This window comes from Sphingobacterium sp. SYP-B4668 (assembly GCF_027627455.1).
Classification (GTDB): domain Bacteria; phylum Bacteroidota; class Bacteroidia; order Sphingobacteriales; family Sphingobacteriaceae; genus Sphingobacterium.
In genome coordinates, this window is sequence record NZ_CP115483.1 from 519,042 (window position 1) to 576,712 (window position 57,671).

The window sequence follows — 57,671 nt, forward strand, 5'->3', positions numbered from 1 at the left end:
TCAAGCCAAACATGTGCGCATGATTGATAATAATAGTGTTGGCATTGGGTATGTCCAAGCCCGCTTCAATAATCGTTGTAGCTACCAATACATCATATTCATGATTGATGAATTTGAGCATCACATCTTCAAGGTCATCCCCCTCCAACTGCCCGTGTGCTACTCCAACACGCGATCCGGGCACGAGTTTTTGAATCATGGCCCCAAGTTGTTTCAGATCAGCTACCCTATTATGGATAAAGAATACCTGACCATTTCTATCCAGTTCATAACTTACGGCTTCTTGAATCAAGGTTTCATTGAAAACGTGAAGCTCTGTTTGTACCGGTTGTCGATTGGGTGGTGGTGTAGATATGATACTAAGGTCACGCGCGCCCATCAAGGAGAAGTGTAATGTTCGTGGTATAGGTGTTGCCGTCAGCGTTAGCGAGTCTACATTCGCACGCATCACCTTCAGTTTTTCCTTGACCGATACTCCGAATTTTTGCTCCTCATCGATAATCATCAATCCCAAGTCTTTGAATTTGACATCTTTACTCACCAGTCTATGGGTGCCGATGATGATGTCTAACTTTCCTTCGGCCAGTCTAGCCAGGGTGTCTTTAATCTGTTTACTTGTCTTGAATCGGTTGATGTAATCAATATTGCAGGGTAGGCCCTCTAACCTTTCCGTAAATGTACGGTAATGTTGCAGTGCCAATATGGTGGTAGGGACTAGTATAGCGACCTGTTTACTATCAGCAACAGCTTTGAAAGCAGCCCGTACAGCAATCTCGGTCTTACCAAACCCCACATCTCCACAAATAAGTCTGTCCATCGGATGAGGTGACTCCATATCCTTCTTGACGTCAGTCGTTGCCTTTTCTTGGTCTGGTGTATCTTCGTAGATAAAGGACGCCTCTAATTCATTCTGTAGATAGGTGTCTGGGCTGAAGGCATTACCCGTCTGTGCCTTGCGTTTTGCATATAGCTGAATCAGATCTCGTGCTATATCTTTGACTTTCCGTTTTGTAGTTCTCTTTAGCTTGTCCCAAGCATCAGTCCCCAATTTATTCATTTTCGGAACTGTTCCTTCCTTTCCCGAATATTTGGAAATACGATTCAGCGAGTTGATGTTCACATACAGTAGGTCATTGTCCGCATATACTAGACGTATCATCTCTTGCGACTTTCCATTGACATCTACCTTTTCGAGGCCGGCATACTTGCCAACTCCATGATCTATATGGGTAATATAATCTCCCGGTTTTAAATCCCGGAGTTCTTTGAGCGTAATGGCTTGCGTACGTTCATAACCCTTTTTGCGCTTATATTTGTAATAGCGGTCAAATATCTGATGATCTGTATAGCAGGCCAACTGCAATTCATCATCCCGGAAACCCTCTCGTAGTGCTTTATTGAGAGGTATGAAAGACACCCCTTTGTCCAAATCTTCTAGAATGCTATATATTCGCTCGATTTGTTTGGGCGAATCCGAGAAAATTAAATTCTGGATACCTGCTTTTTCGTTCTCCTTGAAATTGTGGATGAGCAGGTTGAAGTCTTTATTGAAAGAAGGTTGAGGGTGTATGTCAAATTTTATAATCTCATCAGGCTTATAATAAAACTGCTTACCGAATTCTACAAGTGGAAAATCTTGAAGCATCGCACTGACAGTCCTCTCGTCCGTAAGCCCATAAGCTGGATTAATCCATTCCGGATTTTGCGTTCGTTCTTTTTCTGTAAGAGCTTTCCAGAATTGATCAGCCTTCTTATACCCATCCTTAATGATATCCATCATGAACTGGACATCCTTGATCCAAATGACCGAATCGCTGTCTATATATTCCAGCAAAGAGATATTTTGAGTGGTAAGAAATTTGGCTTGCACATTCGGGACTATTGTGACCTTATGTATCTTATGGACGGATAGCTGGTCTTCGATACTAAAGGTGCGGATACTCTCGATGTCATCTCCAAAAAACTCAATCCTATACGGAAGGTCATTGGAGAATGAAAAAATATCAACAATACCTCCTCGGATCGCAAATTGCCCAGGCTCATAAACAAAATCTACTCTTTCAAAATCGTACTCTGATAAGAATTCATTGATGAAGTCAATAGAAAGCTTGCTGTGTTGATTGATTTCAAGTGTGTTTTTTTGAAGGTCCTCCCTATTGATTACTTTTTCGGCCACTGCCTCTGGGTAGGTGACCACCATTTTTGGGAGTTCAGAGGTATGGTTGAGTGCGCTTAATGTTTCAGCCCGTTGCAAGACGTGAGCGGCGTCCAATTGTGTGAAATCAAATGCTTTCCGGTAGGATGTGGGAAAGAATAAAATCTGTTTATCCAGAAGGCTCTCTAAGTCACTCAAAAAATAAGATGCTTCTTCATGGGTGGATAAGATAAATAAATACGGGCGTTCTTGTAGACAGTATGAAGAGGTCGCTACGACAGCATCTGACGCACCAATAAGACCTTTTAAATGAACTTTCGGATTTTTAGCTTGAATGGCTTTAGTCAAAGCTTGAGTATGTCCACTTTGACCATATTTATTTAATATTTCTTGAATTCCCACGCGTAAACATTTTTTTGGACTTTGCGAAGTTACTCAAAATGTGGGGGTCAAGCAATATTTATGCCCGCGAGATTGAGTTTTTACACCCCATTGCTAATCCCTTTTTTCTCATCCGTACGGTCATATACCCCTGATATATATATTGAGGAAGCTAGAGCTCGGTTTGGAGCTTGAGTTCTTTTATATAGGACTGCAAGGCATGTTGTGATGCAAAGTCGAGAATGATTTGTAGACGAGATTTGAAGTCGAATTGTAGATCCTCGTGTAGCTTGTCATACTTTCCCATCACATGCTTAATACGTCCAGCAATGTATTTATGAAGCTTGTGTGCCGACGATTGGTAGGAAGATTCGAAGAGCCGAGGGTAGTCCTTTAACGATCGCTCTAAAATATAAATGCGAAAATCCAATTCACTTACTTTGTCTTTTGTGACCTTTTCGTGCTCATTGACCATGCCACTAGCTTGTTTGATTAATCTGTTCAACCCGGTAAAGTTGCTAAAGTTAGGGCTGTTGTCTACTTGAGAGTGGCCTATATTAAAGACGTTGGAGAGTTGTTCCTTGAGTTTTTCTATCCTATTTTCAAGGTCGTACTCGTCTTCGAGTAATTGAAAGTGAAGTTGTTTGACCAGCATCTTATCTTTACTGATCAGACGGACCAAGAGTTTATCCTTTTCTTTTAGAGGAAGACCTAGGACGGCTTGTTTGAGTTCGGGATCTTGATGTAACGACATGTTTATAAAGATAGATATAATCGCAATATCGAATGGTACTTTTTATACATAAGTAAATAGTACCATTAAAAGATTGTTTAGCACCACTGTTGCAGTAATATTCGTGTTAACTTTGTAACGTTATGGCAATACATATCCCCGTTTTAGATCAATGTGTGCTTTCGCACAATCATGAAGGAGTCCTTCTGGTAGAAGACTTGGCTTCTTATTTGGACCGAAACAGCCATCTTGAATTTCCACATCGGCATAATTTTTATCAGATGCTCTTGTTTACGAAAGGGGCAGGGACACACAGTATCGATTTCGAGAAATTTAAGATTACGCCCTGGCAGATTTATTTCATGCTCCCGGGACAGATACACCGCTGGGATTTTGAAGGAGAGATGCAAGGTTATATTGTCAATTTTCAACCTGATTTCTTTAAGACTTTCCTGTTACGGCCGGATTTGCTCAATCAATTCCCATTTCTATCTGGTATGGCCAAGGAACAAGTCTTTCAGATTCGGGAGCAACAGCAGGCTGACGTCCTATCAATCATGGGCCGGTTGATATCCAATAGGGATTTAGATTTTTCAAGAGTAGGTCTTTTGTATCTGTTCAAAATATTAGACCAACAATTAGACCATGTCGAATCCGGGTCTGTTACGGATTACAACTATATGCTATTGCGAAATTTTCAAAACCTCATCGAGCATAACTACCAAACAATGCGGTTGCCCAAAGAATATGCAACCTTACTGTATATTACTCCTAATCATCTGAATGCTTTGTCCAAACAGTATTTGGGAGCATCTGCAGGCGAGATTATCCGCAATAGGGTACTACTCGAAGCAAAGCGTCTATTGGTTATTAAGGATTACTCCATTAGTACAATAGCATACGAACTCAACTTTAATGATAATTCGTATTTCACCAAATTCTTTAAAAAGATTGAAGGGATTACACCGGAGGAGTTTAGAAGGAGATACGCATATAACGGTGCCGAGAGGTGAAAAAAATAAGTTGCAAGGTATGCTATCTGCGAACGTTCCTGTCGACAAAATCAGCCGCATGAAAAGAGCAGAACAATCTAATAAAGCTCACGTATAAGTAAACAATTTATTCTGATGGAAAATAAATATAAAATATCTGAATTTAAAAGCGCGTTGGACGGTAAATGTCCACGCTGCCGCAAAGGAGATTTATTTGCAGCCCCTCTCTTCAGTCTGAAGTCAAAGAAAATGCATCAAACCTGTCCAAATTGCGGATTGAAATTTGAAAAAGAACCTGGATATTTCTATGTCTCCATGTTTATCAGCTATGCTTTTAATGTGGCACAGTTGGTGACGGCTTGTGTAGCAACATATATTTTGACCGATAACCTTGAGTCGCCTTGGTTATACCTAGCAGTCTGTACGATCGTTTCTTTGTTAATGGCCCCATTCAATTATAGATATTCGAGGGTAGTATTGCTTTATTGGATGACGCCTGCTTTTAAATACAGGCCCGATTTGTATGGGTAATCCGGCAATGGTTTATGTATTTAAAAAAATTTGAACTTAATTTCTTGTAAAAAACAGCTTTAATCTATATTTAATTGATAATTTTGAGACGCTAATTGAATTTTTAATTTGCTCAGATGGGCAAGTATAAGTCGGTTCGTTAACTTCTTTGGGTGTGAGATTGTTTTTTCTTTTTTTTATGTGCTACTCCACAGTGCTTTGTGGTGCTTCGGAATCTGTAGAGCTGCATGCGAATGCCAATCGTAAACAGCGATTTGAGTCCGTGGTGCTCCAGGAAAGAGAATTCGGGAGCGACACTGCGAGGCTCAAAGAGTATTTACAACCCATTTTGGAGAATGCGAAGAGAGATGAAGATTCTGAAATGTTTGTCATGTACTACGGCATGCTCGCAAATGGTTATGGTACGGCCTATGACCGTGTGAATTCTAAAAGTAATCTATTACATCGGAAAGCGATTACAATCGCAACCCAGAAGGAACATAAGGAAGCACGCATTTGGGCATTGATTAATTATGGATATTATCTCTACCATTTTAGGGATATGGCCAGCGCACTTCCTATTTTCATGCAAGCAGTTGAAGCTATTCAAACTGTCCCCATCGATAAATTATATGTACCCTGTGAGTCACTCAAAAAAGTAGGTTTTTTCTTTGGGACCATCGGGGACAATGAAGAGGCCATTAGGTTTTTGAAAATGGCGCAAAGCCAAATTACCCATGAATCATCCGAATTAGCCGCAATTTTGGACAATCTGGGACTGTATGCATTAAATGCGAAAGATACCATAGCTGCTGAACAATATTTTAACCAAGCTATTGCGCTATCCAAAAAGATACATGATGAGGTTCGATTGGGAAAAGCGTTAGGCAACATGGCTTTGATTTTACAAAACAAAGGAAAGGTAGAGGAGGCAATTCAATTCGTGAAGGAAGACATTGGTTATTCAGAGTTGCATCAAAGCGACCAGAATACCATGTATGCATTGATTTTAATCGCTCGGCTCTATCTGCAAAAAGGCGATGTATTAGCGGCTCAACAAGCCGTGATTAAGGCCCAAAAATATGCAGTTACCAAATCCTATTTCAAAAGCTCTGAATTTGAAATCATGGAACTGAAATTGAATATTGCTCTCCTGCAAAAAGATGAAACTGGAGAGTTGTTAGCCAGGAGAAGAATGAGTGTCTTGGGCGATTCGTTGAAATTTTCAGATGGGGACCTGATGTTGAAGCAAACTAAATTGCTAGCGCAGAAAGAAAGGTACACGCATAAAATCGAATTGGAGCGACAAAGATATGAAAAAGAGCGATTTAAAAAATGGACCTATTTAGGATTGGTCATTATTTTGATCTTTATTATATTTTTGATTTTTAACACTTTTCAAAGAAAGATAAAAGTCAAGCAGCACAACTACGAAAAGATGACACTGAAGTTGAAGGTTGAACAGATGGAGTCGCATCAAAAGTTGTTGAGGGCCAATGAGACAATGGATTCTTATCGCAGTTATCTAGCAGAAAAAAATGAGCAAATCGATAGATTGAATCAGGAAATCCAACAGATTGGTGTCTCAGATTCTCCCTACCTATCTACACATAAAGGGCAACTGCAGTCTCTTTTAGATTCACACTTAATGACCGATGAGAATTGGGAGGCCTTTAAGGTCGCATTTGAAAAAGAACATGCTGATTTTTTAGAACAATTGATTTCAGACTATCCCGAATTGACAGAGTCGCACAAACGGATTGTCTTATTGCTGAAGCTTGGCCTCTCTAATAAAGAGATGTCAAATCTCTTAGGAGTAACCGTAGACGCTATAAAAAAGTCAAGACAGCGGCTTCGCAAAAAGCTGGGCGCAAAGTCTGAAGAGCTCTTTAACATCGTGTTTGATAAGACAAATACTGACAATGTGTAAGAAGCTATCTTTCTACCACTGCTAAAGTGTAGTAGAAAGATAGCATACTGCATTTATCCCATCGGATGATCTTTTAGATATTTCTCCCAATTCCAAGCACTTTCCATCATTTCGTCTATTCCTAGTTCTGCCTTCCAACCCAACTGTTGGGCTGATTTGTTGACATCTCCCCATACTTTGATGATGTCTCCTTCTCTGCGTGGTCCGACCACATAGTTCAATTTCTCACCAGATGATTTTTCAAAAGCTTTAATGGCTTCTAATACAGAATATCCGATTCCAGTACCCACATTAAAGACATCGTACTTACCATTCGGATTTCCCTTTTCCAAAAGCTGAATAGCCGCTACGTGTGCTTTGGCTAAGTCCACTACGTGGATGTAATCCCGTACACATGATCCATCGGGAGTATCATAGTCACCGCCGAATACCGTAAGCTGCTCTCTTTTTCCAATTGCTGTCTGTGTGATAAAAGGTAGTAAGTTTTGCGGTACACCAATAGGCAACTCTCCAATTAGAGCAGTTTCATGAGCACCTACGGGATTGAAATAACGTAAGGCTATAATGTTGTAGTTGTCATACGCGCTCGCGGTTTCTTCCAAGATCTCCTCTGCAATTTGTTTCGTATTGCCATAAGGAGAAGTAGCTCTTTTTACCGGAGCAGATTCGGTGACAGGTAGCGCATCAGGTTCGCCATATACTGTACAACTAGAAGAGAAAACAAAATTGACAGGACGTTCACGATAAGCGTTCAGTAAGTTAATAAGCGAAAAAAAGTTGTTGTGGTAATACTTCAATGGATTTGCGACAGATTCGCCAACAGCTTTTGAAGCAGCAAAGTGAATAATACCCTTGATATCAGGATTTGCATGTACAAATGCAGTTACCTTAGCATCATCACAAAGATCAAACTCATGAAATTCGGGTTTAATACCAATAATTTTTTCAATCTGCTCCAAAATATGGATACTCGAATTGGACAGATTGTCTACGATGACGGGAGTGTACCCTGCGTTAAATAATTCGACTACGGTGTGCGAACCAATATATCCTGTTCCGCCTGTTACAAGTATTTTGCTCATTATCTATGGTTATAGTATTTAAAATCTTTATGTTCTAATGCTGTTATGGGCAATGTTCGATAGTACTCTATGGTCCTTTCCAACCCCTCTTTTCGAGATACACGAGGTTCCCAATCCAACAATCGTTTTGCTTTGCTGATATCCGGACGTCTTTGTTTAGGATCTTCTGTCGGAAGTTCTTGATACCGTATCTTAGACTTACTTTGCGTGATTTCAATAATCTCTTTTGCAAGTTGATTCAAGTTTATTTCATCAGGATTACCAATGTTTATAGGCGTTGAGCAATCTCCATGTAAGACGTTAAAAATACCCTCAACTTGGTCACTGACGTAGCAAAAAGAACGAGTTTGCAACCCGTTTCCAAATAGAGTGAGATCCTCACCACGTAACGCCTGCGCGATGAAAGTGGGGATTGCACGACCATCATTGAGCCGCATCCTTGAACCAAATGTGTTGAATATCCGAACAATACGTGTCTCTAGCTGATGAAAATTATGATAAGCCGTCGTCATTGCCTCTTGGAATCGCTTTGCTTCGTCGTACACACCACGAGGACCAACAGGATTAACATTTCCCCAATAATCTTCGGATTGAGGACTTACGTTTGGGTCGCCGTAGATTTCGGACGTCGAAGCCACCAAGATTCGTGCAGATTTGGCTCGTGCCAGCCCAAGCAGATTATGTGTGCCCAATGAACCTACTTTTAATGTTTGGATCGGAATTTTGAGATAGTCTATGGGACTTGCGGGAGACGCAAAGTGAAGAACGTAGTCGAGATGTCCAGGTACGTGTACAAATTTGGAAACATCATGATTATAGAACTCAAAGTTCTCCAATTTGAACAAATGTGCGATATTCTGCAGATCCCCAGTAATTAAATTGTCCATGCCAATGACATGATAATCTTCAAGAATAAATCGATCACAAAGATGAGAACCTAAGAAACCTGCGGCTCCAGTTATCAAAATTCGTTTACGATGCTTATTTTCCACTTCTATCCTCTAATTTAGAAAGGGTTTGATATCTTTGACGAAGATAAGCAATAATTTGCGAACATGCGTCTAATCTACTCCCTCGGAATACTTCTTTATGGCCTATTGTTGAGGCTGATTGCTCCTTTTTACCCCAAAGCAAAGCTGTGGGTCGACGGTCGTAAACATTGGTATGACCGCATGAGTCAAACGGTTGAATTGGGGCAAAAACACATTTGGTTCCATTTCGCTTCGCTCGGCGAATTTGAACAGGGGAGAGCGTTACTAGAGGAAATTAAAAAAAAATATCCTGCAAAAAAAATCGTGATTACTTTTTACTCCCCATCAGGGTACGAAATCCGTAAGAACACCAATTTAGCAGATTATGTATATTACTTACCTGAAGACACGGCTCAGAATGCAGTCAAATTTATTGAACTGATAAATCCTGAGTTTGTCGTCTTTACCAAATACGAATATTGGTATTATTTCTTTAGAGAACTTGGACGACGGGACATTCCCTTGCTCATGATTTCAGCTATTTTCAGACCCGAGCAGATTTTCTTTCAACCGTACGGCGGATTTTTTAGAAAGATATTGGACCACGTGTCTTATTTTTTTGTACAGAATGAGGAAAGTTTACACCTCCTCAAGGAAAATGGTATACGTCACGTAGGAATAACCGGTGATACCCGTTTTGACAGGGTCGTGCAGCTCCCCGAGTCGTATCAAAGCATCAAAGAGGTAGGAGATTTTATTGGCAATAAGAAGGTATTGGTAGCTGGAAGTACATGGCCGCAGGACGAAGTACTGCTTCGAGACCTAGTCGCACGATACCCCGAATGGAAATTGATTATTGCTCCACATGAAATCCATGAAGCCCATCTTTCTTCCATTACGAACCTATTTCCGCAAGCCTTGCGGTTTTCAGATTTTGCTCAATATGATAATCAGCAGGTCAAGCTTGCTCAGGTATTGGTGATAGATAATATTGGTATGCTGTCATCCCTATATGCTTATGCGAATATTGCTTTTATCGGTGGTGGCTTTGGAGCGGGTATACACAATACCTTGGAAGCGGCAACCTACGGCTTACCAGTTATTTTTGGACCTAAATATCAAAAGTTTCAGGAAGCTAAGGATTTGATAGAAGAAGGTGCTGGGTTTTCCATTGCAAGTAGCGAAGAGTTTGTTCGTGTCTTTCAGGCCTTACAAAATCGGGATAAATATATAAAAGCAAAAAATCAGGCAAAAGACTATGTAAGAGGTCGTGCAGGAGCTACGGCTATTATTATGAAATATCTAGTTTGTAAAAAATTGCTTTAAGAAACTTGTGGAAGCAATGTTAATCTCACTTTCGCATATTAAAAAGTAAACCCACTCCATGTCTGGAGCGGGTGCATACTAAACTAAACATAAAAACAAATTCTTATTCGTCCCGTAAGCTCTCCACCGGATTCTGACGGATAGCGCGTATCGCCTGTATACTCGTCGTGACTAATGCGACGATAATGCATGCAATACCTGCCAAAGCAAAATCCCAAGGAGTGAGGTCTATTCGAAAAGTAAACTCTTTTAGCCAATTATTCATAAAATAATACGCAATTGGTGAGGCAATTAGAGAAGCAATCACTACGAGCCAAATATAGTCCTTGGTCAACAATCCAAAGAGTTCGATATCTCGAGCACCCATGATTTTTCGGATTCCGATTTCTTTTGTCCGTTGGTACGATGTCAGAGTAATCAAACCGAATAAACCAATACAGCTAATCATGAGTGTGACAGCGGTAGACGTGTTGATGAGTTTGGCTGTTCGGGTATAGGACTCGTACATTTCTTCAACATGCTGGTCGTAAAATTTATATTCAAATGTTTTTTTGGGATACAGATTTTTCCATTCCGTCTCCATAATCTGGATTGCCCTGGTCCAATTTGCCTTGTTAGGGTCGGAGAGTTTTACACTAATATTTTTTAAATCATCCTTTTCTCGATAATAGAATGCCATCGGCGCAATTTCGCTTCTGAAATCATTTTGATTGAAATTTTTCACTACTCCAATTATACGTAGGTCAACTCTTTTTTCAGAACTCTCTTTTTTCTCTACTACCTGACCAAGAGCGGCTTGAGCTGATTCGAATCCCATTGTAAGCACCGCTTTCTCATTAATAAGAATATGCGTAGAACTATCATTGAGCTGAAGAAATTTTTCTCCGGCCAACAATTTAATATCATAAAGGTCGAAGTAGTTTTCGTCGATAAATTTATTTTCGATATTAAATGTCACTTCCCCAGTATCCAATGTCCGATATAATCGAGTAGACCACATTGAATTGTCAAAGGGGATTTGGCCAAGAGACACCATTGAAAACTCTGGATGCTTTTGCAGTGCTTGGCGATAAACACGTGCGTCCTTATTGTCCTTTTCGGATAGACCTGAAGGTAAACTTTGGATAATTACCGCATTATGGTTAAATCCTAAGTCTGCATGGAAGGCATAATGTAGCTGTTTCGCAATGATTAAGGTACAAATGACGAATAGTTGCGCAATGGTAAATTGAAATACGATGAGCACTTTTCGGAGGCCAGTCTTTTGCTTACTGTTGACCTGTTGAGATTTGAGTGTCTTTACAATACTTACTTTTGTGCTCAACCATGCGGGGTACAATCCGTTAATTAGGGAAAGCAGTATAAGTAAGGCAAGTGCAAATACAATGATTTCACCCATACTTAAAAAGTCGCCGATATCTTTAGGGATTATTTCCTTGAAATTTTCATTAAAGAATTGAGTCAAGGGAATGGCTAGTACAAATGCTCCCAAAAGGATTAGAATGGTTTCTACAAAAAAGGATTGGATAATCCCAGATGAATCTGCGCCTAGGGATTTTTGGATACCGATGAGTTTGGCCCGCTTCGACATTTGGGCGGTAGTCAAATTGATATAGTTAATACTTGCTAATGCAATAAGAAATACTGCTATACTTAATAAGATATATAATACTGCTCTGTCAGTCGTATGAGAGCTATTGTTTGCGGAGGGAGTGAAGTGTTTTTCATCAAGAGGCAGTAGATCGAACCATGTTTTGAATTTATAAGTTTTTTGAGCTTCTGCGGTTTCTTGGTCGATTTTTTTATTGATAGCGGAGAGCAGAGCCGCTTTCGTTTTATCGTTACTGATTTTGATATATAGTTGATGAGCGGAGTTGCGAGAATCCCAATCCGTACTAGTCCTATCTTTTTCTGGAATGGGGAAAAATTCTTTACCGTTAAAGCTGGATGGAAAATGGAGGTCCTCGATGATACCTGTTACTGTATAGAGTAAGCTATCATTATAAGTTATAGTTTGACCGATGATATCCTGAGGAGCCGTGTTGTTAAAGTACAACTTAGCCCGAGATTCGGTCAGCACTACTTCATTCGGCGTGGTAAATACCGTTTTTTTATTACCAGCGAGCCAACGGTAAGGTACCAGATCGAAATAAGAGGTCGTTGTAGACATTAAGTTGGTTGGACTTTCCAAATGATTTTCCTGTACTTCATTTGTTTTTACCTTGTTGAAGTATCGCATATGTAGGGGGACAATGAGGTCAGTCTCGCTACGTTCGTTTTCCAAAAATGAGGCAATAGGTAGTTGGATACCACCAAAGTAACTTTCTTTCCCCTCGAAAAAAGAATAAGATAGCACCTGATAGATTTTATTTTTGTCGGGATGTTCTCGGTCATATTTGAGTTCGTAATCCACGATACGGGCTATTGAGAAGCAGCCTGCTATACCGATCGCCAATCCCATTATATGGAGAAAGGTAAACAGTTTTTGTTTCCAGAGCTGTCGAAGGGATAATTTGATGGACAACCAATTCATAATTTTTGTGTGTAGTAAGTTAAATCTTTATGTATCTCTTAAACCGTGGAGATATAACGTGATAAATGAAAGGTGCTATTCGTTTCTTAAACTAGCAACAGGATTGGTATTCGCTATTTTAATTGCCTGAAAGCTGACTGTCAGGACCGTCACGAACAAACCAATGAGAGCTGCAAAAGCGAAAAACTCCCATTTGATATCTATTCTATAGGCAAAATCTTGTAACCATTTTTGCATTACCCACCAAGATAATGGGGTGACAATCACCAATGCTACCATTAAAAGTTTTAGAAAATCAATAGAGACAAGTTTGACGATGGAGAGCATAGATGCACCAAGTATTTTACGTATTCCTATTTCTTTCACCCTTCTTTGAATGACTAGAGATGAAAGCGCAAATAGCCCCAAGCCCGATACCAGTATTGTTGCAATGGAAAATATCGTCAAGATTTTGAGCGTCCGCTCTTCGGCTTTGTATAATGCATTGTATTCTTCATCTAAAAAATGATATTCGAATGGCTTGTCTTTGCTGAATTTTTTCCATTCATGCTCAATTTGGGTGACTGTATTTTTAAGTTCCTTTGTATCCTTTACATTGACGAATAGTTTACCAAACCAATTATATTCAAGGAAGATGACAATGGGACTTATTTTCTCATGGAGAGAGGAAAAATTAAAATCTTTGGATATGGCCTTAATTTTTCCTTTTCTTCCGTTAAGATTGACAGGTTTACCGATGGCTTCTTGTGCTCCCCATCCTAATTCCTGTAAGGTATTTTCATTAATGACAAAGCTGTACTCTGGTTCGATATCCGTTGAGTGTGTTCGTACAGCGTCCCCTTCTGTAAATCCTTCCCCAGCAGCTAATTTAATGTCGAAAACAGATAGAAAGTCCTTTTCTACTGGAATGCCAGTTACGTTGACCGATCTCTTGCCGGATGTGCCTTCTGCGTCCAACGTATAGCCGCCCATTACCTTTATCGGAGAATCATAAGAAGCGGTTACACCGCTGACATTATCATTATTCGCAACGACATTTTTTAAAGACAGAAGATTAGGAATAGATAAATTTGAAGCATCTAAAACCAAGATTTTGGAACGGGCAATTCCCGTATCCTTTGACTGTAAATAGCGCATTTGCCCATCCACGATTAAAGTCGAAATAATAAATAATAATGCGAGTCCAAATTGGAAAACAACCAATCCTCTGCTCAACAGGGCACCTCGCGAACTCCTATGGATTTTGCCTTTTAAACTATCTGTCGGTTTTATGGACGACAGAGCCCATGCCGGAGCACCCCCTGCTATTAAAGAAATGATTAGGAATAGTATAGCAAGGGTCGCTATGAACCACCCTCCCTTCCATATTTCTAAACTAAGTTGAATATCAGTGTAACTATTGAATAGCGGAATCAACAAAACCGCTCCAATAGTGCCAATGATGAGACCAAGGGTGGAAGTAAAGATTGATTCTATTACAAATTGACCGAAAATATAATGTCTAGATGCCCCAATAACCTTTCGGATACCAATTTCATGTGCTCTCTCTGTCGATTTTGTCATCACGAGGTTCCCAAAATTGATACAGGCGATTAGCAATATTGAACAGGCAAGAATAGATAGTATGTAGAGGTATACGGGCTTGGGACCTCCCATTTGTGCAACATGTAATCTGACATCGGTCAGCTTCTCTAATGGAAATTTAACCTCGTAGCCAGCAGCAATCTCATCCGCAAATTGCTTCTTTAAATATGCGTCTATCTTTGTTTGAACGAGGGCGATATCATCAGGAGACTTAAGTAGGAAATACGAAATATCGTTGGCTTGGCCCCAAGAAGTTTCTTTGAAGCGAGATAGCGCATGATAAGGACCTAGTATGTTAAATTGGATTTGAGAATAGGAGGGGATGTCTCGTATGACGCCTGCAATTTTCCAAGGTTTGTCATTCATGGTCAAGCTTTCTCCCAAAGGCTCTGCATCTCCAAAATAACGTTTAGCAGTAGATTCAGTGATGACGATAGAGCTAGGGTCCTTAAGGGCAAGTGTAGCATCTCCCTTTACAAATTCGAAACTGAAGATATCAAATATCGTTTCATCAGCAAAACAAAGACCGCCCTCATTGAGTACATGACCCTTATACGTTACCGGCACAGTTTGGTCTTTGTCACCTAGTTTGTAAATTCTAATTCCATCCTCTATTTCCGGAAATTGCTCTTTGAATGCCGGTACGGCAGCATTGGGTGTCCAAGCAGACTCAATGAAAGTTGGAGTGGAAGGGGCTCTGTAGCCAAAGGACATATAAACAATACGATCTGCTTTACTATGGAAACGGTCGAATCGAAGTTCTTGGATAATATATGTCCCCAGTAAGAAAAAACAGCAAATACCAAGTGCCAAACTTGCAACACTCACTAATGATGTGGTCTTGTTTTTTATGAGATACCGCCAAGCAATTTTAATATATGTCTGGAACATGTCTATATATTTAGGATTGACGCTCTAATACAACTTCGCCATCAAGCATTCGAATGACACGATGTGCAAATTTGGCATCGTGGTCGCTATGTGTCACCATCACGATCGTCGTGCCAGCTTCATTGAGCTCTGTTAAGAGGTGCATCACCTCGTTACCATTGTTAGAATCCAAATTCCCCGTGGGCTCATCGGCTAATATAAGCTTGGGATTGTTGACTACTGCTCGTGCAACAGCTACACGCTGCTGTTGTCCTCCAGAAAGCTGCTGTGGAAAGTGATTTCGACGATGGGCAATCTGTACCTTTTCTAATACCTCTTCCACTCTTTTTTTTCTTTCAGCGGCAGGAACTTTAGTGTAAATCAAGGGAAGTTCAACATTTTCATAAACGGTGAGCTCATCAATCAGATTAAAGCTTTGAAAAACAAAACCTATCGTATGTTTCCGTAGTGCCGAGCGCTTGTTCTCATTGAATTTAGCAACTTCTGTATCATTGAAAAGATAACTGCCCTCTTCAAAATCGTCGATGAGGCCCAACACGTTTAGTAGGGTGGATTTGCCGCAGCCTGATGGTCCCATGATGGCGACAAACTCCCCCTCTGTGACACGGAGATGTACGTTGTTGAGCGCCAGTGTTTCGATTTCATCTGTCCGGTAAAATTTTTGAAGTTGATTTACTTTGATCATAGTCTTAGATATTTCTTCTTTTTTTAAGTAGTGCTTCTTATTTCTGTATATTGAGCTCTTGGATTTTGTCATAACTTTCATAGCTAGACGTAATGACCTTGTCTCCCGGGTCTAATCCTTTAACGACCTCGTAGTAATCTGGATTTTGACGACCCAATTGTATATCCACTCGATAAGCAGAACTTCCATCTTCGGACAGTTTGAAAATCCAATTTCCGCCCGTTTGCTGGTAAAATCCACCTCTCGGTAGCAGAATCGCTTTGGTCTCATCACTCAGAGCTAATTTGATTTGTAACGTCTGCCCTCTGCGGATTCCTTGGGGAACCTCATTCATGAATTCCATATCTACCTGAAAACGACCATTGTTTACTTGCGAATAGACCTTCTTAACACGAAGGGTGTATTGTTTGTTATTCATCGTCAAGTTGCCCAATAAGTCATTATAGATTCGGGAGATATAATGTTCGTCTACATCTGCTCGCACTTTAAATCCGGTCAATACATCGATTTGACCAAGGCGCTCACCTACATTTTTGTTTTGTCCGATTTCGGCGTCAAATGAGGTCAACTGTCCATCCACAGGCGACCGGACTACTAGATCGTCTACTTTCTTTCGCATAAGCTCCAGTGCCCGTTGTGTGCGTTCATACATCTGACGATCTTGCTTCACTTTTTGGGTTGTGGATAGCGAGTCTTGCTGCAGTATCTTTTTGGTGAGTTCCATTCTTTCTTTCTGATAATGGAAGTCATTGACCGTCTTTTGATATTCTTGTTGGCCAATAGCCTTTTCGTCATAAAGTTTCTTATTCAGTCGATACAGTCGTTCAGCTTCTTTTAAGCCATTTTCGACATCTGCAAGTTGGTTTCTATTGTTGATAGACACCTGTTGAGCATTAGTTTGCGCAATTTGGGACTGCGTCAGCAAATTAAGGACCGACGTTTCTTGATTGACCAGACTGAGCTCTTGATCCGTGTTGGACAGACGCATAATAGGGTCACCCTTTTTAAGGAATGCACCATCTTCTACATATTTTTCCTCTACTCGACCGCCTACAGATGCATCTAAGAATATACTATTGATGGGAAGCACAGAACCATTCAACGGAATGAATTCCTGGAAAGTATCTTCTTTTATCAGTTGTATGCTCAAACGTTCCGCCTTTACGTTGAGATTGCTTTTGCGTTGCATCATAGTAATGCTAAATCCAATCAAACTGATAAGAGTGATGACACCCACTATTGTCAGAATCTTCTTACTGGTCCAGGTTTTCTTTTTTAATGCTTTATCCATGTTTGCTATCCTCGTTTCTGAATTCAGGATCAACTTTTTTACAAATTTCCTATATCTCCTTAAGTAAAGGATGTGCCAGCTTTGCAAGATATTGATATTTAGTGTTTTGTATTGTTTTCTGTATTGCGGTAGTGTTCGCTATCGGTCACTTTCTGTTCGACAGCGAACAGCCATTACAAATTGCGATAATAGATCACCATGGAGTTTAGGTTATTTTTTTGCATACTTGTCACTATGTTCAATTCCTTTATACTTGAGAAATTCGCGCAAGTCGATTTTGATTTGTACTATGAGCTTGTCCGTGATGAGCATGTTATGGCCATGATTACAGAACGAGTCATTCCGCTGGAAGAAGCGAAGTCAGATTTTGAAAAAATAATACAGAATACTGCTCTTCATCCTTCCTTTGGATACTTTAAAATTATAGCCAGAGAAGATGGACGATTTGTGGGGCTGGCTAAGTTGGAGATAGAAACACCGGAAAGTTGGAACGCAGAATTGGGCTATATGCTTTTGCCAACATACTGGGGTATGGGGATTGGAAGCACTGTGGCCAGACAACTCATTGAAATAGCTAAGCTACATGTGCAGTTGCACAAGTTGACCGCAATTATTGATCCTAGCAATATTGCCTCCCGAAAAATCCTAATCAATAATGGGTTTGTATCACAGGGATTTAAGAGCTTTGATGGTCTTCCAGGGGAGGTTTTGACAATGGATATCTCGTGATACTACTGTTCGCTAGTGGACAAATACTGTTCGCTAACGAACAGTATTTGAAATAATGTAGTTTTAAGTGTCTGTTATTTAGCTTGTTGCTGGTTTGGCATCAGCTATGTGTGTAAAGCTGATACCAACATGCACTTGACTCATAGATATGAAATACTTATGTTTCCACACACGCTTTAAATACATTTATTTTTTGACCATTGTCCTTTATTTGTCTGCTCAACCTGCCGCAGGACAAGATTTGATTCAACATAGACGAAGTCTTCGTTCCTGTGTTGACTTAGCGTTAGAGCGTAATTTGGTACTGCAAAATCAGTCTTTAATAGAAGAACGTGCTGCATTAGGCTATACCCGCGCCTGGCAGGGACGATTGCCATCCTTGAATGCTAGCTTGGGACACGGTCTTAGTGAAGGTAAAAGTATAGACCCTTCTACTAACCAGTTTATAAGTAAAAGATTCACCTCGGGCAATCAAGAATTAAATACGTCTGTAGTATTGTTTGATGGTTTGGGAATGCTATACGACATTCGCCAACAGGCTAGCCACAGCGATGCAGCGCAAAAGGAGCGAGAAGGGGCTGCAATGGGTTTAAAACTGGATGTAATTCTAGCCTATATGCAGGTGTGGACCGCACAAGACATATTGACTCAAGCGACGACCAACATGTTGACCACCGCTGAACAACTGAAAAGGTCAACAACCTTACATCAACAGGGGGCAATCGCGCCGGGCGACTATTTCGATATCAAAGGGCAGTATGCTGCCGAAGCCTCAAATATCAATACTTTAAAACGGATACTCTTCGAGAGTCGTATTGCACTAGCGAGTCTAATGAATATAGCTGAACATGATTTAGGTGATCTAGAACCAGTTAATCGCCTGTTGCCAGGATTTGGAGATGTGGCTATGCAGGCCGAGCAGTTGTATCAAGCCGCCCAAATCGCTTTACCTGATTACCAAGCTTTGGAATCGAGGATAAGGGCAGCCGAGTATGGAATCAAATATGCAAAATCAGCCTATTTTCCAAGATTGACGTTCAACGCGGGGTTGAATAGCCAGTATTCAGGTACGTCAACAGATTCATATATCAAGCAAGTGGATAATAATTTAGGGAAGTATCTCTCTTTTGGGCTAAGTATCCCTATTTTTAATGGGTTTAAGGTCCGTAATCAAGTGAAAGAGGCTAAGCTTAATTATAGAAATCAAGAGATTGAAAATGAACAAAAAAAATTAGAACTTTTAAAACAGACAACTAAAACTGTGTTCGATTACAAACAATCATTTGAAAACATCCGATTGTTAAACGAGCAGGTGCAAGATTATAAAGAGTCATTTCGAATAGCTCAGGTTAGGTTTGATCAAGGGGATATCAACTCGGTGACATACATTATCTCCAAGAACAAATATGAGGAGGCCCAATCAAAGTTAACCATTGCCGAGTATCAGCTGACCTTGCAACGATATACGATGGATTACTACCAAGGGAAGTTGGGTTTTTAAAACACCTTTTAGAGATTTAATGTTATTCCTTTAGTTCTTGAATTTTAATATTTACTTTGAGGTATGAACTTGATGTAATCATCAGGCTATAAAAATTACGAAAAAGTATGGAGCATTCGGATAAATAAGCATAAAGTCAAGGAGTCTATACAAATGGATAGCAGCTTTCTTAATCAAAACAGAGAGATAAATAATTTTGGGGCATGGGAGTGAATGCTATTTATTAGAGCTCTCATTCAATAAGTGAACCGAAGGTGCCGTGAACAAGTATATTACGGCGTCCATACATTCCATAAAAAAAATAAATGAAAAAATCAACGATATTGGTTGTAGATGACGATCAGGATTTACTTACAGCTGTCCGACTTTTACTGAAACCAAAAGTCGGAGAGGTGATTGTCGAGAGCAATCCAGAAAATATCATGTCCATACTCTCCAAAAGGGAAGTGAATGCAGTGCTACTGGATATGAATTTTAAAAGTGCAGTCAATACCGGTAATGAAGGTTTATTCTGGTTGTCGAAAATTCGGAGTAGCTATCCCGTATTACCCATCATTATGATTACGGCCTACGGAGCTGTCGACCTTGCCGTCAAATCCTTGAAGAATGGCGCTTCTGATTTTATTGTCAAGCCGTGGCAGAATGAGACATTGTTGACGGGAGTCGGCGAAGTATTGTCTACACAAAAAAATAAATTCGAAAAGCAAAGTGCCAATAAACTTCAGATCTCGGATACCGAACTGTTGGGAGATTCAGAAGTAATGGAGGAGTTGCAATATAAAATTTCTAAAATAGCACCTACAGACGCCAATATCTTGATTTTAGGGGAAAACGGGACCGGAAAGGACGTTATAGCTCGAGAAATACACAAGCGATCGTTACGGGCAAAAAGTGATTATATCAAGGTAGACGTGGGCGCTCTTACAGATTCTCTGTTTGAAAGTGAGTTATTTGGATACAAAAAGGGAGCTTTTACAGACGCACGTGAAGATCGTAAGGGAAGAGTGGAGTTAGCACACAAGGGTACTCTATTCTTGGACGAAATAGGAAATATATCCCTACAGCAACAAGCTAAGTTACTAACCGTTTTACAAAATAGACAAGTGACGGCTCTTGGGAGCCACATACCCTTAGAGGTCGATATCAGATTGTTATGCGCGACGAATGTGCCCATTCGAGAGCTCTCTGACGAGAATAGATTCCGAAAAGATTTGATTTATAGGATTAATACGGTGGAAATACAAGTGCCGCCTTTACGTTCAAGAGGGAAGGATATAGGGCTACTTGCAAATTATTTTTTGACGGTATACGCGCGGAAGTACGGGAAAGCTATGGCTGGGTTCTCAGATGAATCGACAGCCAAGTTAAACGCGTATCATTTTCCTGGAAATGTTAGGGAATTACAGTATAGCATAGAACGTGCGGTCATCATGTCCGATAGTGATGAGATTATTGGAAAAGACCTCATTTTTTCACCCATCGAGCGTTCTTCTCAACCTCAACCAGTAGAGACGGATTATCAACATTTGGAAACATTGGAGCGAATCACCATTGCCAAAGTTATCGAAAAACACAATGGCAATATCAGTCGAGCTGCTCGGGAGCTAGGACTAACGCGTTCGGCATTATATAGAAGGTTAGAGAAGTATAATTTGTGATGGAGCGGTTCAAATGGTCGGTATTTTGTAGTCATTTGCTTTTGGTGGCGCTAGGAGCACTAAGCTTTTACACGTTTGATAGAGCATACTATGGTACCACGATTTTATTAGGAATGTTGATTGTAGCGCTGCTGATTATTGTCCTCAAACGTCAATTTTCCATCTACGATGTATTCATGGATTTTGTGGAATCAACTAGGCATCGAGATTTTACGCGATTTTATGTCACAAGCAAGAGAGATAAGACCAAACGTAAAATACACGAAGCTTTCAACCAAATTAATGCAACATTCAAAGAAATCAGCGTCTCTAAAGAATTGCAGTATCAATACCTCAATCAGATCGTGAATATGTTGGATACAGCCATATTTACCTACTATCCGGATAAGGATAAAGTGATCTGGATGAATGAAGCATTCCGTATATTATTTGACATCCCATATGTCGGAAAGTTCTCCTCTCTCAAGAAGCGAAATAATGAGCTTTTCGAGACTATCAGCAGTCTGAACATCGGTCAACAGCACATAGAGGCTGTCTCCTCGTCCAAGGGCAAGGTAAAGTTGTTGATGCAGTTGTCAGAGCTGCAGACACAAGAAGGACGATGTCAGATTGTGGTCTTTCAGAATGTCAATGAAGCTATTGATGAAACGGAGACTAGGGCATGGCAGAAGCTATTACGAGTGTTGACACATGAGATTATGAATTCGATAGCTCCGATCTCATCTCTGGCCGAGACCATGAGTGTACAGTTGGAGCGGAAGCAATTGACCGAAGATTTGGAAGATATACGTGTAGGGGTGGATACGATTAAAAATAGAAGCGAAGGATTGTTGAAGTTTGCAAAGAGTTATCGAACCATCAATAAAATTGATAAACCGCAATTGCAAGATATAGCGGTGTCCGAAATGTTTGAAACCATTTATCAGCTTCTTGAACCAACTTTTATTCAGAAAAATATTGAGGTGGATTTGATTTTGAAACCGACTCGGATGCGTTTGCATGCAGATGCCAACCTCATTGAACAGGTATTGATTAATCTTATCCTTAATGCTATGGAAGCAGTCAAGGACGCGCCAAGTCCTTATATCAGCATATCGGCGATAGAAAGGTCGGGACGGGTACAATTAAGTGTAACAGACAACGGTGTCGGAATGGATACCGAGTTGATGGAAAATATTTTTACGCCCTTTTTCACAACGCGTAAATCGGGAAGTGGGGTAGGTCTCACACTCAGTAAGCAAATCATGTTGATTCACCGTGGAAATATCTTGGTAGAATCTAAGCTAGGAAAGGGCAGTACCTTTTCTTTACAATTTTGACGAGGAGGATTATTCTTCCACAAAAAATAGCTCAGATGCTATATGGTCGGCAATGAGCTTTCCTTTTGAAGTCAGGTAGTAATGCTGTTTTTTTAACTCGACTTCACCAGATGAAACGAACGGAGCAATGTTTTCCACAATCTTAGTAAAGACTTCGGTACCAAAATCGGTCTTTATCTTGTCGATATCCATTCCCCAAATAGTCCGTAGAGAAGTCATAATGTATTCGTTTACTTTATTTTCTAAACTTAGGTACTCGGTCTCCAATAGGGGGGTCTTATCGAAGATACCCTTTATGTATTGGGCATTGTTAGCTATATTCCAACATCGAGTATCCCCAAAGAATGAATGCGCCGAGGGACCAATCCCCATATAGCTGTCTCCTTTCCAGTAGCTGGAATTGTGAACAGCGTAATGTCCTGCTTTGGCAAAATTTGAAATCTCATAATGATCGAAACCCACACCATTTAATTTCTCAATCAAGATTTCAAACTGGTTAGCGGATTGCGTTTCGTTCATAGCTGGAGATTTCCCATTTTTTATAAAATGATCCAATGCAGTTTGGGGCTCCACGGTCATGCTGTAAGCCGAAATATGAGGAATGTCATAGCTGCAAAGTTGGTCTATATTCTGCTTCCACTTGGTGTCTGTTAGAAGGGGATAGCCATATATCAAATCTGCCGTTATATTTTCAAAACCGGCATCTTGAACTCGCTTGATAGAAGCATCCGCTTCCGCAGCATTGTGTGCACGGTTCATCCATTGTAGGTCCTCTTCAAAAAAGGATTGGATACCAATACTGAAACGATTAACGGAGGTATTACGTAGTCCCTTTATTTTTTTGATATCGAGATCGTCAGGATTTGCCTCTAAAGTTATTTCTGCATTCGTCGCTATTTCGTAATGTTGACCCACATGATCAATCAATCGCTGGATATCGTCTGCTTCTAAGATAGAGGGAGTTCCCCCGCCAAAATAGATAGAGGATATCTGGGTAGTACCCCAATCACGTTTTCGAAACGAAAGTTCCTGTTGTAGAGCTTCTAGCATCTCACTTTTATACTTCAAAGAAGTAGAAAAGTGAAAATCACAGTAGTGACAAGCTTTTTTGCAAAATGGAATATGGAAATAGATACTGGGCATTAGCTATACTTAATTTGCACAAACTAAGATAAATTTGCTTTTATAAGCAAATTATGCGAAGTAATTAATTCTTATTGAACAAGACAAGGTGCCTTATCATTGGTCTCGTCGTTCTCGGTTTTGTGCTGGAGCATAGGTACAGTTAATAGCAACCTAAGTGGGAGTTAAGTCGAAGTTAACCTAAAGAAATTACGAATTTTAACGGACTTCTACGGATAGTTACGGACTTTTACGGATTTGAAGGGGTAAGGGATGGTCGATTAATTTTGTATATTTAGGTACGATAATATATATACCAATTTATGAAACTTCCTTATGACACGCAAGAAGAATGCGAAAAATGACACAGTAGTACATCGACTAAGTAACAATAGTAAGTCTACAGGACATGATTTTGGATATGCTAATCGTATATCTTCCAAAGTACATGCTATGTTCAAGCATATTTTTAAACAGATGCCCGATGCGAGATGTTATAAACGTTTAGTGAAGACAGTTATATCGATAATGAATTCGGATTATACAAATCCAATTGGGAAAAAAGCGATGGAGAATGGTAACATCTCACTCCTGAATGGATTCCGTCTCAATGACCGCCGTTTTTTTGAATCCATCGCAGGTTGGGAGCCTACACTCCATATCGATGTAGCCCAGAAGCAAATTGAAATTTTAGTTCCCAAAAACACAAACTGGGAATTTCCAAATGCGCCACAACGGATGAGCCATATCGTGCAACAATTCCATGTTGTGATTTTTGAAAATAAATTTGATGAATATATTGTGGTACAAACAGAGCCTCTTTTTCTCAAGAAAAGTGTCCAAAGGGATATTAGAAAAGTGAAATTTAAGCTCAATAGGCTTAATGACTGCCTTGTGATAATACTGGGACGTGCTCAATATCATTTGTATGAAAAGCAAGGCACAATGGATTTCGCTTCTCACAATCGGCTACATTTCGGGATAGATATTTTGAAAGCAATTTGGATAAAAGAGGACAAAGAAGTGTTATACGTCACCCCTCAAATTAAAACCCCAATTTTTCCATCGAGGGAAGATTCGCAAGATGTGAAATGGGAGTGATAAATTGCAATCATAAAAAAATGAGTGTGTAGCCATTTTAACCCTCTTCTAATCTATTTAAAAATGAATAGAAAGGATGTGTTTTGTTTTTGGTCGCCAATTTTTGATTAATATTCTTTCGATGAGTGGTGATTGTGAAAATGCTTCTATTGAGCTTATCTGCAATTTCTTTCGTGGAAAACCCCTGATTAAGTAGTTCAATGATTTCAATCTCTCGAGTTGTCAATTGAAAGTCAGAGGTCAGCACTTCAACAGTCGCTTTATTGAGTTGTGGCGAAAAATAATGAATTTCATTCTCACGGTATACTTTTCTGATAATTTGAATTAGCTTTTCGGCTTGTATATCTTTTGGGATGTAGGCCTCAACATTAATTTGCTTAAGCTGGTCGGCAATGGCTAAATCAAGTTTCATGGATAAAACGATGATTTTTGGGGATGACGATATAGATCGTATCTCCTTTGCTATAGAAAGTCCCGATTTGACCGGGAGTTGTAAATCCAATAATAGGATATCTGGTTTATCTTGGGCGATAGCTTCCATGATATTCAGCCCATCAGGATATGAATTGACCACTTCCATGTCCACTTCCATATTAATGATTGCAGATAAGCCTTCCGAAAAAAGTTTGTGGTCATCTACACAGGTTATGCTGATTTTTTCCATGTTATAGAGGGATTATAATATTTGTAATCAGTCCTTCGGGGGTATTGTCCATATCTAGTTTTCCGTTGTGGTATTCAACTCTAGATCGTATACTCTCAATACCCATATTCTTAATAGTATGAGGCGCTGATTTAGGGAGAATTCCTGTTCCATCATCTTCCACCTGTAGCACAAGGCTATTCTCATCTATTGATAAGGTAATCTGGACATTATTAGCTTGAGCGTGCTTGACGATATTGCTCAATAACTCTTGGACAATACGTAGGGCATTGATGGCCAAATCGGATTTGATGATGAGAGGGTTGCCAATCAACTGACAGCTGATGTGAAGATGTTGATCATATAATGACACCACACGTGATATGTTCTCAAATAGATTTTGGCCTTCCATCTGTTGAGGAGCGATATCATGGAGCAATCTTCTGAATTCATTGTTCAGACCTTGGATGTTTTCATTGATTTTAGCTTGCTCTTTTAGCTGTTCCTTTGACAAGAATAGCCGTAAGGCATTGAGCCAATTGCCTATCCCATCATGGATATCTCTCGCTATGCGTATACGTTCTTTTTCTTGTATGACAATGAGCTCCGCTGCGAGGTACTTACTCCGTTTTTCTTCTGACTTGATGTTGTCAAGCAGGTGGTCCATTTCTTTTTTATAGTTGATGGTGAAGAGTGTCATGAGATATACAATCTCGAAGCTATAGGCAAAGATGATATTTCCAGGTTCAATATATTGTTGGATTTCATAGATATTCAGCGAATTGATCATATATAATAGTACCGATAGGAAGAGAAGGCTATTACCCACTGAATAGTGAAATATATAGGGTGTCTTGCGATAGATGGAGTAGCATATATTACAAAATAGAAAAAGGGTCTGAAAGGTTAAGTAATTAATAAAGATAAATTGTATTAACTGTTGTGGAGCGGTGGGTAGAAGCGGAATGTTGTAGAGAATCAAGTAGACCGCTGTATTGGCCAATGCTATCTTTGATGATAGGGTAAGCCAACGGTCGAATTTAGGGAGAAATTCATGGTTTTTGGTGAATGTTTGGAATATCTTAGTATTAAAATAAAGTGATAACGCCAGAAAAACAAGCTTAGGAACTTTGCTCCAATAATAATATAGCGATGCTGGTATCAAATATACATCGTGCAGGTATTCTGTTAGAGAAAAACAGAGTAGGCAGAATACATAGCCAAATAAGTTGGCGTAAAATCTTTTACGAAGTATAAAATATATGAGTAGACTGAAAATGCAAGCAAAAATAAAAAAACCATAATAACGACCCAGTAGAAATGTCCGGTGTAGTTCGTACTTATAAATGTCAGCCCGGGTACTAATATCGGTAGGGAAATAGAGCGTTTGTCTGCCAAATATTTCGGTTTTTAATAGGAATGTTTTTGCCTGTTGACTCTCCAGGGGAATGTCAAATGAAATACACCTGAGAGGCTGATCTCTTTCGTTCAGTGGTGTTGTATGAGATATGCTACGCTTTTTTATAACCTTTGTACCTGTGCTGTCTAATTCATAAAGCGTAAATTTAATACCATCATTATAGAAGTTCCAAAGATAGTGTTCTCGGAGTGTAGATATATTTTGAATAGAAAGCGCAAACCAATGCGAGCATGATGTAATGCCCTTGTTGACGACATGCGCTTCTTGCATGGATTGAAACTGTCCAGAATTTAGTTTTGCAACAACCCCTTCAATACCGAGTGTGCCGTCACAATCCTGGAACTCTTTTAGGTATTTCACAATCCTAATATCATTAGGACCATCCAATTTTACCGTATCCAAACTTGCGTGTGCATATACAGAGAGGAATATCCCCAAAAATAGAAGCAATTGCTTTGCCATCGTCAATAAATGGTTGTCAAATCAAACCTTAGGTAAATACATTACGCAATGAAATAGATATTGGTAAATTGCGTTTACTATGCAATTTACGAATATCTCCTGTTAATAAATGATTGTATTAAAGCGGAAATATATCAAATAATAATTATAGTTTGAACATTACTTCTTGCAACAGATTGGTTACAGGTTGCTATGATCCTCGTTTACTTTGGTTAGAAGCTAACTATCCAGTAGTCAGTATCTTTTATTTTGATCTTTTCGAGATATGTATTAGTTGATATATATGATGTTGCAGTCTTAAAATATTGTAAGGATAATACTGCAGTAATCTTCTGTTTACAGATCAAGGATACTTTTGTGACATGAAGAGCATATCTATGAAAAAAAAACCGATCCTTTTAATTGTATTGCTGTCATTTATACAGATCGTGCACGGGCAGCAAGACAATGGGGTGATGTCCCTTGAGGAATTTCGATTCCCTAAAAAACGTAAATCTATTGTAGTTCCTAATGTGAATGGTTATCAGGTCTTGAAGTGTGATTTTCACATGCATACCGTATTTACAGATGGTCATGTATGGCCCAACGTAAGAATACAGGAAGCATGGAAAGAAGGTTTAGATGCGATATCCTTCACTGAGCACATGGAGTACAATCCTCATCATCAGGATGTGCGAGTCGATCATAATCGTTCACATGATCTTGCTGTAGAACCGGCCAAAGAACACAATATTATTTTGGTAAAAGGGACTGAAATCACAAGACAAACGCCCCCAGGACATTTTAATGCCCTTTTTATTGAGGACGCGTCAGGTTTCATAGAAAGCAATGATACTACACTTGACCAACAAGCTATCGATAAAGCTGTCGATCAAAAGGCCTTTATTTTCTGGAATCATCCTGGGTGGAAGGCCAAACAAATCAAAGGCTCTTACGAATGGATAGACTTTGTAGATAAGATGTACAGAGATAAGAAGCTACATGGTATCGAAGTTGTCAACGGTTTGGGATTTCATAAAAAAGCACTGGATTGGGCATTGGATAGGGACTTAACAATTATTGGGAATACTGATATCCACAATCTGATAGCACATGACTATGATATTGCGCGCGATGGGGTGCACCGCACGATGACTTTAGTCCTAGCCAAAGATCGGTCTGCAACAGCTATCAGGGAAGCGCTGGACGTAGGGCGTACCGTGGCGTGGTCTAGTAAGTACCTTTTCGGAAAAGAAGAGCATGTGCGCGCTATGTTTGAAGTCTGTGTATCTCTGAGTGAGGCATATCATGAAAAACCCAACAAAGGTCGAGACACAATACGATATTATGAGCTTCGCAATAATAGTGATCTTTATTTTGAATTGGAATTGACGAAAGGCAAAGGCACAAAAAAAATTACATTGTATCCGATGTCATCTCAAGTATTAACAGCCGATACAGGACAAACCTCTTTGACCTATCAACTACCTTCAACATACATACGTAGTGATAAGCACTTATCAGTTGACCTGCAATTGCGTTAATGGTATAGATACAACGGGAATTGTTAATCTTCTAGTAAAACTATCTATTAGAAAGCTGTAATTTCCATCATGACTTTTGTGGTTTGGATGTTTTTTGGTAATGCGCAAAGATATCGACGCGTAGCTAAATTAGTAACAACTAAGATTTAAGAACGATTAAGACCCTGGGGAAGAGAGAGGGGCCTCTGTGCGAAGGCATAGAGGCTCTTTCATAATTATAGATGATTAGACTTGGTATTCAGTCGCTATTTCTTGCAGGTCCTTAATTTGGGAAGTTACAAGTTTATGGGTTTGTTCGATAAAGATGTTGATTCTATCCTCGAGAATGAAGAGGTTGGAACCGTTGACTTTATATTTAGGGTTGAAACTAAAGGTATTTTGGACTTCAGCCAAAGTTCGGAAAAGCGTTGCTTCATTTTTCGAATCAAGGCAGAACACAACATTCGGTAGGGGTGTGATAGATAGGCACAGTTCAATCAGGTAATTGAGATTGATGCTTTTGGGAGTATAGCCCAAGAACACCGTAATCAACCCCAAGCAGATTTGCTCGAGCGCCTTAGCGTAAGCAAAGCTGGCCGCAGCTTCGCCATCAGTGTAAAGTCCACTTTCCCAAGCTCGCATGAGGTTTATGGCATTTTGATGATGATATTGCCATTGTTCAAGCTTATATACATCACAACTTGATGCAAGGGGTATCTCTTCCGGCATGTAAGTATGGATACACTCACTTTGTAGCCATTTTTCACTTGAGTAGGCAATACGATGATAAAACGGATGGCCTTGTGCTATTTTCTTTTGAAAGGATTTCTTATGTGAACAAATTAATGTGACTCGAATATGATCTGGCAGACGGTTATTTATTGCAAATTGCTTGTCTAAAATGCGACCCACTAGATGGGTGGTGATGACGACCAAAAAGTAATGATGCCTATTGTGCCCCTCTTCTCCTAAAGTAATGCAATTGTATTGTTGACGTGTTGTGCTTAGGCAACTGAAGCAGTAGATTTGTAGGCAATCGAGATATTCAATCACTGCATTTGTAATGAGATCTCGATGGGAGGAGATGCTCGATACACCTGTGCTTTCAAATGCAGCGCTATCCGAGATGGAAGTCCCATTCCCTAAAAGCCCCGTGGGCAATTGTAAGCCCGATACTTGGAGGCTGTTAATCTCGTCCACGAGTTTTTGGTGCTGTTGTTCAATAAATAAGATGAGTATTTGAGCTTTCGCATAAGCGAGATCAAGCTCTGCTTTTTCTAATGTGAATCCAAAATCATATCGTGCAGCTTTGTATGATTCGTCTAGTTTGAATAGGATAAGTATTTCCTCCTCATTAATGAACAGTTCGCCAATCTCTTGAGCATGCGGATGGACAAACAATTGATGATTTTTAATCGAATGTGAGGCCTTAACTTGTCCAATAATTATACGCTCTGCGAGTCTATACCCTAATTCCAATACTTGATGCAGCATAAAAGACGCTTGGGCATAGTTTTCCTGCCGCATATAGAGCTCAAATCCGTCTCCGAAAGCATTTATCTTGGTAAATTCTTCTTGTAAAGCCCCATACGATTTATGTAAGAGAGTCTCTTTGTCCATCTCTACGACGTCGATGATTTGGTCTGCATTGGGATTGCGGTATATCTCATTCTTAAGTCTGAAAATACTGGCCAGTCGGATGTTGCCCCGATTTAATTCCATTTGCATTTCTTTGGAATACGAGAGGTGGCAGCAAAAGGTGACGAAATCATGAAAAATAGCCTGACATAATGCGCGTGCGTCAATAATGCTTTGACCGCTTTCTTTGCGAATTAGAATATACAGGTGCAATTGTTCTCTTTCAGTCGATTGACGTTTACTTGCATAGATTTGCTCGACTGGAACGACGGCTATAAAGCGTTGTATGAGGACGGTGAGGATGTCCTCCTGAGAGGGAGTAAGAGATTTCTTATTCATAATTTTGGTTATTAAGGAGTAGTTGTTACAGAGACTAGATGAAGTAATTTTCCCAGCATCACAATAATAGAATCGAAGGCGAGGAACGAGGATATTTCTTGTATGAATACTTGAAATGCTTCAGTTTTAAATTCTTTTGTGTATTTTTCATAATTGTTATAATTTGTAGGATGATCATCCCTCGTATTTTGTGCTTCAATAAAGGTAGGGAATAATTATCGGTAAAAAGAATATTTTGGATATAATTTTCAATATTAATGAGTAGTGTTTTAGAAAGAATAAAGCAAATTGCTGATAATGAGAAGATTGCTATAACCTCTTTTGAAGGAAAAATTGGCGCTAGTAAGGGTGTTTTATCGAGAGCATTGGCTAATAAGACGGATATACAAAGTAAATGGTTGAGCAAGATTGTTGATAATTTTCCCCGATATTCAGTGCAATGGCTTTTGACAGGAGAGGGAGATATGTTGAAAGATTACATAGCAGTAGCGAGTGATAGAGATGCCAATAGCTATATGACTAGTAAGGAAGAAAAAGTAATAAACGCTACTATTGATGCCCTTAACCTAGTAATATCTACCCAAGAGATTACAATTAAATCTCAAGAAAAAACAATTTCTGCACTTGAATCCCGTATCAAACAATTGGAAAAGGAAAATACGAACATCAAGTCGTCGAGTCCTAGGTGATGAGGATATATACAACAACAAAGGGCGCCTCTAGATTGAGACGCCCTTTGTTGTTGCACCTTGTCCCGACGTTATTTAGCCGGTATGATGGTGATTTTTCTGAACTCAATAGGAGCATGATCGCCCTGTAGATAAATTGGTCCCGGTTCGCCTTCCTTACTATCTAAAGCTCCACCCGTAATTCCTGGAATTTCCTGATTGCTGATGATAGTCTTCCCGTTCGCCACTATAGTCACTAAACGTCCACGAAGAGTGATTTCATATTTCTGCCATTCATTCGGCCCCAATGTGACCATCTCATTAGGAGCAATGAATCCGTATACCCCACCAAAATAAAGAGCGCCTGGATGCTTGTCCTTCGGACTATCTTCAATTTGCACCTCGTAACGTCCACGAAGATATATACCACTGTTGCCACCTTCTTTGTAACGGAATTCAGCTAATATTTTGAAATCTTCAAATTTCTGCTCACTGATAAGGTTCGCTCCAGCTTTGTCGCTGGTCAGTACCCCATCGACAACTTTCCATTGGTTCTCTTCCGAAGAAGCTTTCCAACCAGCTAGGTCTTTGCCGTTGAACAATTCAATTGGTGTACCCCAGGCTACTTCTCCAGTACGAGTTAAATAAGGTGCTTTTGAACCTGTAAAGTTGAATTTCTCATTTTTGTTGGAAGTAATGGTACCTTTCAGATTGCCGCCTTCTAGCTGTCCTTCGATGACAAAGTCTCCTTCTCCACCTTCCCACTGTGGGGGTATTGCAAAAGAAAATTTACCGTCTTTGAGTTTCACATGCGATACAGGGCGTTGGCTACCACTGTCGCCAACAAATGCACCCACCAACGTGTTGAATCCTGATAATTTGATTTCAATCCATGATGGAGCCACTTTGCCATTTTTGTCTACATCTAGATCCCAGCGTCCGATAAGGTCTTTGTATTCCTCGGGAATGGTTTGAGTAGCTGGATTGTGGACTTCCTCTTTAGCAAGTGAGTCTTGTGTGTCTCCACCTTCTTTGGCAGTTTGGTTACAAGAAACCAAACTAGCACTGATAAGAGCGACAGCCAGTGAGCTGCGCAGAAAATTTTTGATCATTTTATTGGTTTTTGGTCAACTAAATAATTAAATAATGTTTTGTTTGCATCTATAATAGACGTAGATCCAATAAGGAGCCTTCTACAAATTTACAATTTGTATTTACTTTTTAGTAGCAACAATGGTAACTTTTATATTCTGAATCAGGAAATTGCCCCGACTACCGGTGCCGCCACGTGCAAATTTATTTGACGACACCTTCAATGTGAATATTACTTCAAGAGGTTCTGAATGAAAGGTAGCATCTCTGGATGGTCAAAATCAACGCCCCCCATGTGCTTCGTCACCATCTTGCCAGATTTGTCAATGATAATAGTTGTAGGAATTGAATTAGTCTGAAACGATTCCGGAAGATTGCCTTCTAAAATATAATTGGGCAAATCGAACCCCTTTTTCTTTACATAATCCGTAGATTCCTTCAGTTTTCCATCTACATCCATCATGATGAAGATAATGTCGGGGTTATCCTTCAATTTACTATATAATCTATTCAATGAGGGCATTTCTTTGCGACATGGAGGACACCAAGTAGCCCACATATTGATGAATATGACCTTATTTCTTATGTTCCGAAGAGCAATCTTATCACCCTTGCTATTTCTGAATACGGTATTGCTATTGCTCAAGTCAGATGATGGGGAGAGTTCAACCAGCGTGGTGGTGGGCTGCGGTGATTTTACATGCGCTACAGATTCAGGCGTAGCCACTTGCTTGCCCAGCAAGTAAAGACTAGAGGTGGTTATGATTGCTAAAATAATCATGACACCTAATATGATACTAAATGTTTTTCGTTTCATTGTAATATTTTATTGATGTTACGTACGCAACAATTGAGTAGTCACTCATGTTGATGGATATAAGATACTTTCTGTCTCTAAAATTAAGGAACAGTCCTAAATCAATAGTGTACGATACAAGAGATAAATAGGGGTAGGAGAAGGAGGGGGGCTTAGTGTGACCGGAGTGATAGGAGCCCTAGGTAGCGAGGACGCTCGAGATGCCTCATAAGTGCCTAGAAGTGGCCACGTCACTTGCAGGGAATGAGGGCGACTTGAATCAACACGAAAGGCGGTACAAAGCGAACAAGAAGGTCCGTTGATAACCGTCAAACTTGTTGATCCCGCTTTGTCGTTAGTTTTCGATTCTTCTATATCAGCCTTTGCCCATCCTTTTAGAGAAGCCTTTAAAGGGCAAGATGTTAGTACACCCATCACTAAGGCAAAGACGACACAGGCAATCACTCTTAGAGAGGTTACTCTCGTGCTAATGTATGTGGTCTGCATCTCACCCAAAGATATTGATTGGTGAAACCAAAGACAAATATTTGATACGTAAAAAAGCCGTTTCATTTTTGAAACGGCTTAGTAAGCGATTTTTTTTATAGGATCTCGACTACGTTATCCTTATCATCGACATCTGCCAGACGTTTGGTGATGTCTATCGTCGCTTTACGGATCGGTTTAGTCGTTTTGAAGGTATAAGTAGGTTTGGTCCAAAACCAATCTTCCAGGGTTGTACGTGTTGCCCCTTGGTAGCTACTGAAGCCTTCGACTGGTTTTTCACCTCTCATTTCACGTAGCGGAATATAAAACAACTCTTTTGAGCCATCTTGATATTCGACTAAGATATCTAATGGCATGGCGAAGTCAGACTTGTTGGTCAGCTTTATTTCGGTCGTGGAAAGACTCTGGATACCGTAATCTATCTTGCGCGTGGTATTTATAAATAGGTTGAAATACCATTTGAGATTGATGCCAGATACCTCTTCTGCTACGCGCTTAAAGTCATTGGGAGTGGGATGTTTGAATTTCCAAATATCGTAGAATTTTAAAAATGTTGCTTCCAAATGCTCTTGTCCAATGATGTAGCCCAATTGCTCAGCTAAAACCTGACCTTTGTTATAGGCCTGATTGCTGTAAGCATAGTTGCTATTATAGTAGTCGGCCAAGAGACTTGCGGGTTCTTCCTTGCCGGACAGTGCTAACTTGATATAACTCTTATATGCATTTATTACTGGGTTGTCAGGTAGGGGTGAGGTTTTCTTGAATAAAGTCTGAAAAGCGAGCTCTTCAACATAGCTAGTAAAACCCTCATCAAACCACTCGTCTACAGTTTCATTGATGCCAAACAAATGTTGGTACCACGAGTGTGCGGCTTCGTGATAAATAACGCCAACGAGACTTTCTAGAGTACGTTCTCCAGTTATCAATGTCGTGGTCCCGTATTCCATACCACCGTCGCCACCCTGTACCACAGTATAAGTCGGCCAAGGGTAAGCACCAAATCGCTCACCACAAAAATCAAAAAAATCTGTTGTATAGGATAAGGCTTTCTGCCAATTGTCTGTGGTTTTTTTTCCGGGAATATATATCATGAATACTTCGACTCCCCCTTTACTCTTTTCTCGCTCAACAATGAATTCCTTGTCCGCGGCCCAGGCAAAGTCATGTATATTCTCGGCTTTGAAATGCCAAGAGCTACGGTCGTTTTTTACCACAGGTCTCGCTTTTTTAACATAACCTTTAACCTGAGTCGGATTCTGCAATACTCCAGATCCACCAATGACGTAATCCTTGCCTATATTGATGGTAATATCAAAATCACCAAATGGGGCAATGAACTCTCGAGCGACATATTCATCCAGATGCCACCCAAATTCGTCAAATTGTGCCATTTTGGGGTACCACTGGGTCATTGAAAATTCAACACCTTCTTTGGAATTACGACCGCTTCTTCTAATCTGTTCAGGAATCTGTGCCTCCCACGTCATATCAAAAGTTGCTGAACTATTGGCTTGTATAGGCTTCGCAAGAGTTACTTCCAGAAGAGTGCCATCAACTTTAAATGTCGTCTTGGCCCCATCTTGTAGCAATGTTTTGATGCGTTGATAGCCAATTTGTTCGGGAGTCAAGCTCGCGATACGACTTTGATATACAGGTTTTTCTTTGGTCCCTATGTTGTTGGTCATTCGGGCATCCGGGTCGGAAATATTGGAGAGACGATAGTCCATCATACTGCCTGGTTGAAAAGCATTGAAATACAAGTGGAAATATACTTTATGGAGTGCCTGTCCCGAATTGTTGGTGTACACCAGTTTCATCTTTCCATCATATTGATATGATTTTTCTTTCATATCAATCGTCATGGTATAGTCTACTTTTTGATCCCAATAGCCTTTTCGTTGAGCTGATAGTTGGAAGGAGACCAGTGTTAGAAAAAGAAATAAGTGAAGTTTTTTCATCAGAATATAATTTGTATAAATCTACATTATCGGCACATGTTGGCGCCATCATAATGACGAGTCAATTAACGGCTTCAAACATACGAAAAAACCCTAGTTAGTGTGGCTTCCCTAGTCGAAGAAAAATAGAGCCGCAGAATATTAATGTTCTGGAATGTGGACACTTTTCCCGAAAATAGGGAAAGACCACCTACGCTGAGAGGGGTGAATACTACATATTGTAGTATTCAATATTTTGTGCCTGTATAGCTTCTACCAAAGACTGTAATTGGTCTTCATTCTGAAAAAGTTTGTTTCTCCAAAATCGATAGGAGTGACCCCTACGTTGATAGATAATCAATAAGTTGCCGCCAGACCGACGGAGATTTCGGATATGGGAGATATTCGATTTGGGGATAGTAACTTCCCTATCAAGCTTTTCGATGGTCAAATTAGTGCCATCAAAAGACCAGTGTGAGGGAACACGGCTATATCTTACTGCTCCAAAAATGACCAGAGGTATTGCAAATAGCGTTACTAATATTTTGACAACCTCTTGAAATGGAGTAAGTGCGAGCAAGGCAGCAATTATACTGATGCCTGAAAAAATCAATAACATATATCGACCTCTGTGTAATGTCGATATATAGTAACTTTGGGTAGGGGTATGGACTTTCATCGTGTAGGACCTATAGTATAAAAAAAGTGCCAGACTTTTGAAAATCTAGCTTAAGGTCAAATATGATTGCAAAAATCTCATCTAATAAGGTGTAAAACAAGTTCCATCTTATATTTTGATACCCTTTGGTTAATATTTTTATAGTTTGCAAGCAAAATCGCATCTTTGGGTAATCAATCCAATCCCTATGAGTAAACGCTTTATCTTACTGGTCTTTTGTCTGTGCCAACTCTTATATGCACAACAAAAACCAAATATAATAATAATCATTTCGGATGACCATGCATTTCAGACGATAGGAGCCTACGGTTCTCCATATGGAAGGACCCCCAATATTGATAGACTGGCTAAGGCTGGCAAAGTTTTCGATCGAGCATATGTGACCAACTCCCTTTGTGGTCCGAGTCGGGCAGTACTATTGACCGGTAAGTATAGTCACAAGAACGGTTTTAAAGAAAATGAAAATTCGACATTCGATCATAGTCAAAATACCTTTGTTAAAGAATTGCAGGCTGTAGGTTACAACACGGCATGGATTGGAAAGCAACACCTAGGAGACCACCCCCAAGGGTTTGATTTTTTCAGTATATTGGATGGTCAGGGGCATTACTTTAATCCTGTTTTTATAGAAAATGACGGTAGGCGAGAGCAAATCCAAGGATATGTCTCGGACATTATTACGGACAAATCAAAGAAATGGCTGGAGACATTGAGCCGTGAGGAACCTTTTTGTTTGGTAATCGGTCATAAAGCCACACATCGGTCGTGGATGCCCGATCCCAAAGACTTCGGTAGGTATGATGATGTATCTATACCATTGCCGGATAATTTTTACGATACCTATACGAATCGCAAAGCAGCAGCTATTCAAGAAATGACAATCTCGAAAGATATGCAGTTGGCCTATGACCTTAAGATGTACCCCAGCAAAGATGCTATGCGGAAGGATTATGATTTTGCCCGATTTTCAGATGAGCAATTTGAAGCATATTATAATTATTATAGACCGATACAGGATGATTTTTACCAAAAAAAGCTGCAGGGGAGGGAATTGGTAGAGTGGAAGTATAAAAGATATATGATTGACTATCTCAATACATCCGTTTCTCTTGATCGCAACATAGGAGAGATTCTGGACTACGTTGAAGAGAATGGGCTGGAAAAAAATACGATAATAATCTATCTTTCGGATCAAGGATTTTATATGGGAGAACACGGATGGTTTGACAAACGCTTTATGTATGAAGAATCTTTTCGTACACCAATGATTATAAAGACTCCTGGTGGAGACAAGGCCACAGCTCAGCACATTCAAACGATGGTGATGAACGTTGATATAGCCCCCACATTGTTGGAGTTGGCGAGTGTGGATATACCTAAAGATATGCAAGGTAAATCTTTTGCTAGAACATTGAGCAACCCGAATCGAGCGACTAGAGACCGTCTTTACTACCATTATTATGAAGATGGGGTACATGCAGTGTCACCCCACTTTGGCATCAGTGACGGGAGATTCAAGCTTGTGAGATTTTACGGAAAGGTAGACAGCTGGGAATTGTATGACTTGAAGACGGATTCTGCCGAAATGAACAATATCTTTGATGCCACTGCTGCAAAAAAAATCGTGGAGAAGATGAAAAAGAAATTAATAACAGAAATAAAGGCTGTTGATGATCAGGAAGCCTTAGATATATTAACGAAATAACTATGATCTTAAAATTTGCCAATCGATTTATTGGATTTGGAGTTCTATTGGCCTTTATGCAGGTCACTTATGCACAGGGAAAGAAACAGCCCAATGTATTGATGGTTTATGTGGATGATTTGGGATACGGCGATTTAGGGCTCTATGGAGCTAAAGATATTGAGACACCACATCTAGATGAGCTGGGACGGTCTGGCATCAAGTTTACCAATGCACACGCTGCAGCAGCAACTTGTACGCCCTCTCGATATGCGTTAATGACTGGGAATAATCCATATCGAGCTAAAGGAACTGGAATTTTGCCCGGAGATGCGGCACTTATTATCCCTCAAGACAAGATTACCTTACCTAAAGTATTTCAAAAGAAGGGATATTCCACAGCAATCGTCGGGAAATGGCATTTAGGGTTAGGTAATCAAGTAGATAAGGATTGGAATGGAAAGATTGCTCCTGGACCACTGGAAGTTGGGTATGGATATTCATTTATATTCCCGGCAACGGCAGATCGAGTACCAACGGTATTTCTGGAGAATCATCATGTCATTGCTGCCGATGTTAATGATCCTATATATGTGAACTACAAGCAGAAAATAGGGAGTGAACCTACCGGAAAGGAGAATCCTGAATTGTTGAAAATGCATGCTTCTCCAAACCAAGGACATGATAACACAATTGTCAACGGAATAGGGCGGATAGGTTGGATGACGGGTGGAAAGGCTGCGAAATGGACAGATGAAGAGTTGACGCTTACATTTTTTGAGAAAGCTAAGGAATTCATTAGGAGTAATGCTTCGAAACCATTCTTCTTAAGTTATAATGCGACAGAACCGCACGTGCCGCGCATGCCTGCTACAGTCTTTAAAGGGAAGAGCAAACTTGGATTAAGAGGCGATGCGATACTGCAGCTAGATTACACCGTAGGTGAGTTGGTGCGCGAGTTGAAAAATAATGGTATATACGAGAATACAATTATCATCTTTACAAGTGACAATGGTCCTGTCCTAGATGATGGATATGTCGATGAAGCAGTCTCTAAAACCGGCAATCACGACGCCTTTGGAGGATTAAGAGGAGGGAAATATAGTGCTTTTGAAGCCGGTACAAGAGTGCCATTTCTCATCAGCTGGCCCGCAGAGATAAAAAAAGGACAGGTATCGGATGCATTGGTCGGTCAGGTAGATTTATTGGCCTCATTTGCTTCTTATCTAGGGGTATCCTATTCGCAGGATGAAGCTGTAGATAGTCAGAATCATTGGAAGTCTTTGCTTGGTGAGGACACAAAAGGACGTGAATATTTAGTTAAAAGCGCAGGTACTTTTTCAATTATTAAAGGAGATTACAAATATATCCGACCTAATGGCGGTGCGAAAATCAATAAATCCGTGAATATTGAGCTTGGAAATGATGAAATTCCCCAATTGTACAATTTGAAAATTGACAAGGGCGAAAAGAACAATATTGCTCCAACCAATAAAAATAAAGTTGACGAACTAGACAAACTTTTGCAGACCCAGCTTTAATCTAATGGAGATTCGAACTTTACTTTCTATGGATCCATTCTAGTTGAGAAGAGTTGTATATAGAAAGCAATTTATCTAAGTTTGTGCCTATGTCGTTTTCAAAAAGATTGGTAGCTTGGTATGGAGAGAATGGACGTGATCTTCCCTGGCGTCATACCCAAGATCCCTATATTATTTGGCTGTCTGAAATAATTTTACAACAGACCCGTGTGGAACAAGGAATGCCTTACTTTTTCAGGTTTTCGGAAAAATTCCCTACTGTTAAAGATTTTGCGGAAGCATCTGAAGATGATATTTTACATCTGTGGCAGGGGCTGGGTTATTATTCAAGAGGCCGGAATATGCATAAGGCAGCGAAGACTGTGATGTCCGATTTTAAAGGAGTCTTCCCGACAAAATATGAAGATGTGATTAAGTTGAGTGGTGTGGGTGAATATACTGCAGCCGCAATTTCTTCTATCGCTATTGGAGAACAAAGGGCTGTGTTGGATGGCAACGTTTTTAGGGTACTGTCTAGGTATTTGGGTATAACAGAAGAAATCAATACACCAAAGGGTAAAAAAATATTCACCGCTGTTGCCAATCAAATGCTTCATCGGGAACAACCTGCGACATACAATCAAGCCATTATGGATTTTGGAGCAATCCAGTGTAAGCCCAAAAATCCGAATTGTGAGAGATGTGTATTCAACTTGGAGTGTGTGGCACTGCAGGAGAATAAAGTTGCGGAGCTGCCCATGAAGAAAAAAGGAAAGAGCAGCCGAAATCGATACTTTCACTACTTTGTTTTAGAGGATGGAGAACAAATCTTAATGTCCAAACGTGGACCTGGTGATGTCTGGGAAAATCTGTATGAGTTTCCCCTCATAGAAACGGACAGCTTATTGGATGCTGGTCAAATTAGGGAATACAAAGCGTTAGAAGACTTCTTTTCTTCAGATGTCCAACTCGCTGAAATGGGTGGTGTTGTCAAGCATATATTGAGCCATCAGAATATATACGCCCAGTTTTACAAGGTCTTAAATCCACAGTCTTTAATTTGGAAAAAAAAGTCGTGGAATTATGTATTGTTAAAAGATTTAAATAAATTAGCTCAACATAAGTTGATTTTTACGTTTATTGAAAACAACATTACCAACATTAGCTAATCACAAACACCTAAATTATTAACATGTCAGGCATTAACAAAGTTATCTTAGTTGGACACTTGGGCAAAGATCCCGAAATCCGTTACTTAGAAGGCAACGTAAGTGTTGCCAGTTTTCCATTAGCAACTTCCGAATCATTCAACAAAGATGGCCGCAAAGTCGAACAAACAGAATGGCACAACATTGTGATGTGGAGAGGACTTGCAGATGTCGCTGCAAAATATCTAACCAAAGGCCGATTGGTCTATATCGAAGGTCGATTGCGTACGCGTACCTATGAAGATAAAGAAGGGATCAGAAGATATACGACCGAAGTGGTCGCTGAAAACTTTACGCTGCTCGGACGAAAATCTGATTTCGAGCCTCCTGCCCAAGCGCCAGCCAGCACGGCGGATAAAGCGGTAGAAAACAAAGAGCAACAAGTGGATTTTAAAGAACTTGATGATGATAATGATGGATTGCCGTTTTAAATCGTCGTTCACATAATATTACATAGCTTGGGACAACATTGAAAGATGTTGTCCCTTCTTTTTTACGGATAAGGGTTTCGAAAATCGTTTTTGCCAAATTCCATCCTATATGCAACAGTAGACGTACCGCCTAATTAATAGATAAAATGACGATATAAATAATAATCTCCATGATTGGCGTTTCAAGTTTTTAATTTTTGCTGTATCTTTGGCCTATGTTGCAAGATAAAATAAAGCAGTATACGGAAGAGATTGAGCAATTTAATCCGCTTACTCTGGCCGATGTAGAAAATTTCAGATTGAAATTCTTGGTTTCCAAGGGAATTGTAAAAAGCTTATTTGAAGAGTTTAAAACTGCTCCTGCGGAAGAGAAGCGTGTGTTGGGTAAGGTGTTGAACGATTTCAAACAACTTGCTGAAAGTAAGCACAAAGATGGACTTGACCAGTTTGGTAATAATGGGGCCATTCAGCAAGCAAAGGCAGAAGAAGACCTTACATTACCGGGGAATGGCTTTACCTTAGGTACCCGTCATCCGCTTTCATTGGTCAGAAAGGAAATTGTCGAAATCTTTAAAAAACTAGGCTTTATTGTTGCCGAAGGACCTGAAATCGAGGATGACTGGCATAATTTCTCCGCATTGAACTTCCCTCCCGAGCATCCAGCTAGGGACATGCAAGATACCTTTTTTATCAAAAAGCAAGATGGAAATGACATCGCCTTGCGTACGCATACTTCATCGGTACAGGTTCGTTTGATGGAAGCAGGTAAGCCTCCGTTCCGTGCGATTATGCCCGGACGTGTATATCGGAATGAGGCTATTTCTGCACGTGCACACTGTTTTTTTCATCAGGTCGAAGGATTGTATGTAGACGAAAATGTGTCATTTGCCGATCTCAAGCAGACACTTTACCATTTCGTTCAAGAGTTATATGGTGAGGGTACAAAAGTAAGATTCCGCCCCTCATATTTTCCTTTTACAGAACCCTCTGCAGAAATGGATATCTCTTGCACCATTTGTAAAGGCGAGGGCTGTCAACTATGTAAATACTCTGGATGGGTAGAGATATTGGGCTGTGGGATGGTGGATCCAAATGTATTGGAAAATTGTGGCATCGATAGCCAAAAGTACTCGGGATTTGCATTCGGTATGGGCATAGAACGGATTACAAATCTGAAATATGAAATTAAAGATTTACGTCTGTTTTCTGAGAACGATGTACGATTTTTAGATCAATTCCAATCGGAGATAATTTAATGAAAATACTTTTTAGACTTTGCTTTCTTCTTATTGTGATAGCCTCTCTTTCGGCTTGTGGTAAGGGGGGATGCAATGTCGTGCCAAGTGTCAATGTATACCACGGATTTAGTCAGGCTACCAACCCCAGTTTATTTGTGACTGGGGGTGCCGATGTAATCGACGGTATAGGGGTGACAGGGGTAATTGTATACAATATGGGTAATGGTGAATTTATCGCTTACGACAGATGTAGCACTGTAAACCCCGAGAAGCGAAATCGGGTAGTGTTGGACAAAAATAATCCGTATGTAGCTACAGACCCTGTCAGTGGAGCCGAATGGTTACTATTGGATGGGTCGCCTGCCAAAATTGCAGAATGCCCGCTGAAACCTTACTATGTGCGTAAAGTAGGAAATCTTTACTACATTCAAAACTAAAGGAATATGGAGCCTGAAAAAATTGTTGCATCGATAAAAAAAGCAGCTCGGGAGCTTTTCAGGCGATACGGGTATAATAAGACGAGCGTAAACGAACTAGCTAAAGTAGCAAACGTTTCCAAAGCAACAGTCTATAAATATTTTATTAGTAAAGAACTGATTCTGCACGCCATCCTCATGGATTATATTCGGGAGAATGTCAAAGATATTTTAGATAAAAATGTGAATCAGAATGACTTGCCTACCTTCTTGGCCAATACTATTTTGAGGGTAAGTAGATTGACATATACGGTGTGTAATGAATTCGTAGGGTGGGAGTTCATTCGCGAATCATCTAATGCACAGGAATATCTAAAAACATTATCGGAAGATTTGGAGTTCCTTTTGTTAAGCTCATTTATCCAAAATGAAGCCATCGCAAATGAAGTCCCTGAGGAGAAATTGACCTTCCTAATTAAAACCAGTAAAAACGTTGTATTCTCGTTTGCTTTTACGGCAGTGTCAGAGGCCGATGTACGTAAAAATTTTATTTCGTTTCAAAAAGAGATCCTACCTTATCTCGTTCAGGCTGCACTGATATAGTACCCCTTTTTCCAATGGTTGTTGCACTATGTTAATTTCCATTAAAAAGCGTATTTTTGCGCCATCATGAGAAGAAGAATTCCACAAGACAAAAAATTTATTTCAGATATCGATGTGATTGATATCGCTGAAGAGGGTAAGGGCGTAGGTAAATCGGATGACTTGGTCCTGTTTATCGAACGGGCTATACCGGGAGATATCGTCGATGTGGAATTGATGAAGAAAAAGAAGAATTTTGCTGAGGCACGTGTAGCAGCATTAAAAAAGCCGTCCGAATTCCGAACTACAGCTTTTTGTGAACACTTTGGGGTCTGTGGTGGATGCAAATGGCAAGAGATGACTTACGAAGGGCAGTTGAAATTTAAACAACAGACAGTAGAAAGCGTGCTGTCGCGCATAGGAAAAATAGACGCCACGTCCATGGAACCGATCCTCGGTTCAGCTAAGACAACATATTACCGTAATAAATTAGAATATACTTTTTCCAACAAAAGATGGTTGACATCAATTGATGATGCCGTTGAAGGCTTAGAGATGAGTGCGTTGGGATTTCACGTGCCCGGAAGGTTTGATAAAATTCTAGACATCCAACATTGCTACCTGCAGGAGGACCCTTCCAATGAGCTCCGGAATCATATTCGAACATTTGCTATTGCCAATGGGATTTCGTTTTATGACCTTCGAGAGCATGCTGGGGTACTGCGTAACCTGATTATAAGGACTTCGTCTACAGGTGAGAAGATGGTAATTGTTGTGTTTGCATACCCCGAAGATGGACAAGTGGAGTTGTTGATGAATGAGGTCAATTCCAGATTCCCAGATATCGACTCTCTACTCTATATCATCAATCAAAAGAAGAATGATACCATCTTTGACCAGGATATCCATGTATTTAAAGGTCGAGATTTTATATATGAAGAGATGGAAGGCCTCAAGTTCAAGGTCGGTGCAAAGTCATTTTATCAGACCAACTCGCTTCAGGCATATGAATTGTATAAGATAACTCGTGAATTTGCTGCTCTGCAAGGTGACGAATTGGTATATGACCTTTATACAGGGGCTGGTACCATTGCAAATTTCGTTGCACGTTCGGTAAGAGAAGTCATTGGGGTAGAATATGTGCCTACAGCTATTGAGGACGCTAAAATAAATGCCGAAATCAATGGTGTAAAGAATACGAAATTCTACGCTGGCGATATGAAGGATGTATTGACTACAGAGTTTATCAAAGAACACGGTAAGCCGGATGTAGTTATCACCGACCCGCCGAGAGCAGGGATGCACGGTGACGTGATAAAAAGACTTTTAGAGATGGAAGCTCAAAAGATTGTATATGTAAGCTGTAATGCGGCTACTCAAGCGCGTGATATCGCATTATTGTCCGATAAGTACACCGTCGAACGTATCAAGCCTGTCGATATGTTTCCGCATACGCAACATGTGGAAAATGTGGTTTTATTGAAATTGAAAGATTAAGAAATATGGATTTAGAAGAATTATTGAAAAATCAAGCCGGCGATGATGGCCAGCTCGAAAAAGATAGTCCCTTAAAAAGCCTTAAAAAGGATCTTGATTTTTATGCAGAATCGATAAAGGAAGTATCGGCAGAGATGGTTGCAGAGGGGTATACCTTGTTCCCTATATTTATTGCCCATCAACATGAGGTAAGTGTGGGAGAGGTGATGCTCGATAAGAAAGAGTTAGGAACGAGTTGGACCGTTAATGCATCTTCTTTGGAAGAATTTGTCGACAGAGGGCTTATCAAAGATGATAGAAAAGCTTATTTCGAACGGACCTATAAGAAGTCCGAAGACTACATGTGTCTTTTTGTAGTCGTTCCCGAAGGAGCAAACTTTGTTTTCTATCCATATAAGTAATCTAAGAGTAGTTTTAATTATTTTTAACATTTGGGTTTGTCAAAGTATTATTACTTTTAGTGTGTATGTATAAGTTTAATTTGTATAAGTATAGTCTGATAATGTTGATCCTCGCTGTGTGTGGAGTCAAGACACAATATTCCTTGGCACAGACGATGAGTCCAGTGAATGGACTTGTTATGGAAAAAGGGACTACTAATAGACTTGCTGATGTGAATGTGACCAATTTGCGCACCAAACGGACAGTCATAACCAACAACTTTGGCGTGTTTGCGGTGGAGGCATCCATAGGGGATAGCTTATTGTTCTCCAAAATAGGTTATGGAAGCATAAAAACAATGTTGTATTCCAAGGACGATATCCTAATTGATATGCAACCAGGTATTACACTGGAGACGGTTGTAGTCGACAGGTTGAGTAAGGAAGCGGAGATGAATAATATTATGCGTGATTATGGGAAAAAGGGTGTCTATAATGGTGGCAAAAATAGGACAATGACCTATTTGGCAAGCCCCGCTACTGCTCTGTATAATCTCTTCGGTCGTGAAGCCAAAAATGCAAAGCGTTTCCAAAATTATATGGACCGCGAGATTGAAGAGGCAAAAGTAGATCGAATATTTACACGTACCACAGTGTCCAATATTACGGGTTTACAGGGTGAAGATCTAGAGTCTTTTATGTCAATTTATCGTCCTTCACCAAGTCAAGTAGAGTATTGGGGACAGTATGATATCATAAATTATGTGAAGTCTTCGTACGAACAGTTTGAAAAGAATGGACGTCCAAAGCCCGAACGCCTACCCAAACTCGATATTCCTATACAGGAAAAGTAGTATTGTAGCTACTTAATCTCTTCTTTATCATGTTTTTTAAGTAAAACGTGAAGAACAAAACATTTTTGGCATTTGCTTTGTTTTATATTGACCAAATAGTAGAAAGAAATTCCAATGAATATGAAAGTAAATAAAAAAATAGCTGTATTTGGACTAACAGTTGCAACTTCAGCAATGTTATTTGGTAGTTGTTCAACTATCCAAAACATGAATTCTACTACTAAAGGTGCAGCAATTGGTACTGCAGGTGGTGGTGCCTTGGGCGCATTGATAGGTGGTAAGGCTGGTAATACAGCTGTTGGGGCTATAGCTGGTGCCGTAATAGGCGGTGCGGCGGGAGCTTTGATTGGAAAGAAAATGGACAAGCAGGCGGCTGAAATTGAAAATACGGTAGCGGGAGCTGAGGTCATCAAATCCGATGAAGGGATTATCGTCAAATTTGATGAAGGCATTTTGTTCGACTTTAACAAGTCTGATCTTAAAGCTTCAGCAAAGACAAATATTGCAAAGTTGGTAGAGACATTGAACAAAGAGCCTGATACTAAAATTTTGGTAATTGGACATACAGATAATATCGGGTCTTTAGCTGCAAATCAGAAGGTGTCCGACGCAAGGGCAGCTGCGGTGAAGACATATGCCGTATCCCAAGGCTTGAATGGAGGGCGTGTTAAAACAGAAGGAAAAAATTATTCAGAGCCTATCGCTAGTAATGATACAGATGCCGGACGTGCTGAAAATCGTCGTGTAGAGATTGTTATTGTTGCTGGAGATAAAATGAAACAAGAAGCTATTGATGCAACTAAATAAATAGCATTTAAACTTTTACAAAAAAGGGCATGGTCGCGAGGACGATGCCCTTTCTTTTTTATCTGTAACTTTCCTTACGAGCGGGAAGGCGCTTAGAAGCAATCTGATTGGTTTTGCTTACGAATGTTAAATTTCGTCTATACATTTGTTTATCCTGCCAATCTGTCACATTTTCTTAATTATTATTCCTAACTTTGTACTCTTTGAATTTTGACAATGTTAGATTTATCTCATAGCACAAAAGAGCACGATGAGTCCCGTCAGGGTGAGGCTCTACAGTTGGAAAAAACTTCCGACAATAGTAACGGAAGGAAACTTTATATCGAAAGTTACGGTTGTCAGATGAACTTTTCCGACAGCGAAATCGTAGCCTCTATTTTGTTGGACAAGGGTTTTGAAACAACCAAGGATTATAATGAAGCGGACGTAATTTTTATCAATACCTGCTCTATTCGCGAGAATGCCGAGACGCGAGTACGTAATCGCCTAAAGGAGTTTGAATTTGCAAAATCCAAAAATCCAGGAATGATTGTGGGAGTACTGGGCTGTATGGCAGAGCGTCTGAAATCCAAATTCCTAGAGGAAGAAAAATTGGTGGATGTCGTCGTAGGGCCGGATGCCTATAGAGACCTCCCCAACCTGATTGAAAAGGTAGATGATGGGGCAAAGGCTGTCAACGTCTTGCTGTCAAGAGAGGAGACATATGCGGACATAAACCCGGTACGGTTAAATACCAATGGAATAACAGCCTTCATCTCGATCATGAGGGGCTGTGATAATATGTGCTCATTTTGCGTAGTCCCTTTTACGAGAGGACGTGAACGTAGTCGCGATGTCGATTCTATTGTTAAAGAAGCACATGACCTATTTAATGCGGGCTATAGAGAAGTAACGTTGCTGGGACAAAATGTTGATTCTTATAAATATACTGCTCCTGTAGCTGAGGGTGAGCTCGCTGGAGAGGTGGTCAACTTTGCTCAATTACTGGCTAAGGTTGCTGATGTGAGTCCACTTTTACGCGTCCGTTTCTCAACCTCTCATCCAAAGGATATTACCGATGAGGTGTTGCATACGATGGCTAGATATGAAAATATATGCAAATATATTCACTTACCTGTACAGTCCGGCAATTCCAGGGTGTTGGAATTGATGAATAGGACCTACGATAGACCATGGTATATCAACCGGGTGGATGCGATTCGTCGTATATTGCCAAACTGCGGAATTTCGACGGACGTCATTACCGGGTTCTGTACCGAGACAGAGGAAGAGCATCAAGAGACATTGTCAATGATGGATTATGTTAAGTATGACTACGCATATATGTTTGCATATTCTGAAAGACCGGGGACGTTAGCTGCCAAACGATACGAGGATGATATCCCTGAAGAAGTGAAGAAAAGACGATTGACGGAAGTAGTCAGTAAACAACGTGAACACAGCCATTACCGAATTCAGAATTTTGTAGGTAAAGTACATAAGGTGTTAATTGAAGGATATTCCAAACGATCCAATCAGGATTACGCTGGTCGTAATGATCAGAACGCTATGGTCGTCTTTCCAGTAGATAGCCGCTTTAAAGTTGGCGACTATGTTAATGTATTGGGTGAATCCTGTACATCGGCAACACTACTCGGACGGATTATTGATTAGAATATACGAGCCACCTGAAAAATTTTCTTAAACAAGATATACACTGTGGACAATCAAGATATAAAGAATAGATTTGGTATAATTGGCAATTCGCCTTTGTTGAATAGGGCGATTGATGTAGCTAGACAAGTAGCTCCAACGGATATTTCGGTATTGATTCAAGGAGAGAGCGGTAGTGGTAAAGAGGTATTTTCACATATTATCCATCAACTAAGTGCCCGCAAACACGGACCATTTATAGCCGTCAACTGTGGTGCTATTCCAGAAGGAACAATCGATTCTGAGCTCTTTGGTCATGAAAAAGGATCCTTCACGGGCGCCCATGAAGCTAGAAAAGGATATTTTGAAGTCGTAGATGGCGGTACGATATTCTTAGATGAGGTGGGTGAGCTGCCTCTAGGTACGCAGGCTAGACTCTTAAGGGTATTGGAGAGTGGAGAATACATTCGTGTAGGTTCCTCGAAGGTCCAAAAGACGAATGTGAGGGTTGTGGCTGCGACGAATGTCGATATGTATGAAGCAGTTAAGAAAGGTAAATTCAGAGAAGACCTGTATTATAGACTGAATACAGTACCTTTAAAGATACCTGCTTTGCGAGAACGTAAGGAAGATATCAATCTGCTTTTTCGTAAATTTGTGGTTGATTTTGCAGATAAATACCGGAGTCCAGGAGTACAACTGACTGACGATGCCCAGCATATGTTAATGAATTACAGCTGGCCCGGAAACGTTCGTCAATTGAAGAATATTGCTGAGCAAATTGCAGTATTGGAAAAGGAACGAATCGTGAATGCCGAAATTTTACAGCATTACATTCCTGCCGAGCATTCTAACCTACCTGTGTTTGTTCCTCAGAATGCACAAAAAGACGATTTTTCAGAACGAGACATCTTGTATAAAGTACTCTTCGATATGAAAAAAGATATGGTAGATTTGAAGAAATTGGTCGTTGAATTGATTCAAAAAGGAGTCAATCCAAATACTTTTGATCAAAATTCACCCTATATCAATCAACTATATCAGGAGGTAAAGCCTGCGGCATCCATTTTACCAGAACAATCGGAGTCTGCATGGACCATCCATAATGCACGACCAGCGCATGCCCCAAATGTGGATTTTAATTCCTATGACACACAAGATGTGGAAGAAGTCGAAGAATCTCTTTCTTTAGTTGAAAAAGAGTCTGATATGATAAAAAAAGCATTACGAAAGCATAAAGGTAAGCGAAAGGCTGCTGCCCAAGAGTTGGGAATTTCCGAACGTACATTATATCGAAAAATAAAAGACTTAAATTTAGAATAATCAGCCATGAGTAGATTGAAGCAAGTCTATTTTGATTTGACGTTGACGTTGGTCGTATTGCTATTGACAGTAAGCAGTTGCGGTGTAAAATACAGTTTTACAGGTGGATCTATTCCTCCTGATATGAAGACCGTAAATGTGCAATTTTTTGAAAACATTGCACCGATGGTATATGCTACGTTGAGTCAGACATTTACAGAAGGGCTCAAGGAACGGATTCGTAATCAGTCTAGACTGAGCCAAGTGAATACAGGTGGCGATGCTGTTTTTGAAGGGTTTATTACCGATTATAGCATTACTCCTGCAGCGGTAGAAGCGGGGTCGGATATGGCAGCCTTGAACCGGCTGTCAATTACTGTGAAAGTTACATATACCAATCAGAAGAAGACTGAGGATAGTTTTGAGCAATCTTTTACTAGATTCAAGGATTTTGCTGGCAATGTACAATCAAATGAGGAAACGCTAAATAAGGAAATTGTAACCATGTTGACAGAAGATATTTATAACCGCGCATTTGCAAATTGGTAGTAGACAAAATATGGAAAATATAAGTAAAACCAAGGTTGAATTATTTCACCAATCATTATTGGACCCTACCCTAGTGTCTGATGGAGATATGGCGCAATTGATGAAGGAATTTCCCTATTCTCAACCTTTACGATTTGCTTATGAACGTCGTCGGTCTTTGTTAAATGAGCCTCCCGTGGATACGGCTATGGCCTTGCTGTATGCGCATCAGCCTGCCTGGTTGGCAGAATACGTGCGTAAAGATGTTGTCACCATTCCAGTGGAGCAGGTCGGTCACGATGAATATGTTGTTTTCGAGGATATGGCTGCTCAGGCGCCAGAGGAAGAGGCCAATATAGGCAACGAGACTGGTACAGTGGATGCACGCACCATGGAAACAGCAAAATCTTTGATGGATGTTGATATGGAAGACCATACCAACATACAGAATGAAGGTATTGGCGATATTGGAGCAGCTTTTGAATTTTCATCATTATCGGATAATAAGGAGAGCGAATTTCAGCCAGATATTGTCGAGAATAGCGTTGCTGCGGACGAAACGGAGGAAGAGCGTGTGAGTATTTATAACGATCATCTGATGCCGTATAGCTTTCTATGGTGGCTGCACAAGACCCGCCTAGAGCATGCAGATACCTATCAACCATTTGTCGAACCCCGTTTACCAAAACCTGAGAAAGGACAATTTGACCTTTCAAAATTGGATGAAAAAATTCTGGATCAACAAATTCGAGAACATGTCTTTAGAACCCAATCTCCCGAGGAAAAATTGAGTGAAGAAGTGAAGGAAAAAGTTGTAATTCCCTCGCCTCCTAAGAAAATTGATGAAGTTATCGAAAAATTCATTCGTGAGGAGCCTCAAATAAAACCCCCACAGGCTGATCAGCTGAATATGGAGAATAAGGCTCGAAAAAGTGCAGAGGACCAATTTACTTTAGTCACGGAGACATTAGCAATTATTTATACGGATCAAGGCCTATATCCGAAAGCGATAGACGTGTATAAAAAATTAATTTTGAAATTTCCAGAAAAAAATGCTTACTTTGCGAGCCGAATTACAGAATTGGAACAAAAATTAAACTAAATAATTTAAAGAAATGCAAACATTATTAATTGTCCTGATTATACTAGCGAGTGTGCTATTAACACTTATGGTGTTGATTCAAAATCCAAAAGGAGGAGGTCTCTCTTCAGGATTTGCTGGTGGATCAAATTTGATGGGGGTAAAACGTACAGGAGATTTCTTGGAAAAAGGAACATGGACATTGGTGATTGCATTGATGGTATTCTGTTTGGCGGTAAATATTTTAGGACCATCAAAAGGAGGTGGCGTTTCTAAAGGTGGCCTAAGTGAGCAAATCAATGCACCTGCGCAACAGAGTCCTTTGAACTTAAACCCGTCACAGGCAAAGCCCACTACACCGACAGCAGAACCCGTAAAATCCGATTCAGCTAAATAACTGAATTCTCAGGAAAATATATTGGCCCCATTCTCATTTGAATGGGGCTTTTTTTTGTGCCAAATTGTGCTGACATCATGACACTAATAGTTGGGTCTATGTCAGTAATTGGGGTGTTTTTGTGCAAAAATGGCAACAAAAGTTTAAATACTCCCTTTGGCATAATTGATGATGACACCTTCATGTAAACTTTTAATAATACAATCAATTAAAATATAATAGGAGAATAATATTATGGCATTAAACATTAAACCTATCGGAGACAGAGTAGTTGTAGAAGCTGCTCCCGCAGAAGAAAAAACAGCATCAGGTATCTATATTCCAGATACAGCTAAAGAAAAACCTCAAAGTGGTACTGTGGTCGCTGTAGGTAATGGAAAAGTAGATGAGCCTCTTACCGTTAAAGTTGGCGATCAAGTATTGTATGGCAAATATGCTGGTACAGAAATCACATATGAAGGCAAGGAATATCTGATTATGCGTGAAGCTGATATATACGCAGTATTGTAATTGAAAAGTAGAATTGTAAATCTCACAAATAGAATTGAACGGGATATAATGGAATGAACTTTAAGATGAAGAGTTCTTAACTGAAATACCCAAACTGAAATACTTAAAGAAATGGCAAAACAGGTAAAATATAACGTTGATGCACGTGACGCACTAAAAAGAGGTGTTGACACATTGGCAAATGCTGTAAAAGTAACTTTAGGTCCAAAAGGACGTAATGTAATTATTGAAAAGAAATTTGGATCGCCATCAATAACTAAAGATGGTGTCTCTGTTGCTAAAGAAATCGACTTAAAAGACGCTTTGGAAAATATGGGCGCTCAGATGGTCAAAGAGGTAGCTTCTAAAACAGCTGACCAAGCTGGTGATGGTACGACAACTGCGACTGTATTGGCGCAAGCAATCATTGCTCCGGGTATCAAATCGGTAGCAGCTGGTGCTAATCCAATGGATTTGAAACGTGGTATAGATAAAGCTGTTGCTGCTGTTGTAGCCAACTTGAAATCTCAATCTCAAGTAGTTGGTCAAGACAACAATAAAATCAAGCAAGTTGCCACAATTTCAGCAAATAATGATGAAGTAATCGGTTCACTGATTGCTACAGCGATGGAGAAAGTTGGTAATGATGGAGTAATTACAGTTGAAGAGGCTAAGGGTACTGAAACAGAAGTGAAAACTGTTGAAGGTATGCAATTTGACAGAGGTTATTTATCTCCTTATTTTGTGACTAACTCAGATAAAATGGAAGCGGAGTTAGAAAACCCTTACATTTTGATTTACGATAAGAAAATCAGCAACATGAAAGAATTGTTGCCTGTGTTGGAAAAACAAGTACAGACAGGAAAACCGTTGTTGATTATTGCTGAAGATTTAGATGGCGAAGCATTGGCAACATTAGTTGTTAATAAAATTCGTGGTTCACTGAAAGTTGCTGCTGTTAAAGCTCCAGGATTTGGGGATCGTCGTAAAGCCATGTTGGAAGATATTGCTATCTTGACAGGTGGTACAGTTATCTCTGAAGAAAGAGGATATAAATTGGAAAATGCAGAACTTTCTTACCTTGGACAAGCAGAGAAGGTCGTTGTTGATAAAGACAATACAACTGTTATCAACGGTGGTGGAAATGCGGATGATATCAAAGCTCGCGTTAATCAGATAAAATCTCAGATTGAGACAACGACTTCAGATTACGACCGTGAAAAATTGCAAGAGCGTCTTGCTAAATTAGCCGGCGGTGTTGCTGTACTTTACGTAGGTGCAACTACTGAAGTTGAAATGAAAGAGAAAAAAGACCGTGTAGATGATGCATTGCATGCAACTCGTGCAGCTGTAGAAGAAGGTATTGTTGCAGGTGGTGGTGTTGCTTTCATCCGTGCGACAGAGTCTTTATTGAACCTTAAAGGTGAGAATGAGGATGAGACTATCGGTATTGATATCATTAGACGTGCTATCGAAGAGCCTTTGCGTCAAATCTGTAATAACGCCGGCGTAGAAGGTGCGGTAGTTGTTCAAAAAGTTAAAGAAGGAAGTGCTGACTTTGGTTACAATGCACGTACTGATAAATATGAGAACCTTATTGGAGCGGGTGTTATCGATCCTACTAAAGTATCTCGTGTAGCATTGGAAAATGCAGCTTCTATCGCTTCGATGTTATTAACAACTGAATGTGTATTAGCTGACGAACCAGATGATAATGCAGCTGGTGCAGGTGCTCCTCCAATGGGAGGCGGTATGGGTGGTATGATGTAATCATTGTCACTTAATCTTGATACAAAATAAAAGCGTCCCTATGTGAATAGGGACGCTTTTTTTATATACTGCCAATGTCTACATGAAGTTTGTAGCAATAGTTAAAACTACCTGTGCCTCTATTTTTGGGCATTTCTATGGTTAAATTATTCGTAAAAATGGTTATAATCTTAGGGGTAAATGGCCATTAATCAGTTGTTAGCTTTCCAAGCGTTTCTTTGAGTAGCCCTAGCGATATGGGCTTGATAATAAAATCGCTCATTCCTTCTTTTAAATATTTTTCTCTATCATTTTCCATAGCATGGGCAGAGCAACCAATAATAATGGGAGGTTTCTGTCCCGTTTCAGCATAGTGGGCCAGAATATGATGTGTAGAATCCACCCCGTTCATTATCGGCATCTGTATATCCATCAGGACGATGTTAAAATAATGCTCTTTTAGTTTGTCCAATGCTTGTTGACCATCGTCTGCACATTCATGGGGATAACCCAATTCGTCTAACATTTTAGAAAGAACCAATTGGTTGATTCTGTTGTCCTCAACTATTAATATCTTTAGCTTGTGCATGGAGTGGTGGTTTTTCTCGTGTGTAAGTCCAAGTGTGGAAATTTTAGGGTCAGCGGGTGAAAAGGGAATCTTGAAGGTGAAAGTGCTTCCTTTTCCATAGATACTCTCCACCGTTATTGTTCCATTGAGCGTGCTGAGAAGCTTGTCGCAAATGGTAAGCCCAAGGCCAACACCTTTATTGGCTAAATGGACGTGTTGCTCTATTTGTGAGAATTGCTCAAAAAGATGCGGTATATCTTCGACTTTAATGCCTACACCTGTGTCTTGTACCGCACAATGAAGATACGAGGTCTCTGCCACTGCAGATGTCCAAAGGTGAACCTTCACAAAGCCCTTTTCTGTAAATTGGATGGCATTGGAGAGGATATTCAACAATATTTGCTTAAATCTAGCTTCATCTGTTGTAATATATTGTGGCATGTCCTCTTCCATTACGGTAGATAATTGCAGGTCCTTCCCTTTCAACATCGGTTCGAGGACCCTTTCCACAGCTGATACAGCGGATTTTAAACAAAAGGTAGAAGAGTGGATTTTCATTTTGTTAGCTTCGATTCTCGAAATATCCAATAAATCGGCAACAAGTTCAAATAAGATATGGCTACTGGCTTGAAGATTTTCCAGCAACAATTGCTGATGATTGTTCAGGGGGGTAGTCTGTAATAGGTCGATAGTGCCTATTATGCCGTTTAATGGTGTTCTTATCTCATGACTCATGGTCATTACGAACTTGGATTTAGATTGCGTGGCAGCCTCTGCAATTTTGTTTGATGCAATAAGCTCCTCTCCCGATTTTTCCAGTTTTTTCTTTTGTAGGCTTAAGATTTTCTTTTCATAATCATACACATTCTTGTATGATGATACCATAGTGATGCTTATTATGACACATACTAAGAAAGATGTCAACAGGTCGAAATGTTTAGATTTATCGTCCGTATAAGGAATTAAATATTGCGGGAAAAAGAAATCCGTTATCAAGCAGGCTATGGTGACTCCTATGAAAAAAACAATGAACTTTAGACGATAAGTACCCGAGAGTGTCAACAGACCAGCGATAAGATAAAATATGAAATTCATAGGCATGCTACTGTCGAGGCCATTATTAAGTAGCCACACAATAGCCAGACACGTTGTCAAGAAAAGGAAATATCGAAATTTAGACCGTTCTGTTGCAATGTTTTTTAAGGATAGTCTAAGCATATAAAGGTGTGCTAAGATGACAGCCGCACATACTATGTTGATCCCAATAGGGAGACCGGTATAGATGTTGCACACCATATTGAAGATGTTGAGCAATACCAGGCAGGCGGCTAAGATAGCCAACTGCTTGTTCTCTACACTTATTTTAGTGTCTATATAATATTTGTTATAGCGTCTTGACATTGTGTGTAAGCGTCCAAATGTCCTATATAAATAATCAAATCAGATTGCGTAGTATCGTAAAAAGGAGCGTAATGATGCTCAACACGATCATGGCTGGATAACCAAATAAGAAATTGCGCCATCGCAATTGCTTTGCTGTTAGGAACGGGCGGGTGATAAAATACAAGTTCAGGATAAGATAAGGTATAAGGAACATAATAAGCGGATTGGAATTAACAGCCGCTTTGAAATTGCCATTGAGTATTGCATGAATGGCACGTTGGGAGCCACAGCCGGGACAGTCAAAACCAGTTAGCGCCTTGATAGGGCAAGCTGGAAAGAAGCTGTGCTCCATGGGGTCATAGTTTTTATAGATATAGATAAAAGCTCCTCCCAATAGGAGGAGAGTCGTGCCGATAACGTATTTATTAGTACGAATAGTCACCAGCATCTTGAGTAGATCCAAAATATGCTAAACCAGCTATTATCCCGAAATATAATAGATAAAAAATAATCGATCCTACCACTGCAATGATAATCCATTTTTTTGCATTTTTTGAATCCATTTCGGCCCCCATCTTATCTCCCATGTAAAATTTCTTTTCGACTTTAGTAGCATAGATGATTGCTGGGATACCTAAAGGGATACAGCATACAATTGTAGCGATGATGGCCTCAATCAAATAAGACTTGGGTGGCTGCTCAAAGATGTTGTTCGTAAGAGGAGTATAAGGTGTGCCTCCACTGTTATAAGTAGGTGTGATTTGTGGTTGCGGAAGGGGTGGAGCTAAAACTTCTCCAGCAGATTGTTGCGAATGGTATGCATTGACAATTTCTGTCAGTTCTGGTATTTCGCCCGCTTTAGTCCAATTCGTTAAATCCGGTGACCAAACGTAGGTCTCGGCTGTGATATTCTTATGACGAAGCTCTTCTAGAGTAAAGGGACCAAAGCTATTAGTGCCGTCAGTGTAATGGTATTTTTGCATATGGACTGGTCAATTTTAGTGAATGAAGTTAGAAATATTAATCTTAGCGTACAAATAAAATATGTGCTATGTTTCTGCTTTATAAGCATACACTTATGGAACGAATGGAAGGCGCGCTCTTCAAGTGGGGTTTGATTCTCGTAATTTAGTTAGTAATCAGATTATTCCGAGAGTGGTAGTTGATATGCAGCATTGACTGGAGTTTGCGAATCCAGTACATTTTGGCTAAGTTTAATCATGGAATATAGTCCCCTAGTGATTACTGCTCTTTTGTTTATTCTTGGAGGGTTACTGATAATGTACGTACTTAAAAATGTAGGTAGGAAGCATTCCGTACAGGGTGGAGCTAATATAGCTACAGCTGCCATTAGGAATATACTTGATGCGCACGTCACGTTTTATAGGCAACTAAATGAACATGAACAAAATCGTTTCTGTGAGCGCGTAGAATATTTTTTAAAGACGACCAAGATTTCTGCTGAAAAAGGCGTGTTCATAGCCGATGAGGATAAGGTCTTGGTTGCCGCCAGTGCTACTATACCTCTATTTCATTTTGATAATTGGGCTTATGAAAATCTAGATGAGGTACTGATTTATCCCGATGCATTCGATGAGAAGTTTGATACAGATAATGCCAATCGCAATATCTTAGGTATGGTAGGAGATGGTGCAATGAATCGGAAGATGATTTTATCATTGGGTGCGCTACGAACAGGATTTGCGCTAGGAAGCTCGCATAATACCGCCATTCATGAATTTGTACAT

General features: G+C 40.0%; 50 protein-coding genes (2 of these 50 cut by a window edge). 30 read left to right on the forward strand and 20 right to left on the reverse strand.

Going from position 1 to position 57,671, the window contains the following annotated elements:
• Positions 1–2,557 carry the 5' portion of a transcription-repair coupling factor gene (gene mfd / locus OQ289_RS02160; protein WP_270089233.1) on the reverse strand. The gene continues 782 nt to the left of window position 1, outside the view, so 2,557 of the gene's 3,339 nt are visible here — the first part of the coding sequence; the start codon lies at positions 2,555–2,557; the stop codon falls past the left edge of the window.
• 151 nt (positions 2,558–2,708) lie between these two features.
• Positions 2,709–3,290 (reverse strand): hypothetical protein, encoded by a 582-nt coding sequence (locus OQ289_RS02165; RefSeq protein WP_270089234.1) that lies wholly within the window; start codon positions 3,288–3,290, stop codon positions 2,709–2,711.
• A 122-nt stretch (positions 3,291–3,412) separates the two neighbouring features.
• Here OQ289_RS02165 and OQ289_RS02170 point away from each other — a divergent pair, with 122 nt between their 5' ends.
• The 3 genes from OQ289_RS02170 (at position 3,413) to OQ289_RS02180 (ending at position 6,701) form a co-directional block, all read left to right on the forward strand.
• Entirely contained in the window at positions 3,413–4,282 is an 870-nt protein-coding gene (locus OQ289_RS02170; RefSeq protein WP_270089235.1) for an AraC family transcriptional regulator, read from the forward strand.
• Positions 4,283–4,396: 114 nt separating this feature from the next.
• Positions 4,397–4,792: a DUF983 domain-containing protein gene (locus OQ289_RS02175; RefSeq protein ID WP_270089236.1), complete on the forward strand. Its 396-nt coding sequence runs from the start codon at positions 4,397–4,399 to the stop codon at positions 4,790–4,792.
• A 178-nt stretch (positions 4,793–4,970) separates the two neighbouring features.
• On the forward strand, positions 4,971–6,701 hold the full coding sequence (locus OQ289_RS02180) for a tetratricopeptide repeat protein (protein ID WP_270089237.1): 1,731 nt from the start codon (positions 4,971–4,973) through the stop codon (positions 6,699–6,701).
• Between the two features lie 53 nt (positions 6,702–6,754).
• Here the strand turns inward: OQ289_RS02180 and galE are convergent, their stop codons facing one another.
• Entirely contained in the window at positions 6,755–7,783 is a 1,029-nt protein-coding gene (gene galE / locus OQ289_RS02185) for a UDP-glucose 4-epimerase GalE (RefSeq protein ID WP_270089238.1), read from the reverse strand.
• Positions 7,783–8,775, reverse strand: a complete 993-nt coding sequence (locus tag OQ289_RS02190; RefSeq protein ID WP_270089239.1) for a UDP-glucuronic acid decarboxylase family protein — start codon at positions 8,773–8,775, stop codon at positions 7,783–7,785. Before OQ289_RS02190 ends, galE begins: the two co-directional genes overlap by 1 nt.
• 63 nt (positions 8,776–8,838) lie before the next feature.
• Between OQ289_RS02190 and OQ289_RS02195 the strand changes: the two genes are divergently transcribed.
• A complete protein-coding gene (locus tag OQ289_RS02195) occupies positions 8,839–10,080 on the forward strand; it encodes a 3-deoxy-D-manno-octulosonic acid transferase (RefSeq protein WP_270089240.1) in 1,242 nt (413 codons plus the stop codon).
• A 103-nt stretch (positions 10,081–10,183) separates the two neighbouring features.
• On the opposite strand, the gene OQ289_RS02200 is transcribed toward OQ289_RS02195, so the two are convergent.
• The 4 genes from OQ289_RS02200 to OQ289_RS02215 all read right to left on the reverse strand — a co-directional run bounded on the left by OQ289_RS02200 (position 10,184) and on the right by OQ289_RS02215 (position 17,064).
• Positions 10,184–12,613 carry an ABC transporter permease gene (locus OQ289_RS02200; protein WP_270089241.1) on the reverse strand — a complete coding sequence of 810 codons (2,430 nt, stop codon included), beginning with the start codon at positions 12,611–12,613 and terminating at the stop codon, positions 10,184–10,186.
• Positions 12,614–12,688: 75 nt separating this feature from the next.
• A complete protein-coding gene (locus tag OQ289_RS02205; protein ID WP_270089242.1) occupies positions 12,689–15,088 on the reverse strand; it encodes an ABC transporter permease in 2,400 nt (799 codons plus the stop codon).
• A gap of 10 nt (positions 15,089–15,098) precedes the next feature.
• The gene (locus OQ289_RS02210) at positions 15,099–15,773 is read right to left on the reverse strand and encodes an ABC transporter ATP-binding protein (RefSeq protein WP_270089243.1); all 675 of its coding nucleotides are present in this window, start codon (positions 15,771–15,773) and stop codon (positions 15,099–15,101) included.
• 37 nt (positions 15,774–15,810) lie between these two features.
• Positions 15,811–17,064, reverse strand: a complete 1,254-nt coding sequence (locus OQ289_RS02215; RefSeq protein WP_270089244.1) for an efflux RND transporter periplasmic adaptor subunit — start codon at positions 17,062–17,064, stop codon at positions 15,811–15,813.
• Positions 17,065–17,298: 234 nt separating this feature from the next.
• Between OQ289_RS02215 and OQ289_RS02220 the strand changes: the two genes are divergently transcribed.
• The 4 genes from OQ289_RS02220 to OQ289_RS02235 all read left to right on the forward strand — a co-directional run bounded on the left by OQ289_RS02220 (position 17,299) and on the right by OQ289_RS02235 (position 22,271).
• Positions 17,299–17,793, forward strand: coding sequence for a GNAT family N-acetyltransferase (locus tag OQ289_RS02220; RefSeq protein ID WP_270089245.1), 495 nt, complete (start codon positions 17,299–17,301; stop codon positions 17,791–17,793).
• A gap of 148 nt (positions 17,794–17,941) precedes the next feature.
• Positions 17,942–19,294: a TolC family protein gene (locus OQ289_RS02225; RefSeq protein WP_270089246.1), complete on the forward strand. Its 1,353-nt coding sequence runs from the start codon at positions 17,942–17,944 to the stop codon at positions 19,292–19,294.
• 305 nt (positions 19,295–19,599) lie between these two features.
• Entirely contained in the window at positions 19,600–20,952 is a 1,353-nt protein-coding gene (locus tag OQ289_RS02230; protein ID WP_270089247.1) for a sigma-54-dependent transcriptional regulator, read from the forward strand.
• Complete coding sequence (locus tag OQ289_RS02235; protein WP_270089248.1) at positions 20,952–22,271, forward strand: sensor histidine kinase; 1,320 nt, start codon at positions 20,952–20,954, stop codon at positions 22,269–22,271. Before OQ289_RS02230 ends, OQ289_RS02235 begins: the two co-directional genes overlap by 1 nt.
• Before the next feature lie 9 nt (positions 22,272–22,280).
• Here OQ289_RS02235 and hemW read toward each other — a convergent pair whose 3' ends face one another.
• Positions 22,281–23,414 (reverse strand): radical SAM family heme chaperone HemW, encoded by a 1,134-nt coding sequence (gene hemW, locus OQ289_RS02240; RefSeq protein ID WP_270089249.1) that lies wholly within the window; start codon positions 23,412–23,414, stop codon positions 22,281–22,283.
• Between the two features lie 315 nt (positions 23,415–23,729).
• Between hemW and OQ289_RS02245 the strand changes: the two genes are divergently transcribed.
• Entirely contained in the window at positions 23,730–24,494 is a 765-nt protein-coding gene (locus tag OQ289_RS02245) for a hypothetical protein (protein WP_270089250.1), read from the forward strand.
• 37 nt (positions 24,495–24,531) lie between these two features.
• Here the strand turns inward: OQ289_RS02245 and OQ289_RS02250 are convergent, their stop codons facing one another.
• On the reverse strand, positions 24,532–25,158 hold the full coding sequence (locus OQ289_RS02250) for a response regulator transcription factor (RefSeq protein ID WP_270089251.1): 627 nt from the start codon (positions 25,156–25,158) through the stop codon (positions 24,532–24,534).
• Between the two features lies 1 nt (position 25,159).
• The gene (locus OQ289_RS02255) at positions 25,160–27,019 is read right to left on the reverse strand and encodes a sensor histidine kinase (protein ID WP_270089252.1); all 1,860 of its coding nucleotides are present in this window, start codon (positions 27,017–27,019) and stop codon (positions 25,160–25,162) included.
• 377 nt (positions 27,020–27,396) lie between these two features.
• Here OQ289_RS02255 and OQ289_RS02260 point away from each other — a divergent pair, with 377 nt between their 5' ends.
• Positions 27,397–28,542, forward strand: coding sequence for an Sb-PDE family phosphodiesterase (locus OQ289_RS02260; protein WP_270089253.1), 1,146 nt, complete (start codon positions 27,397–27,399; stop codon positions 28,540–28,542).
• 225 nt (positions 28,543–28,767) lie between these two features.
• Here OQ289_RS02260 and OQ289_RS02265 read toward each other — a convergent pair whose 3' ends face one another.
• Complete coding sequence (locus tag OQ289_RS02265; RefSeq protein WP_270089254.1) at positions 28,768–30,498, reverse strand: hypothetical protein; 1,731 nt, start codon at positions 30,496–30,498, stop codon at positions 28,768–28,770.
• A gap of 257 nt (positions 30,499–30,755) precedes the next feature.
• On the opposite strand from OQ289_RS02265, the gene OQ289_RS02270 reads away from it, so the two are divergent.
• Entirely contained in the window at positions 30,756–31,187 is a 432-nt protein-coding gene (locus OQ289_RS02270) for a hypothetical protein (RefSeq protein WP_270089255.1), read from the forward strand.
• A 71-nt stretch (positions 31,188–31,258) separates the two neighbouring features.
• Here OQ289_RS02270 and OQ289_RS02275 read toward each other — a convergent pair whose 3' ends face one another.
• The 5 genes from OQ289_RS02275 to OQ289_RS02295 form a co-directional block, all read right to left on the reverse strand.
• On the reverse strand, positions 31,259–32,278 hold the full coding sequence (locus tag OQ289_RS02275) for a 3-keto-disaccharide hydrolase (protein WP_270089256.1): 1,020 nt from the start codon (positions 32,276–32,278) through the stop codon (positions 31,259–31,261).
• A 212-nt stretch (positions 32,279–32,490) separates the two neighbouring features.
• Entirely contained in the window at positions 32,491–33,075 is a 585-nt protein-coding gene (locus tag OQ289_RS02280) for a TlpA family protein disulfide reductase (RefSeq protein WP_270089257.1), read from the reverse strand.
• Between the two features lie 96 nt (positions 33,076–33,171).
• Positions 33,172–33,561, reverse strand: coding sequence for a hypothetical protein (locus OQ289_RS02285; RefSeq protein WP_270089258.1), 390 nt, complete (start codon positions 33,559–33,561; stop codon positions 33,172–33,174).
• A 95-nt stretch (positions 33,562–33,656) separates the two neighbouring features.
• Positions 33,657–35,519, reverse strand: coding sequence for a M1 family metallopeptidase (locus OQ289_RS02290; RefSeq protein ID WP_270089259.1), 1,863 nt, complete (start codon positions 35,517–35,519; stop codon positions 33,657–33,659).
• A gap of 211 nt (positions 35,520–35,730) precedes the next feature.
• Positions 35,731–36,117, reverse strand: coding sequence for a hypothetical protein (locus OQ289_RS02295; RefSeq protein ID WP_270089260.1), 387 nt, complete (start codon positions 36,115–36,117; stop codon positions 35,731–35,733).
• 247 nt (positions 36,118–36,364) lie between these two features.
• Here OQ289_RS02295 and OQ289_RS02300 point away from each other — a divergent pair, with 247 nt between their 5' ends.
• The 18 genes from OQ289_RS02300 (at position 36,365) to groL (ending at position 53,993) form a co-directional block, all read left to right on the forward strand.
• A complete protein-coding gene (locus tag OQ289_RS02300) occupies positions 36,365–37,882 on the forward strand; it encodes a sulfatase family protein (RefSeq protein WP_270089261.1) in 1,518 nt (505 codons plus the stop codon).
• A 2-nt stretch (positions 37,883–37,884) separates the two neighbouring features.
• Complete coding sequence (locus OQ289_RS02305) at positions 37,885–39,402, forward strand: sulfatase family protein (protein WP_270089262.1); 1,518 nt, start codon at positions 37,885–37,887, stop codon at positions 39,400–39,402.
• Between the two features lie 89 nt (positions 39,403–39,491).
• Positions 39,492–40,550 carry an A/G-specific adenine glycosylase gene (gene mutY / locus OQ289_RS02310; RefSeq protein WP_270089263.1) on the forward strand — a complete coding sequence of 353 codons (1,059 nt, stop codon included), beginning with the start codon at positions 39,492–39,494 and terminating at the stop codon, positions 40,548–40,550.
• Positions 40,551–40,573: 23 nt separating this feature from the next.
• The gene (locus OQ289_RS02315) at positions 40,574–41,020 is read left to right on the forward strand and encodes a single-stranded DNA-binding protein (RefSeq protein ID WP_033563498.1); all 447 of its coding nucleotides are present in this window, start codon (positions 40,574–40,576) and stop codon (positions 41,018–41,020) included.
• 218 nt (positions 41,021–41,238) lie between these two features.
• Positions 41,239–42,276 carry a phenylalanine--tRNA ligase subunit alpha gene (gene pheS / locus OQ289_RS02320; protein ID WP_443020447.1) on the forward strand — a complete coding sequence of 346 codons (1,038 nt, stop codon included), beginning with the start codon at positions 41,239–41,241 and terminating at the stop codon, positions 42,274–42,276.
• On the forward strand, positions 42,276–42,695 hold the full coding sequence (locus tag OQ289_RS02325; protein WP_270089265.1) for a hypothetical protein: 420 nt from the start codon (positions 42,276–42,278) through the stop codon (positions 42,693–42,695). Before pheS ends, OQ289_RS02325 begins: the two co-directional genes overlap by 1 nt.
• 6 nt (positions 42,696–42,701) lie before the next feature.
• Positions 42,702–43,277, forward strand: a complete 576-nt coding sequence (locus OQ289_RS02330; protein WP_270089266.1) for a TetR/AcrR family transcriptional regulator — start codon at positions 42,702–42,704, stop codon at positions 43,275–43,277.
• A gap of 66 nt (positions 43,278–43,343) precedes the next feature.
• Positions 43,344–44,753, forward strand: coding sequence for a 23S rRNA (uracil(1939)-C(5))-methyltransferase RlmD (rlmD, locus tag OQ289_RS02335; RefSeq protein WP_270089267.1), 1,410 nt, complete (start codon positions 43,344–43,346; stop codon positions 44,751–44,753).
• Between the two features lie 5 nt (positions 44,754–44,758).
• Positions 44,759–45,154 (forward strand): hypothetical protein, encoded by a 396-nt coding sequence (locus OQ289_RS02340; protein ID WP_270089268.1) that lies wholly within the window; start codon positions 44,759–44,761, stop codon positions 45,152–45,154.
• A gap of 65 nt (positions 45,155–45,219) precedes the next feature.
• The gene (locus tag OQ289_RS02345; RefSeq protein ID WP_270089269.1) at positions 45,220–45,987 is read left to right on the forward strand and encodes a hypothetical protein; all 768 of its coding nucleotides are present in this window, start codon (positions 45,220–45,222) and stop codon (positions 45,985–45,987) included.
• A 114-nt stretch (positions 45,988–46,101) separates the two neighbouring features.
• Positions 46,102–46,794 (forward strand): OmpA family protein, encoded by a 693-nt coding sequence (locus OQ289_RS02350; RefSeq protein ID WP_033563491.1) that lies wholly within the window; start codon positions 46,102–46,104, stop codon positions 46,792–46,794.
• Between the two features lie 216 nt (positions 46,795–47,010).
• Complete coding sequence (miaB, locus tag OQ289_RS02355) at positions 47,011–48,447, forward strand: tRNA (N6-isopentenyl adenosine(37)-C2)-methylthiotransferase MiaB (RefSeq protein WP_270089270.1); 1,437 nt, start codon at positions 47,011–47,013, stop codon at positions 48,445–48,447.
• 45 nt (positions 48,448–48,492) lie between these two features.
• A complete protein-coding gene (locus OQ289_RS02360) occupies positions 48,493–49,749 on the forward strand; it encodes a sigma-54 interaction domain-containing protein (protein ID WP_033563489.1) in 1,257 nt (418 codons plus the stop codon).
• 6 nt (positions 49,750–49,755) lie between these two features.
• Positions 49,756–50,277 carry an LptE family protein gene (locus OQ289_RS02365; protein WP_270089271.1) on the forward strand — a complete coding sequence of 174 codons (522 nt, stop codon included), beginning with the start codon at positions 49,756–49,758 and terminating at the stop codon, positions 50,275–50,277.
• A 10-nt stretch (positions 50,278–50,287) separates the two neighbouring features.
• Positions 50,288–51,358, forward strand: a complete 1,071-nt coding sequence (locus OQ289_RS02370) for a hypothetical protein (protein WP_270089272.1) — start codon at positions 50,288–50,290, stop codon at positions 51,356–51,358.
• 13 nt (positions 51,359–51,371) lie between these two features.
• Complete coding sequence (gene secG / locus OQ289_RS02375; RefSeq protein ID WP_270089273.1) at positions 51,372–51,734, forward strand: preprotein translocase subunit SecG; 363 nt, start codon at positions 51,372–51,374, stop codon at positions 51,732–51,734.
• A gap of 234 nt (positions 51,735–51,968) precedes the next feature.
• On the forward strand, positions 51,969–52,244 hold the full coding sequence (locus OQ289_RS02380; RefSeq protein WP_033563485.1) for a co-chaperone GroES: 276 nt from the start codon (positions 51,969–51,971) through the stop codon (positions 52,242–52,244).
• A gap of 111 nt (positions 52,245–52,355) precedes the next feature.
• A complete protein-coding gene (gene groL, locus OQ289_RS02385; protein ID WP_270089274.1) occupies positions 52,356–53,993 on the forward strand; it encodes a chaperonin GroEL in 1,638 nt (545 codons plus the stop codon).
• Between the two features lie 187 nt (positions 53,994–54,180).
• Here groL and OQ289_RS02390 read toward each other — a convergent pair whose 3' ends face one another.
• From OQ289_RS02390 to OQ289_RS02400, 3 genes are read right to left on the reverse strand one after another with little or no spacing between them, the layout of a single operon-like run.
• Entirely contained in the window at positions 54,181–55,941 is a 1,761-nt protein-coding gene (locus tag OQ289_RS02390) for an ATP-binding protein (protein ID WP_270089275.1), read from the reverse strand.
• A 34-nt stretch (positions 55,942–55,975) separates the two neighbouring features.
• Positions 55,976–56,386, reverse strand: coding sequence for a DUF2752 domain-containing protein (locus OQ289_RS02395; protein ID WP_270089276.1), 411 nt, complete (start codon positions 56,384–56,386; stop codon positions 55,976–55,978).
• The gene (locus tag OQ289_RS02400; RefSeq protein ID WP_270089277.1) at positions 56,349–56,906 is read right to left on the reverse strand and encodes a CD225/dispanin family protein; all 558 of its coding nucleotides are present in this window, start codon (positions 56,904–56,906) and stop codon (positions 56,349–56,351) included. The genes OQ289_RS02395 and OQ289_RS02400 overlap by 38 nt, the downstream gene beginning before the upstream one ends.
• 237 nt (positions 56,907–57,143) lie before the next feature.
• Here OQ289_RS02400 and OQ289_RS02405 point away from each other — a divergent pair, with 237 nt between their 5' ends.
• Positions 57,144–57,671, forward strand: partial view of a zinc-dependent peptidase gene (locus OQ289_RS02405; protein ID WP_270089278.1) — the 5' portion only. The gene runs 273 nt beyond the window's last position; 528 of the gene's 801 nt are visible here — the first part of the coding sequence; the start codon lies at positions 57,144–57,146; the stop codon falls past the right edge of the window.

Coding starts and splice junctions, on each gene's coding strand:
- OQ289_RS02250 (WP_270089251.1), bottom strand. CDS start 25,158: ATGGAAAAAATCAGCATAACCTGTGTAGATGACCACAAACTTTTTTCG.
- OQ289_RS02285 (WP_270089258.1), bottom strand. CDS start 33,561: ATGCAGACCACATACATTAGCACGAGAGTAACCTCTCTAAGAGTGATT.
- OQ289_RS02380 (WP_033563485.1), top strand. CDS start 51,969: ATGGCATTAAACATTAAACCTATCGGAGACAGAGTAGTTGTAGAAGCT.
- OQ289_RS02175 (WP_270089236.1), top strand. CDS start 4,397: ATGGAAAATAAATATAAAATATCTGAATTTAAAAGCGCGTTGGACGGT.
- OQ289_RS02165 (WP_270089234.1), bottom strand. CDS start 3,290: ATGTCGTTACATCAAGATCCCGAACTCAAACAAGCCGTCCTAGGTCTT.
- OQ289_RS02195 (WP_270089240.1), top strand. CDS start 8,839: ATGCGTCTAATCTACTCCCTCGGAATACTTCTTTATGGCCTATTGTTG.
- OQ289_RS02340 (WP_270089268.1), top strand. CDS start 44,759: ATGGATTTAGAAGAATTATTGAAAAATCAAGCCGGCGATGATGGCCAG.
- OQ289_RS02260 (WP_270089253.1), top strand. CDS start 27,397: ATGAAAAAAAAACCGATCCTTTTAATTGTATTGCTGTCATTTATACAG.
- OQ289_RS02180 (WP_270089237.1), top strand. CDS start 4,971: ATGTGCTACTCCACAGTGCTTTGTGGTGCTTCGGAATCTGTAGAGCTG.
- OQ289_RS02350 (WP_033563491.1), top strand. CDS start 46,102: ATGAATATGAAAGTAAATAAAAAAATAGCTGTATTTGGACTAACAGTT.
- rlmD (WP_270089267.1), top strand. CDS start 43,344: ATGAGAAGAAGAATTCCACAAGACAAAAAATTTATTTCAGATATCGAT.
- OQ289_RS02270 (WP_270089255.1), top strand. CDS start 30,756: ATGAGTAGTGTTTTAGAAAGAATAAAGCAAATTGCTGATAATGAGAAG.
- OQ289_RS02200 (WP_270089241.1), bottom strand. CDS start 12,613: ATGAATTGGTTGTCCATCAAATTATCCCTTCGACAGCTCTGGAAACAA.
- OQ289_RS02330 (WP_270089266.1), top strand. CDS start 42,702: ATGGAGCCTGAAAAAATTGTTGCATCGATAAAAAAAGCAGCTCGGGAG.
- OQ289_RS02280 (WP_270089257.1), bottom strand. CDS start 33,075: ATGAAACGAAAAACATTTAGTATCATATTAGGTGTCATGATTATTTTA.
- OQ289_RS02295 (WP_270089260.1), bottom strand. CDS start 36,117: ATGTTATTGATTTTTTCAGGCATCAGTATAATTGCTGCCTTGCTCGCA.
- miaB (WP_270089270.1), top strand. CDS start 47,011: ATGTTAGATTTATCTCATAGCACAAAAGAGCACGATGAGTCCCGTCAG.
- secG (WP_270089273.1), top strand. CDS start 51,372: ATGCAAACATTATTAATTGTCCTGATTATACTAGCGAGTGTGCTATTA.
- OQ289_RS02235 (WP_270089248.1), top strand. CDS start 20,952: ATGGAGCGGTTCAAATGGTCGGTATTTTGTAGTCATTTGCTTTTGGTG.
- galE (WP_270089238.1), bottom strand. CDS start 7,783: ATGAGCAAAATACTTGTAACAGGCGGAACAGGATATATTGGTTCGCAC.
- OQ289_RS02390 (WP_270089275.1), bottom strand. CDS start 55,941: ATGTCAAGACGCTATAACAAATATTATATAGACACTAAAATAAGTGTA.
- mutY (WP_270089263.1), top strand. CDS start 39,492: ATGTCGTTTTCAAAAAGATTGGTAGCTTGGTATGGAGAGAATGGACGT.
- OQ289_RS02365 (WP_270089271.1), top strand. CDS start 49,756: ATGAGTAGATTGAAGCAAGTCTATTTTGATTTGACGTTGACGTTGGTC.
- OQ289_RS02300 (WP_270089261.1), top strand. CDS start 36,365: ATGAGTAAACGCTTTATCTTACTGGTCTTTTGTCTGTGCCAACTCTTA.
- OQ289_RS02220 (WP_270089245.1), top strand. CDS start 17,299: ATGTTCAATTCCTTTATACTTGAGAAATTCGCGCAAGTCGATTTTGAT.
- groL (WP_270089274.1), top strand. CDS start 52,356: ATGGCAAAACAGGTAAAATATAACGTTGATGCACGTGACGCACTAAAA.
- OQ289_RS02265 (WP_270089254.1), bottom strand. CDS start 30,498: ATGAATAAGAAATCTCTTACTCCCTCTCAGGAGGACATCCTCACCGTC.
- OQ289_RS02210 (WP_270089243.1), bottom strand. CDS start 15,773: ATGATCAAAGTAAATCAACTTCAAAAATTTTACCGGACAGATGAAATC.
- OQ289_RS02290 (WP_270089259.1), bottom strand. CDS start 35,519: ATGAAAAAACTTCACTTATTTCTTTTTCTAACACTGGTCTCCTTCCAA.
- OQ289_RS02245 (WP_270089250.1), top strand. CDS start 23,730: ATGACACGCAAGAAGAATGCGAAAAATGACACAGTAGTACATCGACTA.
- OQ289_RS02315 (WP_033563498.1), top strand. CDS start 40,574: ATGTCAGGCATTAACAAAGTTATCTTAGTTGGACACTTGGGCAAAGAT.
- OQ289_RS02225 (WP_270089246.1), top strand. CDS start 17,942: ATGAAATACTTATGTTTCCACACACGCTTTAAATACATTTATTTTTTG.
- OQ289_RS02205 (WP_270089242.1), bottom strand. CDS start 15,088: ATGTTCCAGACATATATTAAAATTGCTTGGCGGTATCTCATAAAAAAC.
- OQ289_RS02325 (WP_270089265.1), top strand. CDS start 42,276: ATGAAAATACTTTTTAGACTTTGCTTTCTTCTTATTGTGATAGCCTCT.
- OQ289_RS02255 (WP_270089252.1), bottom strand. CDS start 27,019: ATGGCAAAGCAATTGCTTCTATTTTTGGGGATATTCCTCTCTGTATAT.
- OQ289_RS02275 (WP_270089256.1), bottom strand. CDS start 32,278: ATGATCAAAAATTTTCTGCGCAGCTCACTGGCTGTCGCTCTTATCAGT.
- OQ289_RS02345 (WP_270089269.1), top strand. CDS start 45,220: ATGTATAAGTTTAATTTGTATAAGTATAGTCTGATAATGTTGATCCTC.
- OQ289_RS02305 (WP_270089262.1), top strand. CDS start 37,885: ATGATCTTAAAATTTGCCAATCGATTTATTGGATTTGGAGTTCTATTG.
- OQ289_RS02215 (WP_270089244.1), bottom strand. CDS start 17,064: ATGGATAAAGCATTAAAAAAGAAAACCTGGACCAGTAAGAAGATTCTG.
- OQ289_RS02230 (WP_270089247.1), top strand. CDS start 19,600: ATGAAAAAATCAACGATATTGGTTGTAGATGACGATCAGGATTTACTT.
- OQ289_RS02170 (WP_270089235.1), top strand. CDS start 3,413: ATGGCAATACATATCCCCGTTTTAGATCAATGTGTGCTTTCGCACAAT.
- OQ289_RS02400 (WP_270089277.1), bottom strand. CDS start 56,906: ATGCAAAAATACCATTACACTGACGGCACTAATAGCTTTGGTCCCTTT.
- OQ289_RS02370 (WP_270089272.1), top strand. CDS start 50,288: ATGGAAAATATAAGTAAAACCAAGGTTGAATTATTTCACCAATCATTA.
- hemW (WP_270089249.1), bottom strand. CDS start 23,414: ATGCCCAGTATCTATTTCCATATTCCATTTTGCAAAAAAGCTTGTCAC.